This is a genomic window from Serratia sp. CY83965, assembly GCF_052166375.1.
GTDB lineage: Bacteria > Pseudomonadota > Gammaproteobacteria > Enterobacterales > Enterobacteriaceae > Serratia > Serratia marcescens.
Genome location: NZ_JBJNOV010000020.1, coordinates 1 through 55877 on the forward strand (window position 1 = coordinate 1; position 55877 = coordinate 55877).

Genomic DNA, 55877 nt, shown 5'->3' on the forward strand with positions numbered 1-55877 from the left:
TCAAGCGTTTATTTCGCTTTCTTCTCGCTGACCCGGCGGCTTGTCAGTCGTTGTTCCCGGTCAGTGGAGGCGCATTATAGGGAGTTCTCGGCAGGCCGCAACCCCTATTTTCAATATTTTTTCCAACCGTTGAATGTTTGACCAAAACACCGTTAAAGCGGCAGTTTTTTCAACGATTTAAAGCCATAGCCCTGCAAAACGGGCAATAAAGCGTCAGTATCTTCATTTAACGCCATGCAATACGCCAGATTCTCTTCCTGGCTCGAGACCAGGTTTTCCTGCGTAGAGATGAGCCAGGCGGTGCGACGGGCAATCGCCGCGCCGGAATCCACCAATCGGGTGCCTTCCGGCAACACCTGCATCAGCTCTTCAGCTAAAAGAGGGAAATGGGTGCAGCCCAGAACGACCGTATCCGGCGGCTCGCGCATGCTCAGCCACGGATGCAGGATCTTCTTCAGCACCGGCAGCGGCACGGCTTCGCCATGCAGCTTGGCTTCCGCCAGCTCCACCAGCTCTGAAGAGCCCAGCAGTTCAATCTTGCAGTCGGTGGCGAAACGGGAAATCAGTTCGTGGGTGTAGCTGCGCTGTACGGTGCCGCGGGTCGCCAACAGGCCGACAATGCCGTTGACGGTAAGACGGGCCGCCGGTTTGATGGCGGGCACCACGCCCACGACAGGGAAACTGAAACGCTCGCGCAAGGCCGGCAAGGAAACGGTGCTGGCGGTGTTGCAGGCAATGACGACAATCGCCAGAGGATGACGCTGCTGCACCGCGCCGACAATCTCCAGCACGCGCTCAACGATAAACTCTTCGGACTTCTCGCCGTAGGGGAACGCCACGTTGTCGAACGCATATATATAGTGGAGATCCGGCAGCAACTGCCGAATCTCCTGATACACCGACAGCCCGCCGACGCCGGAATCGAAAACCAGCACCGTCGGGCGAGGTGTGGCGGTGCTGTTAGAAGGTATAGCTTCCAGTGAGGTAGTATTCTCTTCCTGGAGTAGCGTAGCCATAGGCCGTCTCATAATCTTTATCAAACAGGTTGGCAATTCTACCACGAACTGTCAGATGAGATGTGACCGGATACGAAACTGCGAGATCCCACAGGCTCACGCCGCCAAGTTTAACGCTTTGTTCCGGATAGGTACTGTAATCCTTGTCATAACGTTGACCCAGATATTGATAAGTCACCGCCCAGTCAAAGTCATACAGCTGCCAGTCCAGCTCATATTTCACCTGCTGCTTGGCGCGCCGCAGCAGCACTTCATTGGTCTTGGCGTTGCGAGGATCGACATAGTCATAACCAATCTGATGCGTCAACGGGCCGGTATCAAACGAGGCCGTAGCTTCAATCCCTTTGATGGTCGCCTTACCCACGTTGTAATAGACATAGTTGGTTTCCCCCGTGGAATCGATCAAATTGTCGATGTCGTTGCGATAACCGGAGATGCGCCAGGTCACCGGGCCGGTCAGCCCTTCAAAGCCACCTTCCCACTGCTTGCTTTCTTCCGGTTTCAGATCGGTGTTGTTACCGAAGTTGCCGTATAGCTGGCTCATATTCGGTGCTTTGAACGCCGTGCCATACGACGCGATAAAACGGTATCCCTCGACGAATTCCCAGGCCGCGCTGGTTTGCCAGGTGCCATGCCAGCCAAACTCGGAATGATCGTCACCTCGAACCGCGCCTTCCAGCGTTACCGGGCCAACCAGTTGCTGCGCGGTCAGATAGATGCCTGCATCACGTTGGCTTTTTTCACCCTTCACGGTGGTGGAATCCGGTTTGATTTTCTGTTGCTGCCAGTCGACGCCAGCGCTTACGGTACCCTGTCCAACCTGCAGCGTATTGCCCCACTGCAGGTTGTACTGTTCGGAATCCACCAGGCTGGCCGAGCTGTCATGCATGCCGAGGCGAGGATCGTAATCGTAATCCTTGCTATGGCTGTAGCTGCCAATCACTTGTGTTGCGTAAATGCCTTCTTTATAGCGCAATCCGGTATCCCAGGTTTGGCTATACAGTTTGCGCGTATCCAGCAGAGGGCTGGTCGGTGAGGAATAATAACTATCATACGCCGTGCGGTTGTCGTAACCATACCCGCGCACAAAACCGCTGACCGATTCGCTGAACTGGTGCTCAAGCGCACCATACAGCGACTTACTCATAAAGCCATCGCGATCCTGCTGGCTTTGCATGCCGGTGCTGCCGTAGGCCACCACGTCATACCCTTTGGTGTAGGTGTAGTCACCCGCCACCGTCGCCACGGTGCTGTCGCCCAACGGCTGTTGAGTCGACGCGTCATAGGATTGATAGCCGTTGGAGCCGACGCCGGCTGAGAGCGTAGTACCGTTCTTTTCACGCGTGGTAATGATGTTGACTACGCCGCCGATGGCGTCGGAACCGTATACCGCCGAACGCGGGCCGCGAATGTATTCGACTTTCTGCACCAGAGAAATCGGGATTTGGCTGAGATCGGAAGAGCCGCTGACGCCCGCCTGATTAAGGCGAATGCCGTCAATTAGCACCAGCACGTGGCTGGAGTTGGTGCCGCGAATAAACAGCGAGCTCTTTTGCCCCAACCCGCCGTTTTGGCCAACGTCCACGCCCGGCAAACGGCGCATCACGTCGGTCAGGCTCTTGGCCTGCCAGCGATCGATATCGTTACGGGTGACGACGGAGGTCGGCGCCAATACGGAAGAAACCGGCTGCGGGAAGCGGTTGGCGGTCACCACCAGGTTATCGCCATTCGTGGCTGTGGTGTTGTCTTGCGCCCATCCAGAAAAAGCCGTGACGGAGGAGACCACCGCCAGCAGCGTATTTTTTGTAATTGTCATGAGAAAAGCATCCAAACTTAATTGGCGGATGCCGCAGGATCATGGCCGGTAGTTCGCGACGGCCACGGACATTGCGACGTAACACCGGCAGGTCTTCGGGCTTGGGATTTGCGGGCCGCGGGGCGCGACCGGCAACGGGCGATGACTTCCCATCCTGCAATGGACAGTGTCTGCGTCGAAACGCTATCGCCGTGACTTCCCCTTACCGCTGCGCGTCAGCTCCGGATTCACACCGGATTCCCTTTTCACTCGCTGCTTGAGGCCGGACGGCAATGCTACGATCAATGCAAATAGATGTCTAGACTGCTATTAATGTTACAAATAATAAACGCGACAAAACTGGACTTCACGGGCTGATTCCCTACAATCCCCGCTGATCAAATTTGCCTGACGAGAAGACACACATGACGCCCGAGAATTTGCCTATTGAACGTTACGATGACCAACTGGCGGAGAAAGTCGCCCGCCTGAAGACGTTGATGTCACCGTTCGCGGCGCCCGAGCCGGAAGTGTTCCGCTCGCCAGTCGACCACTACCGCATGCGCGCCGAGTTCCGCATCTGGCACGACGCGGACGACATGTATCACATCATGTTCGATCAGCAGACCAAGCAGCGTATTCGCGTCGATCAATTCCCGGCCGCCAGCGAACTGATCAACCGCCTGATGAGCGCCCTGATCGCCGCGCTGAAACCGGAGCCGATCCTGCGCCACAAGCTGTTTCAGATCGATTATCTGTCGACGCAAAGCGGCAAAATCATCGCCTCGCTGCTGTACCACCGCAAGCTGGATGACGTTTGGCAGCAGCGCGCCGAGCAGCTGCGCGACGAGCTGCGCGCGCAGGGTTTTGACCTGCAGTTGATCGGCCGGGCGTCGAAGACCAAAATCATGCTCGACCAGGATTATGTTGACGAAGTGCTGACGGTCGCCGGCCGCGATATGATCTATCGCCAGGTGGAAAACAGCTTCACTCAACCCAACGCGGCCATGAACGTGCAGATGCTGGAATGGGCGCTGGCGGTCACCGCCGGTTCCAAAGGCGATTTGCTGGAACTGTATTGCGGCAACGGCAACTTCTCGCTGGCGTTGGCGCGCAATTTCGAGCGCGTGCTGGCGACCGAGATCGCCAAGCCGTCGGTGGCGGCGGCGCAGTACAACATCGCCGCCAACCATATCGACAACGTGCAGATCATCCGCATGGCGGCGGAAGACTTCACCCAGGCGATGAACGGAGTACGCGAATTCAACCGGTTGAAAGGCATCGATCTGAGCGGCTACAACTGCGAGACGATTTTCGTTGATCCGCCGCGCAGCGGGCTGGACGCGGAAACGGTGAAGATGGTGCAGGCTTACCCGCGCATTCTGTATATTTCATGCAATCCGGAAACGCTGTGCGCCAACCTGGAAACGCTGCAGGCCACGCACCGGGTCAGCCGTCTGGCGCTGTTCGACCAGTTCCCGTATACCCATCACATGGAATGCGGCGTGTTGCTGGAAAAACACCGCTGATACGACAGGGGCGCCATATGGCGCCCCGTTTCATTACGGCTCTTGAGTCGGCGCATCCAGCGTCTTGCGCGCCTTCAGCTTGACCCCAATCCACAGCACCAGCGCCACACACACTACCGACGGCAGGAAGTTGGAACCGATCTGCGGGTATTCGGCGCGCACGATGGCGCTGTACATCAGCAGCCCCAGCAGGAAGCAGGCCGCCGCCAGCTTCGGCATGCCGTCGGGCATGGCGCGGTTCAGGTAACGCTGATGCAGGCAGTACACCGCCAGCACCAACGCAATCAGCGGGAAGATCGAAAACGGCACCACCGAGCTGAACAGCGCGGCAAAGGAACCGTTGATCGAAAGGCCGGCAATCAACGCCAGCAGTAAGGTGCCATTTTCACGGCCTGGTTTTTCCATCATTGTTTACCTTTTTTATACGTGGGACACAGAAGCTTTTTCTTGTTCGCGACGATACCAGTAATACGCCCCTTTGGAGATCATACGCAATTGCAGCACCAGCCGCTCTTCCAGCTGCTGCCGCTGCTCGACGTCGATATCCAGCGCTTCCGCGCCGGCGCTGAACACGATGGTGACCATCGCCTCCGCCTGCGCTTCGGTAAAGCTGCGCGGCATATGGTTTTCCAACTCGAGGTAGTCCGCCAGTTCGGCGATGAAATGCTGGATCTCGCGCGCCACCGCCGCACGAAATGCCGCCGACGTGCCGGAGCGCTCGCGCAGCAGCAGGCGGAAGGCGTTCGGGTTGTTGCCGATAAATTCCATAAAGGTGGACACCGAGGTGCGGATCACGCTGCCGCCCTTGGCGATGCGTTGGCGCGCCTGGCGCATCAACTGACGCAGCATCAGGCCGCTTTCGTCCACCATGGTCAGCCCCAGCTCATCCACGTCGCGGAAATGGCGGTAAAACGACGTGGGCGCGATGCCCGCCTCGCGTGAAACTTCCCGCAGGCTCAGGCTGGCGAAACTGCGTTCGGCGCTCAGCTGGCTGAATGCGGCTTCGATCAGGGAACGACGAGTCCGTTCTTTTTGTTGTGCTCTGACGCCCATATGCATATCCGGATAGGTTCCATTCTCTCAGTCTAACGCCCTAGACTCGGCAATATAGCAAATTTTATTGCAACAGCATTTATACTAACGCGCTCTATCACACTTCCGCCCTGAGCCGATTGTGCTTTGACTCAAAAAGCCTAATGGTGATTGGGTGAGCAGCGCTATGATGTTAAGATACCGTTGTAATCTTGTATAAAAAAACAGGTCTCTCCTACATGCAACAGCACTATCAATTTGATGCCATTGTGATTGGCTCGGGCCCTGGTGGTGAAGGTGCCGCCATGGGGCTGGTGAAACAGGGCGCCCGCGTGGCCGTTATCGAACGGTACAACAACGTAGGCGGCGGATGTACCCACTGGGGCACCATCCCTTCCAAAGCCCTCCGCCACGCCGTCAGCCGCATTATCGAATTCAACCAGAACCCGCTTTACAACAACTCGCGCACGCTCAGCGCGACCTTCCCTGACATTTTACGCCACGCCGATAACGTCATCAGCCAGCAGACCCGCATGCGCCAAGGGTTTTATGAGCGGAACCAGTGCAAACTGTTCGCCGGCGACGCACGCTTCATCGACGCCAACACCGTCAGCGTCAGCTACATGGACGGCACCCAGGACACCATCCGCGCCGACCACATCGTGATCGCCTGCGGCTCGCGCCCTTACCATCCGGCCAGCGTCGATTTCAATCACCCGCGCATCTACGACAGCGACTCCATTCTCGAGCTGAGCCATGAACCGCGCCACGTGATCATTTACGGCGCCGGGGTGATCGGCTGTGAATATGCGTCTATCTTCCGCGGTCTGAACGTCAAGGTGGATCTGATCAACACCCGCGATCGCCTGCTGGCGTTCCTCGATCAAGAGATGTCGGATTCGCTCTCTTATCACTTCTGGAACAACGGCGTGGTGATCCGCCACAACGAAGAATTCGAGAAGATCGAAGGCACCGAAGACGGCGTGATCGTGCACCTGAAGTCCGGCAAGAAGGTGAAAGCGGACTGCCTGCTGTACGCCAACGGCCGTACCGGCAACACCGATTCGCTGGGGTTGGAGAACGTCGGCCTGGAGTCGGACAGCCGCGGGCTGCTGAAAGTGAACAGCATGTATCAAACCGCGCTGTCGCACATTTATGCGGTCGGTGACGTGATCGGCTATCCGAGCCTGGCTTCCGCCGCCTACGATCAGGGCCGCATCGCCGCGCAAGCGATCGCCTCCGGCGAAGCCAGCGGTCACTTAATCGAAGATATCCCGACCGGCATCTACACCATTCCGGAAATCAGCTCCGTCGGCAAAACCGAGCAGGAACTGACGGCGATGAAAGTGCCGTATGAAGTGGGCCGCGCCCAGTTCAAGCATCTGGCGCGCGCGCAGATCGCCGGGATGAACGTCGGCAGTCTGAAGATCCTGTTCCATCGCGACACCCTGCAGATCCTCGGGATCCACTGCTTCGGCGAGCGTGCGGCGGAGATCATCCACATCGGTCAGGCGATCATGGAACAGAAAGGTGAAGGCAATACTATCGAGTATTTCGTTAATACGACCTTCAACTATCCGACCATGGCCGAAGCCTACCGGGTGGCGGCGCTTAACGGCTTAAACCGCCTGTTTTAACGCGCTGTCGATGTAGCCCTGCATGTGTTCGCGGATCGCCTCGGCCAACTGCTCATAACGGCTGCGCAGTGGGGAACCGGGGCGATATACCAACGCGATGGTGCGCTTCGGTTCCGGCTTGTAGCAATCCAGATAGCACACGCCGTCGCGTTCGCGCTGCGGCGGCACCGCCAGTGACGGCAGCAGGGTAATGCCGCTGCCGGCAGCGACCATATTGCGCAACGTTTCCAGACTGGTGGCGCGGAAGTGAGTATCTTCGTCCGCGCCCGCCTGGAAGCAGAAGCCCATCGCCTGATCGCGCAGGCAGTGGCCATCTTCCAGCATCAGCAGCTTCTCTCCCGCCAAATCCGGCATCGCCACGCGCTCGCGCTGCGCCCACGGGTGATCGGAATACACCGCCAGCTTCATCGGTTCATCGAACAGAGGCACTTCGATAAACGCCTCGGTTTCCTTCACCAACGCCAGAATGGCGCAGTCCAGTTTGCCGCTGTCGAGTTGCGCCAGCAGTTGGTGGGTTTGCGCTTCGTGCAGGTACATTTCCAGTTTCGGGAAGGTTTTGTGCAGTGTCGGTATGATCTGCGGCAGCAGATAAGGCCCCACGGTCGGGATCAGGCCGATGTGCAGCGGCCCGGACATGGCTTCGCCCTGCTGGCTGGCCATCTCCTTCAACACTTTCACTTCGCGCAGCACGGTACGCGCCTGCTCCACCAGCAACAGACCCGCCTGGGTGAACAGCACCTTGCGGCTGGTGCGCTCGAGCAGCATGACGCCCAACTCGTCTTCCAGCTTGCGGATCTGCCCGCTCAGCGTGGGTTGGCTTACATGGCATGAATCGGCCGCGCGGCGGAAGTGCCGGTGCTCGGCCAAGGCGACCAGATACTCTAAATCACGAATATTCATTGTTTCCCTCCATTCCATGATAGCTCATGGCGATAGATAAGATAGCAATGAGCGATTAGATCTATCAAGCCCCAGCGACAATAATGTGTTCCAACGAAGCGATATCGCGCTAAATGCTAAAAATTACTTTTCCTAATTAAGGGGTTAATCAATGTTTACCAGTCAAGAAGGCAAGAAAGTTCCTCAGGTTACTTTCCACACCCGTCAGGGCGACCAATGGATTGATGTGACCACTGATGACCTGTTCAAAAACAAAACCGTCATTGTTTTCTCGCTGCCGGGCGCGTTCACGCCGACCTGTTCTTCGAGCCACCTGCCGCGCTACAACGAACTGTCCAGCGTATTCAAGCAGCACGGCGTCGACAGCATTCTTTGCGTCTCCGTGAACGACACCTTCGTCATGAACGCCTGGAAAGCTGACCAACATGCGGAAAACATCACCTTCGTACCGGACGGCAACGGTGAATTCACCAAAGGCATGAACATGCTGGTCGAGAAAGCGGATCTGGGCTTTGGCCCTCGCTCATGGCGCTACTCGATGCTGGTACGCAACGGCGTGGTCGAGAAAATGTTTGTCGAGCCGAACAAGCCGGGCGACCCGTTTGAAGTGTCCGACGCCGACACTATGCTGAAATACCTGGCGCCGGAATTCAAAGTGCAGGAATCGGTCTCTCTGTTCACCAAACCGGGCTGCCCATTCTGCGCCAAAGCCAAGCAGATGCTGCAAGAGCGTGGCATTCAGTATGAAGAGATCGTGCTGGGCAAAGACGCCACCACCGTCAGCCTGCGCGCCGTCAGCGGCCGCGCCACGGTGCCGCAGGTCTTCATCGGCGGTCGTCACATCGGCGGCAGCGACGATCTGGAAACCTTCCTGTCAGCTTAATAAGTAATAACAAAGCCAACGTGAACTTTGGCGGGCTACGGCCCGCCCTTTTTTTACCTTTCAGGAGCGGATATGAAACTGTTGAACGTTGATGTCGCGGTCATTGGCGGCGGCACCGCAGGGCTCGGCGCCTACCGCGCGGCTAAACTGTCTACCCCCAGCGTGGTGATGATTGAAGGCGGGCCTTACGGCACCACCTGTGCGCGCGTCGGCTGCATGCCATCCAAATTATTGATCGCCGCCGCCGAAGCGGTGCATCAAATCGAACGTGCACCGGGCTTTGGCGTGCACCCAACCGGCAAAACGCGTATCGACGGACGCGAGGTGATGGCGCGCGTCAAACGCGAACGCGACCGTTTCGTCGGCTTCGTGCTGGAAGGCGTGGACGAGATCCCGGCCGCCGACAAAATTCAGGGCTATGCCCGCTTTATCGACGACAACACGCTGCAGGTCGATGACCATACGCGCATCGTGGCGCAGCGTATCGTGATCGCCACTGGTTCCCACCCCAGCTGGCCGGCGCCGTGGAACGAACTGGGCGATCGTCTGATCGTCAACGACGACGTGTTCAACTGGGATGACTTGCCGCAATCCGTAGCGGTATTCGGCCCCGGCGTGATCGGGCTGGAGCTGGGGCAAGCGCTGCACCGCCTCGGCGTCGATACCAAGGTATTCGGCATCGGCGGCGCCGTCGGGCCGCTGACCGACAGCGCCGTGCGCGATTACGCCGCCAAAGCGCTGGGGGAAGAGTTCTACCTCGACGCCGACGTGAAGGTAGAGATGATGCAGCGCGAAGGCAACCGCGTATTTATCCGCTATCAGGATCTGCAGGGCCAACCGCAGGAGATCCTGGTGGACTACGTGCTGGCCGCCACCGGCCGCCGCCCCAACGTCGATCGGTTAGGCCTCGAAAATACCGGCTTGCAGCTCGACGCCCGAGGCGTGCCGCTGGCCGACCGCCTGACGATGCAAACCAGCGTGCCGCATATCTTCATTGCCGGCGACGCCAGCAACCAGCTGCCGCTGCTGCACGAGGCCAGCGATCAGGCGCGCATCGCCGGCGCCAACGCCGGCAGCTTCCCGGAGATCAATCCGGGTCTGCGCCGCAGCGCGATTTCGGTGGTGTTCTCCGATCCGCAGATCGCCATGGTCGGCTCAACCTTCCGCGAGCTGAGCGAGAAGTTCAGCGCCTGCGGCTGCTTTGAAGTGGGCAACGTCTCGTTTGAGAATCAGGGCCGCTCGCGGGTGATGCTGCGCAACAAAGGCATTCTGCACGTCTACGGCGAGCAAGGCACCGGCCGTTTCCTCGGCGCGGAAATGATCGGCCCGGACGCCGAACACATCGCGCACCTGCTGGCCTGGGCGCACCAGCAGCAGATGACCGTCGACCAGATGCTGGACATGCCGTTCTATCATCCGGTGATCGAAGAAGGCTTGCGCACTGCGCTGCGCGACCTGCAGGCGAAGCTCAAACTCGGCACGGCCGAAATCGAGCGCTGTCAGCGCTGTCCGGGCGAATAACGCCCCTTATCCGTTCACACCTACCGGGCCTTCAGGCCCGGTTTTTTTTTTTGCGCAGCACTTTCCACAATTTCCTCCCTCCTCTTGCCTCGCGGCCCTCCTGCGCTCATTTTTTATGCGTCGACATTGAAATGATACCAATAGTGACACTAAAATGAAGAAAGGAGCCAAAATGGAGGAAGAACATGGAAAAGCATGAACACTATACCTATCGCATCACCTGGTCAGCGCAAGACCGTGAATATGTCGGGCTGTGCGCCGAATTCCCCTCGTTGTCCTGGCTGGCCGCCACGCGTACCGGCGCATTGGAGGGTATCGAGAAAGTGGTGAGCGAAACGATCGCCGACATACTGGCGCAAGGCGAAACGCCGCCGCAGGCGTTGGCGGAGAAAAATTTCAGCGGCAAACTGGTGCTGCGCATGACGCCGGAACAGCATCGCCGGCTGGCGATCGGCGCGATGGAGGAAGGCGTGAGCCTGAACCGTTATCTGTGCGCACGCCTGGCGGGGTAAAGGTTCAAGGGCGGCGCAGGGCCGCCCTTGTCGTCGTCAAGCCAAACGCTGTTTCGCTGCGGCGATTGCCGCCGCGACCTGCTGCGGCGCGACGCCGCCTTTGGCCGCACGCTTGTCCAGGCAGGATTGCAACGCCAGGATCGGATAGACGTCGTCGCCGATCGTCGCGCTGAACTGCTGCAAATCCGCCAGCGGCAGCGCTTCCAGCGGTTTGCCTTGGCGAATCGCTTCTACCACCGCCTCACCGACGATATGGTGCGCTTCGCGGAACGGCACGCCTTTGGCGACCAGGTAGTCCGCCAGCTCGGTGGCATTCGCATAACCCTGCTCCGCCGCTTCCCGGCAGCGCGGGCGCTTCACCTGAATGCCGTCCAGCACCAGCGCCGCCATCTGCAGGCAGTCCATCCAGGTGTCGAGCGCGTCGAACAGCCCTTCTTTGTCTTCCTGCATGTCTTTGTTGTACGCCAGCGGCAGGCCTTTCAGCGTCATCATCATGCCGGTCAGCGCGCCCTGTACGCGGCCGCACTTGCCGCGGATCAGCTCCAGCGCGTCCGGGTTTTTCTTCTGCGGCATCAGCGAAGAGCCGGAGGTCACGCGGTCAGACAGCTCGACAAACGCCGCCTCGCCGCTGTTGAAGAAGATCAGATCTTCGGCGAAGCGCGACAGGTGAACCATGCTGATGGCGGCGTTGGACAGCAGCTCCAGCACGTGATCGCGATCGGAGACGCTGTCCAGGCTGTTGCGGGTCGCCGAGGCGAAGCCCAGCCAGCCGGCCAGCTGCTCGCGATCGATAGGATACGCGGTGCCGGCCAGCGCGCCGCTGCCCAGCGGGCTGACGTCCAGCCGTTTCAGGGTATCCTGCAGGCGGCTTTCATCGCGCGCCAGCATCTCGACATAGGCCAGGCACCAGTGCGCGAAAGTCACCGGCTGCGCGCGTTGCAGGTGCGTATACCCCGGCATCACCGCATCCTGGTTGGCTTCGGCGGTCTCCACCAGCGCCTGCTGCAGTTGGACGATCGCCTGATGCAGATCGCCGATCTGCTGTTTGCACCACAGCTTCAGATCGGTCGCGACCTGATCGTTGCGGCTGCGGCCGGTGTGCAGCTTCTTGCCCAAGTCGCCGACCTTCTCGATCAGCTTCTGCTCTACCCAGCTGTGGATGTCTTCCGCATCGCTTTGGACGATCGCCAAAGGATCGGCCTGGACTTCCTTCAGTAGCGCATTCAGCGCCTGCTCCAGCTGCTGTTGCTCCGCTGCGGTCAACACGTTAACGGTCACCAGCGCCTTCGACCAGGCCACCGAGCCCACGATATCCTGCTCCGCCAGGCGATAATCGAACCGCAGCGAATCATTGAGTTGTTTGAACCGCTGATCCGCCGCCTGAGTGAACCGTCCGCCCCAAAGTGCCATATCTTACTCCTGAATTTTTATGCGAAAGGGCGCAGCATGCTGCGCCCTTGCAGAGTCACGCCAATCGATTATTTATTCTTTTTCTCGTTCAACGCGCGAATGCGTGAAGACAAAGAGAACAGACGGATAAAGCCGCCCGCGTGGCTGTGATCGTAAACTTCGTCTTCGCCGAAGGTGGCGAACTCTTCGGAGTACAGGCTGTTGGCGGATTTTTTCTGGGTCGCCGTCACCTGGCCTTTGTACAGCTGCAGCACCACTTCACCGTTCACCTCTTCAGCCAATGCTTCGGCAGAGGCCTGCAGCGAACGGCGCAGCGGCGCGAACCAACGGCCGTCGTACACCACATAGGACATCTCCAGGCCCAGCTGCTCGCGCCATTTGAAGCTGTCGCGATCCAGCACCAGCTGCTCGATGGCGCGCAGCGCCGCCACCATGATGGTGCCCCCCGGGGTCTCATAGCAGCCGCGGGATTTGATGCCCACCAGACGGTTTTCCACGATGTCGATCCGGCCGACGCCGTGCTTGGCGCCCAGCGCGTTCAGGGTTTCCAGGCACTGGTACGGCGACAGCGCTTTACCGTTAACCGCCACGACGCGGCCTTTCTCGACGGTAACGGTCACCTGCTCAGGCTGGTCCGGCGCTTCCTGCGGATCGACGGTCCATACCCAGCAATCCTTATTTGGCGCGTTCCACGGGCTTTCCAGCACGCCGCCTTCGGTGGAGATGTGCCAGGCGTTCTCATCGCGGCTGTAGATTTTCTCCAGCGATGCGGTGGTCGGGATATTGCGCTCTTTCAGGTAATCCAGCAGCGCTTCACGGGAACGCAGGTTCCACTCACGCCACGGCGCCACCACTTTCAACTGCGGCGCCAGCGCGGTGTAGGTGGTTTCGAAACGCACCTGATCGTTGCCTTTACCGGTTGCGCCGTGGCACAGCGCGTCGGCGCCCACTTTCAACGCCAGCTCGACCTGCGCCTTGGCGATGATCGGCCGCGCCATCGAGGTGCCCAGCAGGTAGCTGCCCTCGTACAGGGCGCCGGTCTGCAGCACCGGATAAACGTAATCGCGGATAAATTCTTCACGCAGATCGACCACGTGGCATTCAGAGGCACCGGACTGCAGGGCTTTTTGCTCCACGCCTTCCAGATCGCTGCGCTCCTGGCCGATGTCCGCCACGAACGCCACCACTTCACAGCCGCCGTAGTTCTCTTTCAGCCATGGAATGATGGCCGAGGTATCCAGGCCGCCGGAGTACGCCAGAACGATTTTTTTGATGCCTTGGTTTTGCATGATCTATTCCTTTCTAATTCTAAAATTAAGCGAGGATCCGGGTGCCAATCGACACGCCGTTAAACAAAGCAGGAAGCTGATCGGCATGGCGCCAGCTGGCGATATCCACCGGGCGGCCGAGGGTGCGGGCGGCGTCGAGCGCCGCATTCACCTTCACCACCATACCATCGGTGATGATGCCTTGCGCGATCAGTTGTTCCGCTTTTTGTGCCGTCATTTCCGCAATGCGTTGCCCCTTGCCGTCGAGGATGCCGCTGACGTCCGACAGCAGGATCAGATCCGCCCCCAGCGTCGCCGCCAGCGCCGTCGCCGCCTGATCGGCGTTCACGTTCATTAACTGCCCTTCGGCGGTGATGCCGATGGAGCTGATAACCGGCAGGTAGCCGGCGCCCAGCAGGGTATTGAGCAGCGCGGGCGAGCCGGGCTGCGCGTTGCCGACGTGGCCCAATGCCGGATCGAGCGGGGTCACGACCGCGCTGCCGCCGTCCGCCAGGCTCAGGCCGACGGCGTTGATTTGGTGTTTAATCGCCCACGCCAGCAGCGTTTTGTTGGCGGTGCCGGCCAGCGCGCCGGTGATGATGTCGATCTGATCGGCCGGCGTGACCCGCAGGCCGTTCTTTTTCACCACCGGCAAAGCGAGCTGCTTCATCAGTTCGTCCACCACGCAGCCGCCGCCGTGGACGATCACCAACGGGCGCTGGTGCTGCTGCCGATAGCTGTCCAATGCGGTAAACAGACGCTCCAGCGCTTCTTCACTGTCTAATAACACGCCACCTAACTTGATAATTAACGGGTTCATTGCTGTTTACTCACGCTGGTTTAAAGGAGTGATTGGGTTTCCGGGAAGCCGAAACGGATATTCAGGCATTGCACCGCCTGCGCCGCCGCGCCTTTCAGCAGGTTGTCTTCCGCCGCCACGGCGATCAGATGCTCGCCCTGCACCGCAAAGCCGATGTCGCAGAACGGCAGCCCCACCACCGCTTTCAGCGCCGGCACGCCCTGGTCGTACAACCGCACCAGCGGCTTGTCGTCATACGCGGCGTGATAGGCGGCGGCCACGTCCTGCGCGGTCACGCCGGCTTTCAGGCGGCAGGTGATGGTTTCAAGGATGCCGCGTGGGAAGTTGCCCAGATGCGGGGTAAAGATAACCGGCACGCCCAGGTGCGCGGCGATCTCCGGCTGGTGCCGGTGAGTGAAAATGCCGTACGGCTGCAGGCTCACTTCGCAGAAACTGGTGGTCATGCTGGCCTTGCGCCCGGCGCCGCTGACGCCGCTGGTGGCGTTGATCACCGGCCACTGATCCAGATTCAGCAACTGTTTTTCGATTAACGGTTTCAGCGCCAGCTGCGCCGCCGTCGGGTAACAGCCCGGCACGGCGATCAGCTGCGCCTGTTTGATCTTGTCGCTCTGCCACTCCGCCAGGCCGTACACCGCCTGCTCCAGCAGGGCGCCATGCTGATGTTCGAAACCGTAATACTGGCTATAGAAACCGGCATCCTGCACGCGGAAGGCGCCGGACAGATCGAACACCACGCAGCCTGCCGCCAGGAAGGCCGGGGCGATATCGTGGCTGACTTCATGAGCGGTGGCGAGGAACACCACGTCGATGCCCTGCGCCGCCTTGGCGACGTCGGTCAACGGCTGCAGCGGCAGATCGACGATGCCTTTCAACTGGGGATGGAGATCGGAAAGCAACTTTCCTGCATCTGCACTTTGCGCTGAAACCGCTAAAGCGGTTATGTTCATGTGTGGGTGGCGATTCAGGTAAGCCGTGAGCTCCGCTCCGGCGTAACCGCTGGCACCAACGATCAGCGTATTCAACATGTGGCCTTTCACCTTCTAAACTGACGTGCGGTCGCTTGCGACCCAGGTAACAGGGCTAGCCAGCGTTGTTGCGCCGTTCACCCACGGAGCCAGGCGTTGATGCTTTTATAAACATCCGGGTATCGGGTTCCCTTACGCTTCGGCTTACTGTATTTTTATTCAAAATAAATGCATGAATATTGATACTATCCTAACCAAAGGCTGTCAACAGTGAAGATGAAATTACCTCCATTTATTGAGCTGTACCGGGCGTTGATCGCCACTCCGTCGATCAGCGCCACCGATGCCGGCCTCGATCAGAGCAATGAGGCGTTAATCAACTTGCTGGCCGGATGGTTTGCCGACCTGGGCTTTCGCGTCGACGTACAGCCGGTGCCGGAATCGCGCCACAAATTCAACCTGCTGGCCAGCATCGGCGAAGGCAGCGGCGGCCTGCTGCTGGCCGGCCACACCGATACGGTGCCTTACGACGAAGGCCGCTGGACGCGCGATCCCTTCACCCTGACCGAGCACGACAACAAGCTCTACGGGCTGGGCACCGCCGACATGAAAGGCTTCTTCGCCTTTATTCTGGACGCGGTGCGCGACATCGACGCGAGCAAACTGACCAAGCCGCTGTACATTCTGGCGACCGCAGATGAAGAAACGACGATGGCCGGCGCACGTTATTTCGCCGCCTCCACCGCCATTCGGCCGGATTTCGCCATCATCGGCGAACCGACCTCGCTGCAGCCGGTGCGCGCGCACAAGGGCCACATGGCCAACGCCATTCGCATCGTCGGCCAGTCCGGCCACTCCAGCGATCCGGCGCGCGGCGTCAACGCCATCGATCTGATGCACGAATCCATCGGCCGCCTGATGGAGCTGCGCAAAACCCTGCAGGAGCGCTACAACAACCCGGCGTTCGCCGTGCCTTATCCCACCATGAACTTCGGCCATATCAGCGGCGGCGACGCGGCCAACCGCATCTGCGCCTGCTGCGAGCTGCACCTGGACATCCGCCCGCTGCCCGGCATGACGCTCGACAACATTAACGAACTGATGCATCAGGCGCTGGAGCCGGTGAGCCAACGCTGGCCGGGCCGCCTGACCATCGAAGAGCTGCATGCGTCGGTGCCGGGCTACGAGTGCCCGACCGACCACCGCATGGTGGCGGTGATCGAGGAGCTGCTGGGCACCCGCACGCAGGTGGTCAACTACTGCACCGAAGCGCCGTTCGTGCAGCAGGTCTGCCCGACCCTGGTGCTCGGCCCCGGTTCCATCGATCAGGCCCACCAGCCGGACGAGTACATCGACACCGCGTTTATCGAACCGACGCGCAAACTGCTGGGCCAACTGGTCAATCACTTTTGCCGGCAATAAACCCGACATTTAGCAGGGGAAATGCTTTATGCTTTCCCCTAACTCAAAATAAGTAGAAAACGGCGAAATAAGCCGTGCTGATAACCGACGCGCCGTAATTAAATTTCAGAAAATGCGCCGATTTTGATGTTTTTTTGCTAAAAATAGTGTCAATTGACGATTGGACAGGAACGCGATGTGATCAGGCAGGCGGTCTGCGCCTGACGCGTGAAATTTATTTACAAGATAAAAATCATACAGAACTGGGTCAGGGGTTATATGAACGAACAATATTCGGCAATGCGCAGTAATGTCAGTATGCTCGGCAAATTGCTCGGCGATACCATCAAAGAAGCGCTGGGTGAGCATATTCTCGATCGCGTTGAGACCATCCGTAAGCTTTCCAAATCCTCACGCGCCGGCAACGAAGCGCATCGCCAGGAGCTGCTCTCCACCCTGCAGAACTTGTCCAACGACGAGCTGCTGCCGGTGGCGCGCGCCTTCAGCCAGTTCCTCAACCTGACCAACGTCGCCGAGCAGTACCACAGCATTTCGCCCAACGGCGAGGCCGCCAGCAACCCGGAAGCGCTGGCTCAACTGTTCAGCCGTCTCAAAGACAAAAAGCTCAGCGACAAAGAGCTGCAGCACGCGGTATCGCAACTCTCCATCGAGCTGGTGCTGACGGCGCACCCGACGGAGATCACCCGCCGCACCCTGATCCACAAGCTGGTGGAGGTCAACACCTGCCTCAGCCAGCTCGATCACAACGATCTGGCCGACTACGAGCGCAACAAGATCATGCGCCGCCTGCGTCAGCTGGTGGCCCAGTCGTGGCACACCGATGAAATTCGCAAACACCGCCCTTCCCCGATCGACGAAGCCAAATGGGGCTTTGCGGTGGTGGAAAACAGCCTGTGGGAAGGCGTGCCGGCGTTCCTGCGCGAATTCAACGAACAGCTGGAAAACTCCATCGATTACAGCCTGCCGGTGGAAGCGGTGCCGGTGCGCTTTACCTCCTGGATGGGCGGCGATCGTGACGGCAACCCGAACGTGACCGCCGAAATTACCCGCCATGTGCTGCTGCTCAGCCGCTGGAAAGCCTGCGACCTGTTCACCCGCGATATCCAGGTGCTGGTCTCTGAGCTGTCGATGACCGAATGCACCCCGGAGCTGCGCGCCCGCGCCGGCGGCGATGAGGTGCAGGAACCGTACCGCGAAATCATGAAGCAGCTGCGCAGCCAGCTAATGAGTTCCCAGGCTTATCTTGAAGGCCGCCTGAAGGGCGAGCGCGTGCTGAAACCGCACGACCTGCTGGTGAACAACGAGCAGCTGTGGGAGCCGCTGTATGCCTGCTACCAGTCGCTGCAGGCCTGCGGCATGGGCATCATCGCCAACGGTCAACTGCTGGATACCCTGCGCCGCGTGCGCTGCTTCGGCGTGCCGCTGGTGCGCATCGACGTGCGTCAGGAGAGCACCCGCCATACCGAAGCCATCGCCGAGCTGACCCGCTATCTGGGGCTGGGCGACTATGAAAGCTGGTCGGAAGCCGATAAACAGGCGTTCCTGATCCGCGAGCTGAACTCCAAACGCCCGCTGGTGCCGCTGAAATGGCAACCGAGCGCCGACACGCAGGAAGTGCTGGAAACCTGCCGGGTGATCGCCGAAGCGCCGCAGGGCTCGATCGCCGCCTATGTGATTTCGATGGCGCGCACGCCTTCCGACGTGCTGGCGGTGCACCTGCTGCTGAAAGAGGCCGGCTGCCCGTTCGCGCTGCCGGTCGCCCCGCTGTTCGAAACCCTCGACGACCTGAACAACGCCGACGACGTGATGACCCAGTTGCTGAACATCGACTGGTATCGCGGCTTCATCCAGGGCAAACAGATGGTGATGATCGGCTATTCCGACTCGGCGAAAGACGCCGGCGTGATGGCCGCTTCCTGGGCGCAGTACCGCGCGCAGGACGCGCTGATCAAAACCTGTGAAAAGGCCGGCGTGGCGCTGACGCTGTTCCACGGCCGCGGCGGTTCCATCGGCCGCGGCGGCGCTCCGGCGCATGCGGCGCTGCTGTCGCAGCCGCCGGGCAGCCTGAAGGGCGGCCTGCGCGTCACCGAACAGGGCGAGATGATCCGCTTCAAGTTCGGCCTGCCGGAAGTCACCATCAGCAGCCTGGCGCTGTATGCCGGCGCGATCCTCGAGGCCAACCTGCTGCCGCCGCCGGAACCGAAGAAAGAATGGCGGGCGCTGATGGACGACCTGTCCGAGACCTCCTGCCGGATGTATCGCGGCTACGTGCGTGAAAACCCGGACTTCGTGCCTTACTTCCGCGCGGCCACGCCGGAGCTGGAGCTGGGCAAACTGCCGCTGGGCTCACGCCCGGCCAAGCGCAAGCCGAACGGCGGCGTGGAGAGCCTGCGCGCCATTCCGTGGATTTTCGCCTGGACGCAGAACCGCCTGATGCTGCCGGCCTGGCTCGGCGCCGGCGCCGGATTGCAGGAAGCGGTGAAAGCCGGCAAACAGGCGGAGCTGGAGGCGATGTGCCGCGACTGGCCATTCTTCTCCACCCGTATCGCCATGCTGGAAATGGTGTTCGCCAAGGCCGACCTGTGGCTGGCGGAATACTACGATCAGCGCCTGGTGGATAAATCGCTGTGGCCGCTGGGCCAACAGCTGCGCGATCAGCTGGAAAGCGACATCAAGGTGGTGCTGACCATCGCCAACGATGCGCACCTGATGGAAGACCTGCCGTGGATCGCCGAATCCATCGCGCTGCGCAACGTTTATACCGACCCGTTGAACGTCTTGCAGGCCGAATTGCTGCACCGTTCGCGCCAGCAGGAGCAGCCGGACGCCCGCGTCGAGCAGGCGTTGATGGTCACCATCGCCGGCGTCGCCGCCGGGATGCGCAACACTGGCTAGTGAGCCTCATCGCGGCCCCGTTTATCGGGGCCGTTTTTTTATGCCTTTCCCCCACAAAAAAAGGGCGCCGCGGTAAAGCGGCGCCCTTTTCAATGGAGCAAGCCTGTCAGGCGGCGGCCACCGGGCGCACGCCCAGCGTGTGGCAGATCGCGTAGCTCATCTCTGCACGGTTCAGCGTATAGAAGTGGAAATCTTTCACCCCTTCGCGGCTGAGGATCTTCACCATGTCCATGGCGATATTGGCGCCGACCATTTTGCGGGTCTCCGCATCGTCGTCCAGCCCTTCAAACATGCTGGTCATCCAGCTTGGCACCCGCACGTTGGTCATGGTGGCGAAGCGCTGCAGCTGCTTGAAGTTGGACACCGGCAGAATGCCCGGCACGATTTCCACGTCGATGCCGGCGGCAACGCAGCGGTCGCGGAAGCGCAGGTAGCTCTCAACGTCGAAGAAGAACTGGGTGATGGCGCGACTGGCCCCGGCGTCGATCTTGCGTTTCAGGTTAATCAAATCGGCCTGGGCGCTCTTCGCCTCCGGGTGCACTTCCGGATAGGCGGCGACGGAAATGTCGAAGTCGCCCACGTCTTTCAACAGCGCCACCAGATCGGTCGCGTACATGTCCGGCTTGCCGCCGCCCGGCGGCAGATCGCCGCGCAGCGCCACGATATGGCGGATGCCGCTGTTCCAGTAGTCGGTCGCGATGTCGCGCAACTGCGCCGGGCTGGCGTCGATGCAGGTCAGGTGCGGCGCCGCCTCCAGGCCGGTGCGCTCCTTGATCCCCTTGATGATGCTGTGGGTGCGATCGCGCTCGCCGGAGTTGGCGCCGTAGGTGACGGAAACGAATTTAGGTTTGAGGATGCTCAGACGATCGATCGACTGCCACAGGGTCTCTTCCATCTCGCTGGTGCGTGGCGGGAAGAACTCGAATGATACGTTAATCTGGCCGTTCAACTCCGCCAGACTCTGATTCAGCGCTTCCCGCTGGTTTGCGTGGAAAAAACTCATACCCTGCTCACCTCTTCTCGATCACTGTTTTTATTTCATCTTGATGAGCGTCTATACGTTTAGACGTCTAGATAGAAAATGCCGCATGTTGGCTAAAGAGTCAACAGGAAAATGAGGGGAATAAGATGATTAATCCTCACCCGCTCAAAGAGGAAACTTCATGACAGCGGCAGGGATAAGTATGGCAGGAAAAGCAAAGGGGCGCGGTGAACCCGCGCCCGCAGAGGATTAAAGCAGCTGCGCCAATCGGTTAAGGTCTGACTGGATCGCGCCGGCGGTCACATCGCGGCCGGCGCCCGGCCCGCGGATCACCAGCGGATTATCGCGATACCAGCGGCTCTCGATGGCGAACACGTTGTCGCACGGCAGCAGCGAGGCCAGAGGATGCTCAGGGCGCACTGCCTCCACGCCGACCCGCGCCTTGCCGTTGGCGTCGAAACGCGCCACGTGACGCAGCACCAGGCCCATTTCGCTGGCGGCCTCAAAGCGCTGTTGCATCTGCTGATTCAGCGCCTCGCCGTTCTCGAAGAACTGATCGACGGAGCCCAGTTCGCAGCCCGCCGGCACCAGTGACTCGACCCGCACCTGGTTCGGTTCGATGTCGTAGCCCGCCTCACGCGCCAGGATCACCAGCTTGCGCATCACGTCCTGGCCGGAGAGATCGACCCGCGGATCCGGTTCGGTGAGCCCCTGCTGCCAGGCCTGATCCACCAGCTCGGTAAACGGCACCGTGCCGTCATACTGCAAGAACAGCCAGGAGAGCGTGCCGGAGAAGATGCCGCTGATCGCCAGAATGCTGTCGCCGCTGTCGCGCAGATCGCGCACCGTGTGGTTGACCGGCAGGCCGGCGCCGACGGTGGCGTTGTACAGCCAGTGGCGGCCGGTTTTGGCGAAGGCGTCGCGAATTTGGCGATAGCTGTCGCTGCACGAGGCCCCCGCCAACTTGTTGGCGCTGATCACGTGGAAACCGTGGCTGGCGAAATCCAGATACTGCCCGGCCAGCTCTTCGCTGGCGGTCACGTCAAGCACCACCAGATCGTCGAACGGGTGCGCGCGCATCCACAGGAACAGCGATTCTTCGTCCAGCGCCTGCGCCTCATCCTCAAAGAACGCCAGCGCGCGGCTGGCATCCAGCCCGTCGTAGTTCAGCAGGCTGCGGCGGCTGTCCACCACCCCCGCCAGGATGAATTCGAAGCCGCTGCGCGCGGAAATATGGGTCTGCTCGCGGGCGAACAGCTCCAGCCAGCGGGAGCCGATGTTACCCTTGCCGAACAACACCAGGCCGATGCGCTTCTCGGCACGGAACAGGCTTTGGTGCAGCCCCTGGATCAGCAGCGCGGTCGGCCCCTGGCGCAATACCGCCACCAGGCTGATGCCATCTTCCGCCTGCCAGATAAACTCGACCGGCTGATCTTTCAACTGCTGATAGAAACGGTGGCTGTGCAGCGGATTCTTGCATACCCCGGCGCCGACCATCGCCACCAGCGCCAACCCTTCGCGCAGGCGCAGCTCGCCTGGCAGCGCCGCGGCCTGCAGCGTCACCAGCGCGCTGTTGACCACCTCGGAGGTGTAGCACAGCTGCACCCGATTGCGGTCAGGGTGGATGCCCACCGCCAGCGGTTTGATCTGCGCACGCTTGAGCACCAGATCCAACTCTTTCTGCGCCAGTTTGAAGTCATGCTGAGCGGCGACGTGCAGTTCAATCAGGCACACATCATCGTGGCTGGTGACAATCTTGGCGCCGGTGCCGGACGCCAATACGCGCTCGATGCGCGTCGAGCCCTGCTCCGGCTGATAGCTGCAGCGCAGCTGAAGATCGATATCGCTGCCGGAGACCGGCTGCAGAGTACGGGTGTGCAACACCGGCGCCGCCAGACGCGCCAGCTCGCTGGCTTCGTCCAGACGCAGCAGCGGCAGCAGGCAGGCGTCTTTCACCTTGCGCGGATCGGCGCTGTATACCCCGGCCACGTCGCTCCAGATGGTGACGCGAGCAGCGCCGGCCAACGCGCCGACCTGAGTGGCGGAGTAGTCGCTGCCGTTACGCCCCAACAGCACGGTTTCCCCGGCGTCATTGCGCGAAATGAACCCGGTCACCACCAGGCGTTTGCCCGGGTGTTGGGCCATCAATTGCTGTAGCAATGGGTAAGAACGGCCTTCATCCACCTGCGGCTGCGCGGCGCGCTCGGCGCGCAGGAAATCACGCGCGTCCAGCCAGGCCGCCTGCATATCCAGGTGGTTGAGCACCGCCGCCATCAGGCGCGCCGACCAGATCTCGCCGTGCCCGACCACTTCGGCATAGCACACGTCGTCGACGTTGCCGTCCAGCAGCGCCGCCAGACGTTCCAGATCCTGAATGAACTCGGCGATCAGCGGCTCGGCGCTTTCCGGCGGCAACAGGCCGCTGATAAGATCGCTGTGATAGCGACGCAACGTCTGCTGCACCTGGTGCGCAGACAGACGATCGCTCTGGCTGAGCTTCAGCCAGTTGATCAACTGGTTGGTGGTACTGCCGGCGGCCGATACCACCATCATGTCGCCCGGCTGGCTGTATTCCGCCATAATCCCGGCCACACGCAGATAACACTTCACATCCGCCAGACTGCTGCCGCCAAACTTGTGCAGTTGACGCCCGCTCACCGGCCCTGCTACAGCAATTGCATTCATGCTTACCTCGTTGCCGCCGCCTGGAAAGCGCGTTCCAGATCGGCAATCAAATCTTCACTGTCTTCAATACCCACGGAAATGCGCAGCAGGCTCTCGGAGATGCCGGCCGCTGCCCGCGCCTCCGCCGCCATGCCGGCGTGAGTCATGGTCGCTGCATGCGAGATCAGGCTTTCTACGCCGCCCAACGATTCTGCCAGAGTAAACAGCTCAAGGGCAGAGAGAAAACGGCGCAGCACCGCTTCATCGCCGTCCAGTTCAAAACTCAGCATCGCGCCGAAACCGCGCTGCTGACGGCGGGCGATCTCATGCCCCGGATTCTCCGGCAGGGAGGGATGATACAGCTTTTTCACCAGCGGTTGCTGCTGTAAATAGTCAACAATCGCTTCAGCATTTTGTTGCGCCGCCTTGATGCGCGGCGACAGCGTGCGCATGCCGCGCAGCAACAGATAACTGTCGAACGCGCCGCCGGTCACGCCAATGTTGTTCGCCCACCAGGCCAGCTCGACCGCCAGCTCGGGATCTTTGGCAATCACCGCCCCGGCCACCACGTCCGAATGCCCGTTCAGGTATTTGGTGCAAGAATGGACCACCATATCGGCACCGAGTTCGATCGGCTGTTGCAGGGCCGGGCTGAGGAAGGTGTTGTCCACCACCGTCAACGCGCCCGCCGCATGCGCGGCAGCGCAGATCGCCGCGATGTCCACCACCCGCAGCAGCGGATTGCTGGGGCTTTCTATCAGCACCAGCTTCGGCTTTTGCGCCAGCGCCTGCTGCAGGGCTTCTTCATTACCCTGATCGACGAACAGCACGCGATAGGCGCCGCGCTTGCTCAGGCTGTCGAACAGCCGATAGCTGCCGCCGTAGCAGTCGTGCGGCGCCACCAGCAGATCGCCGGGCTTCAACAACACGGTGGTCACCAGATGGATCGCCGACATCCCGCTGCCGGTCATCACCGCGCCGGCGCCGCCTTCCAGCTCAGCCAACGCGCGCTGCACCACGTCGCGCGTCGGGTTGCCGCGTCGCGAGTAGTCATGGGCTCGGGGTTGGTTGAAGTCGGTAAAGTTATAGGTGCTGGAAAGATGAATCGGCGGGACAACGCAGCCGTACTGTTCGTCGTCGTTCAGGCCGCTGCGTACGGCAATCGTGGCTGGTTTACGCGTCATGGGCTCGCTCGGCTCTCGGTTCGGTGGATGAGGCCTAAAGAGTAATCGCAGGATTGATAGACGTCAATACATCTGGACATCTAAACTTCTTTGCGTATAGATTGAGCAATGACACAATACCCGCTAAAATTATGCCGATATGACATGACGATAAGATGTTAAGCGGCAATGCCTGGCCGAAGCGGGGCATTCAGTGACCCTGGTCGCGTAAAATTGACATTTATTTAGTGAGAACAGTGAAGATCGGGCATAATTGGCCGGTTTTTAGAATTTTGTAATTTTTCTGACAAAGTTAAGGTGTCCCATGGCTGAGTGGAACGGCGAGTATGTCAGCCCTTACGCTGAACACGGTAAAAAAAGCGAGCAAGTCAAAAAGATCACGGTATCCATTCCGCTGAAGGTCCTGAAAATCCTCACCGACGAACGGACCCGTCGCCAGGTGAACAACCTGCGCCACGCCACCAACAGCGAACTTCTGTGCGAAGCGTTTCTGCATGCCTTTACCGGCCAGCCGCTGCCGAACGATGAAGACCTGCGCAAAGAGCGCAGCGATGAAATCCCGGAAGCCGCAAAAGCGTTGATGCGCGAACTGGGTGTCGATCCCGATACCTGGGAATATTGAGAACCGCCCGGCGAACGCCGGCGGCAGAAAAGAAAAAAGGCGCCCAGGGCGCCTTTTTCATCGGTCGATAAGAAATCTTATTTCTTAGCGCCTGGTACGCTGAAACGCTTGTTGAAGCGGTCAACGCGGCCACCGGTAGCAACGTCACGCTGCTTGCCAGTGTAGAACGGGTGGCATGCGCCACAAACGTCCAGGTTCAGATCGTGGCCCACGGTGGAGCGGATCTTCATCACGTTACCGCAAGAGCAGTTAGCAGTAACTTCTTCGTATTTTGGGTGGATACCTTGTTTCATGGGAAACCTCAGTTAAGGCCGTGTCGCTATCCAGCCCTGTTTCGCCAGACACCACACGTGGTTGATAATAGAATTTTGGTATCGAATTATACCAAAGGCGGCAAATTATACAGCATTAGTCGGGGCGCGCAATCGGAACCGTACATTTGCCGATGCGCCGTGTAAACTGATGCCCACTTTTTTTCAATTTGGATGAGATCATGCCCGTCGTACACGTTGCTTTGCCGGTCCCCCTCGCCCGCACCTTCGACTATCTGCTGCCGCCCGGCATGCAGCCGGTGGCCGGCGCGCGCGTGGGCGTGCCCTGGGGCAGGCAGCATGCAATCGGCATCGTCACCGGCTGCAGCGACACCAGCGAACTGCCGCTGGACAAGCTCAAGCCGATCGACAGCGTGATCGACACCGAGTCGCTGTTCTCTCCCAGCCTGTGGCGCATCCTGCGCTGGGCCAGCGATTACTATCACTATCCCATCGGTGAAGTGCTGTTCCATGCGCTGCCGATCCTGCTGCGCCAAGGCAAACCGGCCGAGGCCGCGCCGCTGTGGCAGTGGTTCGCCACCGAAGAGGGGCGCGCCACCCCGCCCGAAAGCCTGAAACGCGCGCCGAAACAGCAGCAGGCGCTGGCGGCGCTGCTGCAACGCCCGGTCTATCGCCATCAGGTCAGCCAGCTTGAGCTGACGGAAAGCGCTCTGCAGGCGCTGCGCGCCAAAGGGCTGATCGACCTGCGCGCTCAGGTCGCGGCCACGCAGGACTGGCGCCCCAACTTCGCGGTGCTGGGCGAGCGGCTGCGACTGAATACCGAACAGGCCACCGCCGTCGGGGCGATCAGAAGCGAGGATGAGCAGTTTGCCGCCTGGCTGCTGGCCGGGGTCACCGGCTCCGGCAAGACCGAGGTGTATCTCAGCGTGCTGGAGAACGTGTTGGCCAAAGGCCGGCAGGCGCTGGTGCTGGTGCCGGAAATCGGCCTGACGCCGCAAACCATCGCCCGCTTTCGCGAGCGCTTCAACGCGCCGGTGGACGTGCTGCACTCCGGGCTGAACGACAGCGAACGGCTGGCGGTTTGGCTGCGCGCGCGCAGCGGCGAAGCCGCCATCGTCATCGGCACCCGCTCGGCGCTGTTCACGCCGTTCCGGCAGTTGGGCGTAATCATCATCGACGAAGAGCACGACAGCTCTTATAAACAGCAGGAAGGCTGGCGCTACCATGCCCGCGATCTGGCGGTGTTCCGCGCCCGGGAAGAAGACATCCCGATGGTGATGGGCTCCGCCACGCCGGCACTGGAAACGCTGCACAACGTGCAACTGGGCAAATATCGCCAGTTGAAGCTCACCCAGCGCGCGGGCAACGCCAAACCGGCGGCGCAGCATCTGATCGATCTGAAAGGGCTGCCGCTGAAGGTCGGCCTGTCGCAACCGCTTTTGAAAAGCATGCAGCACCATTTAAAAGCCGGCAACCAGGTGATGCTGTTCCTCAACCGCCGCGGTTACGCTCCGGCGCTGCTGTGCCACGAGTGCGGTTGGATCGCCGAGTGCCAGCGCTGCGATCACTACTACACCTTCCACCAGCATCAGCGCCAGCTGCGCTGCCACCACTGCGACAGCCAGCGACCGGTGCCGCACCAGTGTCCGCAGTGCGGCTCCACCCACCTGGTATCGGTCGGCGTCGGCACCGAACAGCTGGAACAGGAGCTGGCGCCGCTGTTCCCCGACACGCCGATCACCCGCATCGATCGCGACACCACCAGCCGCAAAGGGGCGCTGGAGCAACACCTGGCGGATATTCATCGCGGCGAAGCGCGCATTCTGATCGGCACGCAGATGCTCGCCAAAGGCCACCATTTTCCCGACGTCACGCTGGTGGCGTTGCTGGACGTGGACGGCGCGTTGTTCTCCGCCGACTTCCGCTCCGCCGAGCGTTTCGCTCAGCTGTATACCCAGGTCTCCGGCCGGGCGGGCCGCGCGGGCAAACAGGGTGAAGTGCTGCTGCAAACCCACCATCCGGAGCACCCGCTGCTGCAGGTGCTGCTGCAACAGGGTTACGACGCCTTCGCCAAACAAACGCTGGCGGAGCGCAACAGCGTGTTTCTGCCGCCCTACACCAGCCACATCATCGTGCGCGCCGAAGATCACGACAACCAGCAGGCCCCGTTGTTCTTGCAGCAGCTGCGCAATCTGTTGGAAGCCAGCCCGCTGAAGGACGACTCGCTGTGGGTGATGGGCCCGGTGCCGGCGCTGCAATCAAAACGCGGCGGCCGTTTCCGCTGGCAGCTGCTGCTGCAGCACCCGACGCGGCGCGTCCTGCAACAGCTGATGAAAAGCTCGCTGCCGCTGATCGGCACCCTGCCGCAAACGCGCAAGGTGAAATGGACGCTGGATGTCGATCCGATCGACAGCTGATCCCGGAAAAGTCCGATTTAGCTGCCGCAGTGCAAACGTTTACCCTTGAAATTGCGAGCGAACGCTAAAAAACCTTCTCAGGTCACATTTTTTATGCAAATTAGGTAACAAAGGCGGGGCGTATTCTGTTTAGAATGTCTGCGAGGGCAAATTTTGTCGCCACATCGCAGCGCGACGGAGTGCCCGAACGCGAGTGGCGCTCAATGACAACAATCCCGCCACCGCATGCCGGACATTGTGAGCAAACAGCAGTAGTGGCGTCGGCATGGGGCTGACGCAAGGAGAAAGGCGTTGGAACACAAGAAAGAGTTATCCATGGCGACCATGAAAGACGTCGCCGAAATGGCGGGCGTTTCAACGGCTACCGTATCGCGTGCGCTGATGAACCCGGAAAAGGTGTCAACGCCAACGCGCCAGAAAGTGGAACAGGCCGTGCTGGCCGTGGGTTATTCTCCTCATGCTCTGTCACGCAATATCAAACGCAACGAATCCCGCACCATCCTGGTGATCGTGCCCGACATCTGCGATCCGTTTTTCGCCGATGTGATCCAGGGGATCGAACAGACCGCGGCCCAACAAGGTTATCTGGTGCTGATCGGCGACTGCGCGCAGCAAAATCAGCAAGAGCGCACCTTCGTCAATCTGATCATCACCAAACAGATCGACGGCATGCTGCTGCTGGGCTCCAACCTGCCGTTTGACGCCAGCAAGGAAGAGCAGCGCAACCTGCCGCCGATGGTGATGGCCAACGAGTTTGCCCCCGAGCTGGAACTGCCGACGGTGCACATCGATAACCTGACCGCCGCCTTTGAAGCCGTGCATTATTTGCATCAATTGGGCCACCGGCAGATCGCCTGCGTCGCCGGGCCGGAACAGATGCCGCTGAGCCATTATCGGCTGCAGGGTTACGTTCAAGCGCTACGTCGTAATGGCATTACCGTCGAAAGCAGCTATATTACCCGGGGTGATTTTACCTACGAAGCCGGCGCGCAAGCGCTGACGGCGCTGATGGCTCAGCCGAAACCGCCGACGGCGGTGTTCTGCCACAGCGACGTCATGGCGATCGGCGTGCTGTCCCAGGCGAAGAAAATGGGGCTGCGGGTACCGCAGGATCTGTCGATCGTCGGCTTTGACGACCTCAAGCTGGCGCAGTATTGCGATCCGCCGCTGACCACGGTGGCGCAGCCGCGTTTCCAGATAGGCCAACAGGCGATGTTATTGCTGTTGGAGCAGTTGAACGGCCAGACGGTGGCCAGCGGCTCCCGGCTATTGGACAGTGAATTGATTATCAGAGGCAGCACCGCTGCCCCGAAACGCTAGTCAAATATTTTAGGGTTCAGTAACATGACGGACTTATCCTCTCATCAGGACACAGCGGAATAATAGTGGCACAAAAAGACTATGTAAGCCGTGGGCGCGCAGCAGGAGCTAAGCGTAAAACCCCCAGCCGTAAAAAACGCAGTTCTCCGAAGGTTTCCAAAACCGTGCTGGCGTTAGCCGCCGCGTTGCTGGTTGTCTTTGTCGGTGGCCTCTATTTCATTACGCACAACAAGCCGGAAGACGCGCCGTTGTTGCCTGCGCACACCACGCGCCCAGGCAACGGCCTGCCGCCGAAGCCGGAAGAGCGTTGGCGCTACATCAAAGAGCTGGAAAACCGGCAGATCGGCGTGCAAACCCCGACCGAACCGACGGCCGGCGGCGAGCTCAATTCCAAAACTCAGTTGACCGCCGAACAGCGGCAGTTGCTGGAACAAATGCAGGCCGACATGCAGCAGCGCCCGACGCAGTTGAACGAAGTGCCGTATAACGATCCGGGCCAGGCCAACGCGCGCAGCAACCGCCAGCAGCAACAGATGCAACAACAGCAAATGCAGCAGCAGCCGGTACAGCAACAGCAGCAGGTTACCCAGGCGCCGCGCAACCCATTCAACAACGGGGCCGCCACCGCGCCGGTGCAGCAGCACCAGCAGCCGAAGCCGGTCACCCCACCGCCGGTGCAGGTGAAACAGCCTGAGCCGAAGCCGCAACCGAAGCCGGAGCCGAAACCGGAAGTGAAACAGGACACGGCCAAGCAGGACACCAAGCCGGAATCGAAACAGAAGTGGATGGTGCAATGCGGTTCGTTCCGCGCCACCGATCAGGCTGAATCCGTGCGCGCGCGCCTGGCGTTCGAAGGCATCGAGAGCCGCATCACCGCCGGCGGCGGCTGGAATCGCGTGGTGCTCGGCCCCTACAGCAGCCGCGCCGCAGCGGATAAAACCCTTTCACGCCTGAAGGGCGTCGGCATGTCGAGTTGCATTCCCCTCTCCGTTGGGGGTTGAAAAGCGTCAATCCCCCCCCATCTATACTCTCAATATGCCTCGTAGCGTCTGCGAAAGCAGGCGCTGCGGGGACTTCTTTCCGTCTTTAACGAGGGTCTGCTCGTGACAACAATTGTAAGCGTACGCCGCAACGGCCAGGTCGTCATCGGTGGTGATGGCCAGGCAACCCTGGGTAATACGGTGATGAAGGGTAACGTCAAGAAAGTGCGTCGCCTGTATAACGACAAAGTGATCGCCGGTTTCGCCGGTGGCACCGCTGACGCCTTCACGCTGTTTGAACTGTTTGAACGCAAACTGGAAATGCATCAGGGCCACCTGGTGAAAGCCGCCGTCGAACTGGCGAAAGACTGGCGCACCGACCGCATGCTGCGCAAGCTCGAAGCGCTGCTGGCGGTCGCCGATGAAACCGCCTCGCTGATCATCACCGGCAACGGCGATGTGGTGCAGCCGGAAAACGATCTGATCGCCATCGGCTCCGGCGGCCCGTACGCCCAGGCCGCCGCCCGCGCCATGTTGGAAAATACCGAGCTGAGCGCCCGCGACATCGTTGAGAAATCCCTCAACATCGCCGGCGACATCTGTATTTACACCAACCATTTCCACACCATTGAAGAATTGCCTTCCAAAGCGTAAGGATCGAATACCATGTCTGAAATGACCCCGCGCGAGATCGTCAGCGAACTGGACAGCTATATCATTGGCCAAAACAAGGCCAAACGCGCTGTCGCCATTGCCCTGCGCAACCGCTGGCGCCGGATGCAGCTCAACGAGATGCTGCGTCACGAAGTGACCCCGAAAAACATTCTGATGATCGGCCCGACCGGCGTCGGTAAAACCGAAATCGCCCGTCGTCTGGCGAAGCTGGCCAACGCGCCGTTCATCAAGGTTGAAGCCACCAAGTTCACCGAAGTGGGCTATGTGGGCAAAGAAGTGGACTCCATCATCCGCGATCTGACCGATGCCGCCATCAAAATGGTGCGCATGCAGTCGATCGAGAAAAACCGCACCCGCGCCGAAGAGTTGGCCGAAGAGCGCATTCTCGACGTGCTGATCCCGCCGGCCAAGAACAACTGGGGCCAGCCGGAAGAAAATCAGGAACCGTCCGCCGCCCGCCAGGCATTCCGCAAGAAACTGCGCGAAGGCCAACTGGATGACAAAGAGATCGAAATCGATCTGGCCGCCGCGCCGATGGGCGTGGAAATCATGGCACCTCCGGGCATGGAAGAGATGACCAACCAGCTGCAGTCGATGTTCCAGAACCTCGGCGGCCAAAAGCAAAAACCACGCAAGCTGAAGATCAAAGAAGCCTTCAAGCTGCTGGTGGAAGAAGAAGCCGCCAAGCTGGTAAACCCGGAAGAACTGAAAGAGCAGGCGATCGAAGCGGTTGAGCAGCACGGCATCGTGTTTATCGATGAGATCGACAAAATCTGTAAGCGCGGCGGCCAAAGCTCCGGCCCGGACGTTTCCCGCGAAGGCGTACAGCGCGATCTGCTGCCGCTGGTGGAAGGCTGCACCGTGTCCACCAAGCACGGTATGGTGAAGACCGACCACATCCTGTTCATCGCCTCCGGCGCGTTCCAGACCGCCAATCCGTCGGATCTGATCCCGGAACTGCAGGGCCGTCTGCCGATCCGCGTTGAGCTGCAGGCGCTGACCACCGAAGATTTCGAGCGCATCCTGACCGAGCCGAGCGCGTCGCTGACCGAACAGTACAAAGCGCTGATGGGCACCGAAGGCGTCAATATCGAGTTCACCGCCGACGGCATCCGCCGCATCGCCGAAGCCGCGTGGCAGGTCAACGAAAGCACCGAGAACATCGGCGCGCGTCGTCTGCACACCGTGCTGGAGCGTCTGATGGAAGATATTTCCTACGATGCGAGTGAAATTAATGGCCAATCCATTACAATTGATGCGGATTACGTGCGCAGTCATCTGGATGAACTGGTGGCGGATGAAGATTTGAGTCGTTTTATCCTATAATCGCTCAATCATTGTCTTGTCAGTCATCTGTGTGGGAGGCATTGCCTCCCACTATTATTTCTAACGGACACAGAAGCGAAACATGAGCTCATCAACCCCCACCACCCCGATCTCCGCCTGGCTGGAAAGTCTACGTCCCCGCACCCTGCCGCTGGCCTTTGCCTCCATTGTGGTCGGCTCGGCAATCGCCGCCTGGCACGGCAGCCTGAAACCTGAAGTGGCGCTGCTGGCGCTGTTGACCGCCGGCCTGCTGCAGATCCTCTCCAACCTGGCGAACGACTACGGCGATGCGGTCAAAGGCAGCGACAAAGAAGATCGCATCGGGCCATTGCGCGGCATGCAGAAAGGCATGATCACCCAGGCGCAGATGAAACGGGCACTGGTGGTGACGGTAGTGCTGATCGCCCTCGCCGGCTGTTCGCTGATCGCCGTCGCCTGCGAGCAACCCAGCGACGTGGTGGGCTTTCTGGTGCTGGGCGGGCTGTCTATCGTGGCGGCCATCACCTACACCGTCGGCAACAAGCCCTACGGATATTTGGGGTTGGGCGACATCTCGGTACTGGTGTTCTTCGGCTGGCTGAGCGTGGCCGGCACCTACTATCTGCAAACGCACACCTTCGACAGCGTGGTGATGCTGCCTGCCACCGCCTGCGGCCTGCTGGCGACGGCGGTGCTCAACATCAACAATCTGCGCGATATCGAGAGCGATCGCGAAAACGGCAAGAACACGCTGGCGGTGCGTCTCGGCCCGCACAAGGCGCGCATTTACCATGCCCTGCTGCTCGGCGGCGCAGTGCTGTGTTTCGCGCTGTTTACGCTGTTCAACCTGCACAGCCCGTGGGGTTGGCTGTTCGTGTTGGCGATCCCGCTGCTGACGCGCCACGGCCTGCGCGTGCTGCGCGATCCGACGCCGGTCGGCATGCGGCCGATGCTGGAACACATGGTCAAAGCGGCGTTGCTGGCCAACCTGCTGTTCGCCATCGGCGTGGCGCTCAGTTAAAAACTGATGATTTTGCCAACAGGGCGAATAAAGGGATATACTGAACATTCCAGCGGCAAACAGACGTAAAATCCTATGAAATACGATACTTCCGAACTTTGCGACATCTATCATGAAGAGGTGAACGTTGTTGAACCTCTGTTCTCCAATTTTGGCGGGCGTACTTCATTTGGCGGGCAGATCACCACGGTGAAATGCTTCGAGGATAACGGCCTGTTGTTCGATCTGCTTGAAGAAAACGGCCGCGGCCGCGTGCTGTTGGTCGACGGCGGCGGTTCGGTACGCCGGGCGCTGATCAACGCCGAACTGGCGCGCTTGGCCGCCCAGAACGAATGGGAAGGCATCGTGGTGTACGGCGCGGTGCGCCAGGTGGACGATCTGGAAGAACTCGACATCGGCATTCAGGCGATGGCGGCGATCCCGGCGGGTGCCGTGAGCGAAGGCGTGGGCGAAAGCGATATCCGCGTCAACTTCGGTGGCGTCACCTTCTTCTCCGGCGACCACCTGTATGCCGACAACACCGGTATCATCCTCTCCGAGGACCCGCTCGACATCGAGTGATTTCCGGTCATGAAAAAGGGCGCCTGAGGCGCCCTTTTCGTTGCTGCATGGCGTGAGGATCAGACCTCTTCCATTTTGCCCAGCAGCGCGCGCAGGCGATCTTGCCATACGTGCTGTTCTTCTTTCAGCTGTTGGTTTTCGCGCACCAACGCTTCGTGGTTGCCGGAGGCAGCCTGAACTTCCTGCGACAGAGAGTTGTTTTTGTCTTTCAGCTCTTCAATTTCCATCTGCAACAAGGTGATGGTATCAATCGCCTGCTGTACTTTTGCTTCCAGTTTCTCAAATACTTCAAATGACATGCTTCAGTCCCCTCATGATAGCAAGGCGTACATCTATAAGTAGCGGCCGCAACATCGGCTGCAGCTACTGCGAATATTGCATCGCGCTCAGTGACGCGCGCCGTTACGAAAGGCGCGCCGGTCTCGATTCGTTAAAAACGATTGTAAGTAGCCAGTCTCCGCCTGTCTAGCAACATACCGGATCATCGCGCAGTCTGTTGCAATTTTCCTGCTCCCGCCATCAGCAAAAACTGAAAATCCCCATCGCCGCCGCCGCGAGTTGTTAACAACCCTCAGCAAACCACTGGTCAGATCACACTTTTATGGCTCAGAAAGAACACTAAACGACGCGAAATCGCTCAATTTTATGACGCGCCACACACATTTTGATTTCGCTATTTCTCGTTTATGTTCGTTAACGATAAATTTACATCACGTCCTTATTCAATAATTGGACGAGATGAAAAAAACTGTGCCCATAGGCCAGATCTCTACCCAACTGAGCCTATAAACCAACAACCGCCGTTTTGCAGGACAACAACATTATGAGCCAAACCACCAGTCCGACATTAAAAGGCCAGTGCATCGCCGAGTTCCTCGGCACGGCGCTGCTGATCTTCTTTGGCGTAGGCTGCGTTGCCGCGCTGAAACTGGCGGGCGCCAGCTTCGGCCAGTGGGAAATCAGCATCATTTGGGGCCTGGGCGTCGCCATGGCCATCTATCTGACCGCCGCCATTTCCGGTGCGCATCTCAACCCGGCGGTCACCCTCGCACTGTGGCTGTTCGCCTGCTTCGACGGGCGCAAAGTGGTGCCTTACATCATTGCGCAGGTCGCCGGCGCCTTCTGCGCAGCGGCCCTGGTCTATGGGCTGTACTACAACCTGTTCTTCGACTTCGAAGCGGCCCACCACATGGTGCGCGGCAGCAACGAAAGCCTCGAACTGGCCGGCATCTTCTCGACTTACCCTAACGCACACATCTCCGTCGGTCAGGCCTTCCTGGTAGAAATGGTGATCGCTGCAATCCTGATGTGCCTGATCCTGGCGCTGACCGACGACGGCAACGGCATTCCGCGCGGCCCGCTGGCGCCGCTGCTGATCGGTATTCTGATTGCCGTGATCGGCGCCTCCATGGGACCATTGACCGGCTTTGCGTTGAACCCGGCGCGTGACTTCGGGCCGAAACTGTTCGCCTACCTGGCCGGCTGGGGCAAAGTCGCCTTCACCGGCGCACGTGATATCCCGTACTTCCTGGTGCCGATCTTCGCCCCTATCGTCGGCTGTGGCCTGGGCGCTTTCGGTTACCGCGCGCTGATTGGCCGCCACCTGCCGTGCGACGTTTGCGTGACGGAGGAAGAGCCCGACGCCAAGACCCAGCAGCGTAAAGCATGATGGGTGCAGTTTTAAACGGTTAACAACAGCAGGATAATTACCATGACTGTAGAAAAAAAATACATTGTCGCACTCGACCAAGGGACCACCAGCTCACGCGCCGTCGTGCTCGATCACGACGCCAACATCGTTGCGGTATCGCAGCGCGAATTCCCGCAGATCTATCCAAAGGCCGGCTGGGTTGAGCACGACCCGATGGAGATCTGGGCGTCGCAAAGTTCGACGCTGGTAGAAGTGCTGGCGAAAGCCGACATCAATTCCGATCAGATCGCCGGCATCGGCATCACCAACCAGCGCGAAACCACCATCGTCTGGGAAAAAGAGACCGGCAAGCCGATTTACAACGCCATCGTTTGGCAGTGCCGCCGCACCGCCGACATCTGCGAGAAGCTCAAGCGCGACGGCCTGGAAGAGTACATCCGTCACAACACCGGCCTGGTGGTTGACCCGTACTTCTCCGGCACCAAGGTGAAATGGATCCTGGACAACGTCGAAGGCGCCCGCGAGCGCGCCAAACGCGGCGAACTGCTGTTCGGCACCGTCGACACCTGGCTGGTGTGGAAGATGACCCAGGGCCGCGTACACGTCACCGATTACACTAACGCCTCACGCACCATGATGTTCAACATCCACGAGCTGGACTGGGACGAACGCATGCTGGAAGTGCTGGACATTCCGCGCGCCATGCTGCCGAAAGTCCGTCCTTCCTCCGAGGTATACGGCCAGACCAACATCGGCGGCAAGGGCGGCACGCGTATTCCTATCGCCGGTATCGCCGGTGACCAGCAGGCGGCGCTGTACGGCCAGCTGTGCGTTCAACCGGGCATGGCGAAGAACACCTACGGCACCGGCTGCTTCCTGCTGATGAACACCGGCAAAGAAGCGGTACGGTCGAAAAACGGTCTGCTGACCACCATCGCCTGCGGCCCGCGCGGTGAAGTGAACTATGCGCTGGAAGGCGCGGTGTTCATCGGCGGCGCGTCTATCCAGTGGCTGCGCGACGAGCTGAAACTGATCAGCGACGCCGCCGACTCCGAATACTTCGCCACCAAGGTGAAAGACAGCAACGGCGTCTATGTGGTGCCGGCCTTCACCGGCCTGGGTGCGCCTTACTGGGATCCGTATGCTCGCGGCGCCATTTTCGGCCTGACCCGCGGCGCCAACAGCAACCACATCATCCGCGCCACACTGGAATCCATCGCCTTCCAGACCCGTGACGTGCTGGACGCCATGCAGGCCGACGCCAACACCCGCCTGCAATCGCTGCGCGTGGACGGCGGCGCGGTCGCCAACAACTTCCTGATGCAGTTCCAATCCGATATTCTCGGCACCCGCGTAGAACGCCCTGAAGTGCGTGAATCGACGGCGCTGGGCGCGGCGTTCCTGGCGGGCCTGGCCATCGGCTACTGGAACGATCTGGATGAAGTGAAGAGCAAAGCGGTGGTTGAGCGTGAATTCCGCCCAAGCATCGAAACCACCGAACGCAACTACCGCTACAGCGGCTGGAAAAAAGCGGTGGCTCGCGCTCAGGCATGGGAAGATCACGAGTAATCCCGAAGTTGCCGTTTCGCCAACAAGCGCTGCCTGCGGGCGGCGCTTTTTTTTTGCCCCGCCCTGCCGCCACCGCGCTGTGATAGACTTTGTCGATATTTTCTTCCCTTTCTCACAGACAGGTTTGCCATGAAACGTGAATTAGCCATCGAATTCTCCCGCGTTACCGAAGCCGCCGCGCTGGCGGGCTACAAATGGCTGGGGCGCGGCGACAAGAACGCCGCCGACGGCGCGGCGGTCCACGCCATGCGCATCATGCTCAACAAAGTGGATATCGATGGGCGCATTGTGATCGGCGAAGGCGAGATCGACGAAGCGCCGATGTTATATATCGGCGAGCAGGTCGGTACTGGCCAAGGCGACGCGGTCGACATCGCGGTCGATCCGATCGAAGGCACCCGCATGACCGCCATGGGCCAGTCCAACGCGCTGGCGGTATTGGCGGTGGGCGATCGCGGCACCTTCCTGCACGCGCCGGACATGTACATGGAGAAGCTGGTAGTCGGCCCGGCGGCGCGCGGCGCCATCGATCTCAACCGGCCGCTGGCGGAGAACCTGCAGAACGTCGCCGAACGACTGGGCAAACCGCTGTCGCAGCTGACGGTGATCGTATTGGCCAAACCGCGCCACGACGGCGTCATCGCGCAGATGCAACAGTTGGGCGTGCGAGTATTCGCCATTCCTGACGGCGACGTGGCGGCCTCCATTCTCACCTGCATGCCCGAAAGCGAGGTCGATGTGATGTACGGCATCGGCGGCGCGCCAGAAGGGGTGATCTCAGCCGCGGTGATCCGCGCGTTGGACGGCGACATGCAGGCGCGTTTGCTGCCGCGTCATGAGGTGAAAGGCGACAGCGCCGAAAACCGCCGCATCGGCGAACAAGAGTTGGCCCGCTGCCGGGAGATGGGTATCGAAGCCGGCCAGGCGCTGCGTCTGGATCAGATGGCGCGCAACGACAACGTGATCTTCTCCGCCACCGGCATCACCAAGGGCGATTTGCTGGAAGGCATCAGCCGCCAGGGCAACATGGCCACCACCGAAACGTTGCTGATCCGCGGCAAGTCGCGCACCATCCGCCGTATCCGTTCGACCCACTATCTGGATCGCAAAGACCCGGCGCTGCACGAGTTTCTGCTGTAACGAAACAGGGCGCCGAATGGCGCCCTGTCGTTATGCGGTATGTCCTTGATGCTGCATACGATTGGACAGCGGCCACCAGCACAGCAGGATCAGCAGCGCCATCGCGAACATCAGCAAGCCGAGGCTGAACTGCCCGGTTTGCGGCAGCATGGCGGAAAGCCAGGTCGCCAGACCGGACCCCATGTTCTGCATGCCGCCTACCAATGCGCCCGCCGCGCCGGCCAGGTAAGGGAACGGCTCCATCGCCCCGGTGGTCGCCAGCGGGAACAGCATGCCGGCGCCGAAGAAGAACAATGCGGCCGGCACGATCAGCGTCCAGATGTTCATCACGCCGAACCAGCCCGGGATCCACATCATCGCCCCCGCCAGCAGGCAGCTAATCACCGAATGCCACATCAGCGTGTGGAAGGTCTTGCCGTCGCGCCCGGCGTACCAGGCGCCGAAAAACGCCGCCGGGATCGGCAGAATGAACAGGATGCTGACGGTCAGCCCACTCAGTCCCAACACGCCGCCCATCAACACGCCGCAGCTGGCCTCGAATACCGCAATCCCCGCCAGCGCGCCGATCAGCATCACCAGATAGCAGCTGAAGGTGCTGTCACCCAGCAGCTGGCGGAAACTGGCCAGCATGCGACGTTTTTCCGTTTGCACCGGACGGGTTTCCGGTAGCCAGCGGAACATGGCGAAGGCGACGCAGGCGCACAGCCCCAGCAGGAAGGCGTAGCAGGCGCGCCAGCCGAACACCATCGCCAATGCGCCGCCGATCACCGGCGCCAGCAGCGGGCTGACCAAAATCCCCATGTTCAACAGGCTGTTGGCGTAGCGCAGTGCGGTGCCGGCATACAGATCGCGCGGCATGGTGCGCGCCATCACGCCCGCCACGCCGGTGCCCATGCCCTGAATCGCGCTGGCGGCAACCAGCATCGTCAGGTTGGTGGACAGCAGTGCGCCCAGCGCACCGACCAGGAAGATCATCATGCCGGTCAGGATCACCGGGCGACGCCCGATACGATCCGATATCGGCCCGTAAATCAGCTGGGAGAAACCGTAGGTCAGCAGATACGCCGCCATCACCCGTTGCACAGCGCCGGTGCGAACCGACAGATCGTGGGCGATATCAGCAATCACGGGAACATAAATGGTTTGCGCCATCTGGCCGACGGCGACCAACAGGATAAGCATCACCAGCAGGTGAAAATTCTCTAGTTTTCTCATTATCTTCGTTAACGTTTCAACTCGTCACAGCGTCCCGGTATGGCCGTTGCAGCAGCCAGAACGGCGAGCAGCCCTCTATGGCGGCATAAGCTAATCAAATCTGATTTTTTTAGCGAGTTTCAGACAAATATTGATCCAGGTCACACTGGCAGCAAACCCAACCAGGCTCGTAAATTAAACTGTACGTCTAACGCTTTGGGGGTAAAAATTAGCGCGTTTGCAGTAGCTGCGCTTTAGCATTTAATCGATAATTATTTTCATCAACTTGAAATAAAATAACACCATAGGGATTTGGTTCATGAAAACACCTGAGCTGATTTTATTGCAGTTAAAGGCTCTCGGCCCGCACTCGGCCAAAATGCTGGCGGAGCGTCTGGACATCACGCCGATGGGCATCCGACAACATCTGCAATCCCTGGAAAAACGTGAGTTGGTTTGTTACGAAGAAGCGCGCAGCAAGGTCGGCCGCCCGACGCGCTACTGGTCGCTGACAGCGCGAGGGCACGCTTTTGCGGCCGCCGATCAGGAACGGCTGCGGGCATCCGCGCTGCGGCTGTTTGGCGGCGCCGGCGTGGAACCATTGCTGAGCGCGCGCGAAGAGCAGCTTTATCTGCGTTATGCCGAAGAGCTGTCCGCCGAGCGCAGCCACCAAGAGCGGTTAGCCCGATTGGTGCGTCTGCGACAACATGACGGTTACATGGCCGAATTGCTCGATCATCCGCACGGTGCGCTGTTGGTGGAAAACCACTGTCCGATCGGCGTGGCCGGTTCCAACTGCAGCAGCCTGTGCAATTCCGAGCTGCAGCTGTTTCACCGCCTGTTCGGCAACGACTACCGGATAGAGCGCACCACGCACGCCATTTCCGGCTCACGACATTGTGCTTATTTGATTCGACCACGGGAGCTTTAGAGTATGGCTGAATGGGTAAACGGCAAGGTTACGCAGGTAAAACAATGGACCGACGGGCTGTTCAGCCTGGTGGTCAATGCCCCCATCGATCCTTTCACCGCCGGGCAATTCGCCAAACTGGCGCTGGAGATCGACGGCGAACGAGTGCAACGCGCTTACTCCTACGTCAATGCCCCCGATGACGCCAACCTGGAGTTCTATCTGGTGACGGTGCCGGAAGGCAAACTGAGCCCGCGCCTCAATCAGCTGCGGCCAGGGTCGGATGTCATGGTGACCAAAGAAGCGGCCGGCTTCTTCGTGCTGGATGAGGTGCCCGACTGCGACACGCTGTGGATGCTGGCGACCGGCACCGCCATCGGCCCCTATTTATCGATTCTGCAGCAAGGCGTCGGCCTGGAACGCTTTAACAACCTGGTGCTGGTGCACGCCGCGCGTTTTGCGCGCGATCTGAGCTACCTGCCGCTGATGCAGCAATTGCAGCAACGCTACAACGGCAAGCTGCGCATCCAGACCGTCGTCAGCCGCGAAGAAACGCCCGGTTCACTGACCGGCCGCGTGCCGGCGCTGATCGAGGACGGCCGGCTGGAAGCGGCGATCGGCTTGACCATCGACGCCGAAACCAGCCACGTGATGCTGTGCGGCAACCCGCAGATGGTGCGGGACACCCAGCAAACGCTGAAAGACCATCGCCAGATGCGCAAACACCTGCGCCGCAAACCGGGCCACATCACCAGCGAACACTACTGGTAACCCAAAGGGGATCAGCGGAACTTCACCGGTTCGGCTTCCGGGCCGAACCGATTGTCTCCCGGCGTGCCGACGAAGGCGCCCAGATCGATCATCATCATCACGATAATCAGCGTCGGGATGAAACGCCCGACGCCCCATTGCCAGATCGGCGCCAGCATTTGCCAGTTGCCCGCCGCCAGCATCCACGCCAGGATCAGCAGCAGCGCCCACCAGCCAGCCTTGTTGCGATCGTGCAGACGTTTGACCAGCACCGCCGCCGTCGGCCACAGCAGCGTCACGATAAAGAAGGCGATGGATTGGATGGCGATCAATTGATAATTGGCCAGCGTAAACGCCGCCGCCATCAGCACCAGCCACAGCCCCATCCAGATCCAGAAGTCGCGCCGCCCGATGCGGCCCTTAAAAGAAAAACACCACTGTTGTAACGTCATCGATTCCTGCGCTCTAAGCCTGCCCATATTCTGCGCCGCAGTGTAACATAGGCGCTGCCGGGCCGAGTTTTCCGCCTTGCATAACGCGGTGCGCCGCACAGCTTTCTCGTCAGCGAACCGATAATGGCGCGGGATCTTTGACAAGGCCCGCGAGTTATCGCTTTAATCGGAGCCATCTTTGTCCTTGATGCCATACGCCATGCTGAGAAAAACCCTCGTCATTGCCTGTCTGTTGCAGGCCGCCGCCAGCGCCTGGGCCAATCCGCCGCCCGCCGATGCAACGCCCGCCGCACCTTACCTGCTGGCCGGCGCGCCGACGTTCGATCTGACGGTGGTCAAATTCCGCGAAAAATACAATCGCGACAACCCGAAGTTGCCGATTGGCGAATTCCGCGCCATTCCGGCCACCGAAGACGATTCGCCGCTGCTGACGCGCGCCGCCAGCAAACTCAACGAAAACCTGTATGCCTCCACCGCGCTGGAGAAAGGCACCGGCAAAATCAAAACGCTGCAGATCACTCACCTGCCGCTGCAACAGGCCAATGAAGAAAAAGCCGCGCGCGCCATCGCCATCAACTACATGGCGGCGCTGATGCGCCAGTTCGAACCGGCGTTGACGGTGGAGCAGAGCCAGAACAAGGTGAACAGCCTGCTGGAAAAAGGCAAAGGATCGCGCTTTTACCAACAGCAGGTCGGCGCCATTCGCTATGTCGTCTCGGACAACGGTGATAAAGGCGTAACCTTCGCGGTTGAACCGATTAAGCTGGCGCTTTCCGAGCCGTAACGGCGCGGCATTTAATGACGAAAAGCAAAGCCTTCGCGCTTAATGATCTCTATACTGTTGGGCAGGTAAACTGCCGGTCCGGCAGTTGTCATTTCGACTCTCGCGTTCCCTAGTTGGAGGAAAAAACATGCGTCATCCATTAGTTATGGGTAACTGGAAGCTTAACGGCAGCACTCACATGGTCAACGAACTGATCGCCGGTCTGCGCAATGAGCTGAGCAGCGTTGACGGCTGTGGCGTCGCCATCGCCCCGCCGGTGATGTATCTGGATCAGGCCAAGCACGCGCTGGCCGGCAGCCGCATCGCGCTGGGCGCGCAGAACGTGGACGTTAACCTGTCCGGCGCCTTCACCGGTGAAGTTTCCGCCAACATGCTGAAAGACGTCGGCGCCCAGTACATCATCATCGGCCACTCCGAGCGTCGCACCTACCACAAGGAAAGCGACGAAGTCATCGCCGAGAAATTCGCCGTGCTGAAAGAAGCCGGCCTGATCCCGGTGCTGTGCATCGGTGAAACCGAAGCGGAAAACGCCGCGGGCAAAACTGAAGAAGTGTGCGCGCGCCAGATCGACGCCGTGCTGAAAACGCTGGGCGCACCGGCGATGAAAGGCACCGTGATCGCCTATGAGCCGGTCTGGGCCATCGGGACCGGCAAATCCGCCACCCCTGCGCAGGCGCAGGCCGTGCACAAATTTATCCGCGATCACATCGCCAAGCACGATGCCGCGGTTGCCGCTGAAATCATCATCCAGTACGGCGGTTCGGTGAACGACAAGAACGCCGCAGAGCTGTTCTCCCAGCCGGACATCGATGGCGCGCTGGTTGGCGGCGCCTCGCTGAAAGCCGACGCTTTCGCCGTGATCGTCAAAGCCGCCGCAGCAGCGAAAAAAGCCTGATTGCCCTAGGCTTGCCATAAAAAAACCCCGGCTTGCCGGGGTTTTTTATTGCCACTTAAACGGCATCAACGTTTGCTGATTTCGTCGAATACGCCGCCGGTGGCGAAGTGCACCTTCTGCGCTTCGGTCCAGCCGCCGAAAGTGTCATCCACGGTGAACAACTTCAGCTGCGGGAACTGCCCGGCGAACTTGGCCGCCACCGCCGCATCGCGCGGGCGATAATAGTTCTGCGCCGCAATAGTCTGCCCTTCCGGTGAATACAGATACTTCAGGTAGGCGGTCGCCACCTCGCGGGTACCGCGTTTATCGACCACCTTATCCACCACCGACACCGTCGGTTCGGCCAGGATTGATTCGCTCGGCGTAATAATCTCGAACTTGTCTTTGCCCAGCTCTTTCTCCGCCAGCAGCGCTTCGTTTTCCCAGGCGATCAACACGTCGCCGATGCCGCGCTCAACGAAGGTGTTGGTCGAGCCGCGCGCGCCGGAATCCAGCACCTCAACGTTCTTGTACAGGTTTTTGACGAAGTCCTGCGCCTTGGCCTTATCGTTGTTATTGTGATGCAACGCGTAGCCCCAGGCGGCCAGGTAGTTCCAGCGGGCGCCGCCGGAAGTTTTCGGATTCGGAGTGATCACCGACACGCCCGGCTTGATTAAATCAGGCCAGTCATGAATCTGTTTCGGGTTGCCTTTGCGCACCAAGAAGACGATGGTCGAGGTGTAAGGCGCCGAGTTGTCCGGCAGGCGTTTGATCCAGTCTTTCTCGATGCGCCCGCGTTCGGCGATGGCGTCGACGTCATAGGCCAGCGCCAGCGTCACCACGTCAGCCTCGATGCCGTTGATCACCGAGGTCGCCTGTTTGCCGGAACCGCCGTGCGACTGGCGCACCGTCACCTTGTCGCCGGTTTCCGCCTGGTAGTGCTTGCTGAACGCCGTGTTGTAAGCCTGATAGAACTCACGCGTCGGATCGTATGACACGTTCAGCAACTGAATATCCTTCGCCATGGCGCCGGACGCCAACAGCACCAATGTCAGACCTACACCCCATTTACGCATCGACAGGCTCTCCCAGAAAATTAAGCGCAACCTCAATCGGTTGATTTAGCATCAGAGCCTGCCAGAAACTTTCCCGGCAACTAAAGAATAAAAAATTTTGGGATAGATGATTCTGGAATATGTCACCGGCGAGCATAAAAAAGCCCCCGGGAGCGGAGGCTTTTTTGTCGTGCGGTGAGCGGCGTATCAGTACAGCTTTTTCGCCGTTTCCAGCCAGTCGCCCTTGAACGGACGCTTCATGTTTTCGATCGCGTCGATGATGTCGTGGTGCACCATTTTTTCGTTCTGGATACCGACGCAGCGGCCGCCGTACCCCTGCAGCAACAGTTCGATGGCGTAGGCGCCCATGCGCGAGGCCAGGATGCGGTCATAGGCGACCGGCGAACCGCCGCGCTGAATGTGGCCCAGCACGGTGGCGCGGGTTTCACGCTTGGTTTCCTGCTCAATGTGGCGCGCCAGCTCATCGATGTCGCAGATGTGCTCGGTGATCGCCACGATGGCGTGTTTTTTGCCTTTGGCGATACCGGCCTTGATTTCGCACACCAGATCTTCGCGGTTGAATTCGATTTCAGGCAGTACGATGAACTCGCAGCCGCCGGCAATCGCCGCCGCCAGCGTCAGATCGCCGCAGTAACGGCCCATCACTTCCACGATAGAGATACGCTGGTGCGACGAGGAGGTATCGCGCAGGCGGTCGATCGCTTCCACCACGGTTTCCAGCGCGGTGAAGTAACCGATGGTGTAGTCGGTACCGGCGACATCGTTATCGATGGTGCCCGGCAGACCGATGCACGGGAAGCCTTCTTCCGTCAGGCGTTTGGCGCCCATGTAGGAACCGTCGCCACCGATCACCACCAGCGCGTCGATGCCGCGATTCTTCAGGTTTTCAATCGCCTTGGCGCGCACGTTTTCATCCCTGAATTCCGGGAAGCGGGCCGAGCCGAGGAAGGTGCCGCCGCGGTTGATCATGTCGGACACGCTATAACGGTCCAGCTGCTCCATGCGATCTTCGTACAAGCCAAGGTAGCCATCGTAAATACCAAAAACTTCCAGACCTTCTGAAAGCGCAGAACGCACAACGCCGCGGATTGCAGCGTTCATACCCGGCGAATCACCGCCGCTCGTCAGTACACCGATTTTCTTGATCATGACTACCTCTGAACTGTGTAGATGCAATTTCTTAAGAATTCTGTCTCCGCCGATCGTCTTGAAACCTCTCCGGCTGCAGAAAACCAGCTTTATGGCTTATTGCTGGATATTATATCAAAAACACCCAGCTGAATTGATTCAAGTCACGCAATATAACGGTTAAAACACCGCATGGCACGCTAGCTAACTCAGATATTCATGATAATACTTCGATCTGTGCCTCTATCTGATTATAGCTCCCAATGCCCCTGCCTACCCGGCGGCACCACGGAGCATGGATCCAGGTGAATGATGACGTCCGCCCCCGCAAAACGGTGCCGCAACGCCTGTTCCACCTGATCGGCCAACCGATGCGCCTCGCGCAGCGGCAGCGTGTCGTCCATCTCAAGATGCAGTTGGATAAAACGCGTCGGCCCTGACTGCCGCGTGCGCAGATCGTGCGCGCCTTTCACCCCGGGCCAGGAGGAAACCACGGCGATAATCGCCTGGCGCTCGTCATCCGGCAACGCCCGATCCAACAGCGACTGCACCGCTTCGTAGCCCATGCGCAGCGCGCTATACAGGATGTAAACGCCGATGCCCAGCGCAAACAGCGCATCCGCCCGCTGGAAGCCGTACCAGCTTAGCCCAAGAGCGATAAGAATAGCACCATTCATCATGACATCTGACTGATAATGCAGCATATCTGCGCGCACGGCCTGGCTGCGCGTTTTTCTGACCACCCAGCGTTGATAGGTGACCAGCATCAGGGTGCTGACTAACGCGATCACCGTCACGACGACCCCAACGCCGGGATCGCGCAGCGTTTGCGGCGCATACAGATGCTGGAAGCCGGTGAGAAACAGAAACAGGGCGGAACCGGAAATAAACATGCTTTGCGCCAGCGCCGCCAGCGACTCCGCTTTGCCGTGGCCGAAGGTGTGCTCGGCATCGGCCGGCTGCAGCGAATAGCGCACCACCAGAAGGTTGGTCAGCGATGCCGCGATATCGACCAGCGAATCCACCAGCGCCGCCAGCAGACTGACAGAACCGGTGTGGTACCAGGCGACGATTTTGATCAACAACAGCGACGACGCCAGCGCGGTAGCGGCCAACGCAGCGGACTTTACCAGGCGTGCATAGCGCTGTTCCATTGAGGGATCCCGGTCAAAAGGTATGGCGCTCAATATAGCGAAATGTCGGATAAAAAAAACCCCGCCATCATGGCGGGGAAGACAGGGATGGTGTCTATGGCAAGGAAAAACAGGGGACTACTCAGTCGTACTTCACTTCTGGGCAGAAGCTTGCTGCAAACCAGAAATTTGCTGCTCCATCTGCTGCATGCGCTGCTGATGTTTCTGGTCTAAAACACTTTTTTGCTCTGGCGTCAGCAGGTTATACATTTGGTTGCGCACCCGGGCCATTTCGACCTGGCGCTTGACCTGCTGTTGGGCCATCTTTTCCGCCTGGGCATACACGGCGGCTTCGTCAAATTTCTCTGCGGTCACCAGTTTATGCATGGCTTCCATTTCAGCTACATTGACACCAGGCAGATCGTGCCGGGCCTGGCGCATCAAATCGCGCATTTGCTGGCGCTGCTGTTCGCTGAGGCTGACACCGTCGAACATATGGTGCTGGCCGGGTACTCGGGTCATCGCGTCGTTGCCGGGAGGTTGAGCTGTGTCCGGTATAGTGTCGGCAGCGAAGGCAGCGGTCGAACCAATTGCCAGCAGTGATGCCATAACTAATGCGGTCACCTTACGCATTTCAACTCCTCAAGCTTTCTCACTTTGCGAATCAACGAGGAGCAGTGTACCGCCACACCTGAAAACCTGCGTCAGTGCATGTAAAACTACGTAAAGTCATGGAATGGCAACAGTTGATGACGTATTTTGCGTCTGGAGGTAAATCATAATGAACAAGATTCTGTTAGTTGACGACGACCGCGAGTTGACCTCGCTGTTAAAAGAACTGCTTGAAATGGAAGGTTTTAATATCGTCGTCGCGCACGATGGCGAGCAGGCGTTGTCGCTGCTGGACAGCTCCGTCGATCTGCTGCTGCTCGACATCATGATGCCGAAGAAAAACGGCATCGATACGTTGAAAGAACTGCGCCAACATCACCAAACGCCGGTCATCATGCTGACCGCGCGCGGCAGCGAACTGGACCGCGTGTTGGGCCTGGAGCTGGGCGCCGATGATTACCTGCCGAAACCCTTCAACGATCGCGAACTGGTCGCGCGCATTCGCGCCATTCTGCGCCGTTCCAACTGGAGCGAACAGCAGCAGCAGGTCGACAGCGGCGCCCCGACGCTGGATGTCGATGGCCTGCAGCTGAACCCCGGCCGCCAGGAGGCCAGCTTCGACGGCCAGGTGCTGGATCTGACCGGCACCGAGTTCACCCTCCTTTACCTGCTGGCGCAGCACCTCGGCCAGGTGGTGTCACGCGAACTGCTGAGCCAGGAAGTGCTGGGCAAACGCCTGACCCCGTTCGATCGCGCCATCGACATGCATATCTCCAACCTGCGGCGTAAGCTGCCGGATCGCAAAGACGGGCATCCGTGGTTCAAAACCCTGCGCGGGCGTGGTTATTTGATGGTATCTGCAACATGATCAACAGTTTGACGGCACGCATCTTCGCCATTTTCTGGTTCACGTTAGCCTTGGTGCTAATGCTGGTGCTGATGGTGCCCAAGCTCGACTCCCGCCAGATGACCTCATTGCTCGACAGCGAGCAGCGGCAGGGGTTGATGCTGGAACAGCACGTCGAGGCCGAGTTGCAAAACGATCCGGCCAACGATCTGATGTGGTGGCGCCGCCTGTTCCGCGCCATCGACAAATGGGCGCCGCCGGGCCAGCGCCTGCTGCTGGTCACCAGCGAAGGCCGGGTGATCGGCGCGCAGCGCAACGAAATGCAGATCGTCCGCAACTTCATCGGCCAATCCGACAACTCGGATCATCCCAAGAAGAAAAAGTATGGCCGCGTCGAGCTGGTCGGGCCGTTCGCGGTGCGCGACGGCGAAGACAACTACCAGCTGTACCTGATCCGTCCCGCCAACAGCCCGCAATCCGATTTCATCAACCTGATGTTCGACCGGCCGCTGCTGCTGCTGATCGTCACCATGCTGATCAGCGCCCCGCTGCTGCTGTGGCTGGCCTGGAGTCTGGCGAAACCGGCTCGCAAGCTGAAGAACGCCGCCGATGACGTGGCGCGCGGCAACCTGAAGCAGCATCCGGAACTGGAGGCCGGCCCGCAGGAGTTTCTGGCCACCGGCGCCAGCTTCAACCAGATGGTCAGCGCGCTGGAACGCATGATGAACGCCCAGCAACGGTTGATCTCGGACATCTCGCACGAGCTGCGCACGCCGCTGACTCGCCTGCAGCTGGCCACCGCGCTGATGCGCCGCCGCCACGGCGAAGGCCACGAGCTGGCGCGCATCGAAACCGAAGCGCAACGGCTGGATTCGATGATCAACGATCTGCTGGCGCTGTCGCGCGGGCAGCAGAAGGGCGAGCTGGCGCGCGAGCAGTTGAAGGCCAACGAACTGTGGGCCGACGTGCTGGATAACGCCCGTTTCGAAGCCGAACAGATGGGCAAGCAGTTGGAGATCGCTGCGCCGCCCGGCCCGTGGACGCTGTTCGGCAACGCGAGCGCGCTGGACAGCGCGTTGGAAAACATCGTGCGCAACGCCCTGCGGTATTCACACACCCGCATTGCCGTGGCGTTCAGCGCCGACAATCAGGGCGTGACCATCCAGGTTGACGACGACGGCCCCGGCGTCAGCGCCGAAGATCGCGAGCAGATCTTCCGTCCGTTCTACCGCACCGATGAGGCGCGCGACCGTGAGTCCGGCGGCACCGGCCTTGGCCTGGCTATCGTCGAGGCGGCGGTCAATCAGCATCGCGGCTGGGTGAAGGCCGAAGACAGCCCGCTTGGCGGTCTGCGGCTGGTGCTGTGGCTGCCGCTGCATCATCAACGCCTATCGTCTAAGACAGAACAGTAAGAGTTTGCTATCCTGCGCCCCTCGTTCACGAGGGGCCTGCAACATGCTGAACATCGTTTTATTTGAACCCGAAATTCCACCCAATACCGGCAATATCATCCGCCTGTGCGCCAATACCGGCTTTAATCTGCACCTGATCGAACCGCTGGGTTTCCCGTGGGACGACAAGCGCCTGCGCCGCGCCGGGCTGGACTATCATGAGTTCACCCGCGTTAGCCGTCATGCCGATTACGCCGCCTTTCTCGCCGCCGAAAACCCGCAGCGGCTGTTTGCCCTCACCACCAAGGGCACGCCGGCGCACAGCGCCGTCAGCTACCAGGCCGGCGACTACCTGCTGTTCGGCCCGGAAACGCGCGGGTTGCCTGCCGACATCCTCGATGCGCTGCCTGCGCAGCAAAAAATCCGCATCCCGATGCAGGCGCAAAGCCGCAGCATGAACCTGTCGAATGCCGTATCGGTAGTGGTGTATGAAGCCTGGCGGCAGCTGGACTATGCCGGTGCGCTGATCAAGGCGTAATTCGCGACGTCGCGCCATACTGGAAAGGTTAACCCCTTCCAGGCACGGCACATGGCTTTCGTCGCAGAGATTGTCACCCAGTTTCGCCGGCTCGAACCGGCGCTGAACGAGGCGCTGTTGCGGCTGCAACAGGCGCAAGACAGCGAAGCGCTGCACGACTTGCGCGTCTGCCTGCGCCGCATTCGCAGCCTGCTGCGTCCGTTGCGCGGCTGCCCCGGCGCAACCCGGCTCGATCGGGACGCCGCCGAATTAGGCAAGCTCACGACGCCGCTGCGCGATCTCGAGGTGCTGATCGCCGAGCTGGCGCGTCATCGCCTCGACTGGCAGGCCAACGCGCGCCAGAGCGAACTTCGGGCCCGCTGCCGTCAACTGCTCGCTCATCCGCAGCTCATTGGCTTTCCCTCGCTTTTGCACGCCTGGCCGCGCCGCTTTCGCCGCACCGCGCGGCGCGGCGCCAAACACCGCCTGAATAGACGCCTGCAGCGCCAGCAGCGGCAATTGCGCCGGGCATTGGCCGATACCGGCTACGATCGCCATCGCCTGCGGCTGCTGATAAAACGCCTGCGTTACGCGGCTGAAGCCTATCCGCAGCGCCTTCCCCTCTCTCCCGCCGCGATGGCGAGCCTGAAAGCGGCACAAAACGCCCTCGGTGACTGGCACGATCGGGAGATCTGGTGCCTGCAGGCAGAACATCAGGCGGATCTCTGGCCCTTGTTGCCCCGGTGGCAAGCTGAGCAACGCCAGGCGCTGGTCAGAGCGGACGCCTTGCTCGCCGCCTTATCACCGGCACTGGCGGCGAAAACCGGCGGCGCATCACGATCCTGAAAAAAGGCCGCAGCAGGGCACGCCCGGCCCCGAAAATGCCCGATGAGGCGCAGATAATGCGCTATGTTTTGTAAGGGTAATCACCACTCATCATAGGAAACCACATGAAAAAACAACGCTTGAGCGTTGCCATGGCCGTTCTGGCAGCGGGCCTGTTGCTGGCGGGCTGTTCGTCCAAAGTCACCCAAACGTCGCAATATTCGGGCTTCTTGTCCGATTACAGCAAACTGCAGGAAACCACCTCACCAAGCGGTCATAAAACGCTGCGCTGGGTAGATCCAAGCTACAAGGAATCCAACTATCGCGGCATCTATTTCCAACCGGTAGTCTATTTCCCGGCGGAGAAACCCACGGCGCGCGTCAGCCAGGACACGCTGAACAAGATTAAGGCCTACGCGACCCAGCGAATCAAAACCGCGCTGCAGAACCGCTTTACCATTCTGCCAAGCCCTACGGGCTCGCGCGTTCTGGTGGCCAAACTCGCCATCACCGCCGTTTCGGCCGAAAACGAAGACATGAAGTTCTATGAGGTGGTGCCGGTCGCGGCGGTGGTTGCCAGCACTATGGCGGCTACCGGGCACCGGACGCAAAATACCGCGCTGTATATCGAAGGCGAGTTGATCGACCAGGATACCGGTAAAACGGTGCTGGAAGTGGTACGCAAGGCCTACGGTAAAACCGTCAACAACGACAGCACGCCGGTCACGGCGGATGACGTCAAGGCGGCGATCGACGACATCGTTACCGATATCACCAACTTCCCTAAGCAGGGCTGACCGCCGCCTGAAAAACACAGGGGGAGCCGAAGCTCCCCCTGAATGGATACGCAAACGGCGTTCAAATGCCGTCGCCGTACTCGAAGCCGTGATTGGTGCCGTTGAAGTATTGGTCCATATCCATCGACGGCGTATCGCTCTCCGGCCGCCCGACGATGCGCGCCGGCACGCCGGCGGCGGTGGTGTGCGGCGGTATCGCCTGCAAGACCACCGAGCCCGCGCCGATCTTCGCGCCCTTGCCCACTTCGATATTGCCGAGAATTTTGGCGCCTGCGCCAATCATCACCCCTTCACGGATTTTCGGATGACGGTCGCCGCTGGTTTTACCGGTACCGCCCAGGGTGACCGACTGCAGGATAGAGACGTTGTTCTCCACCACCGCCGTTTCACCGATCACGATGCCGGTGGCGTGGTCGAGCATGATGCCGCAACCGATGGTCGCCGCCGGGTGGATGTCCACGCCGAAGGCGACGGAAATTTGATTTTGCAGGTAGATCGCCAGCGCCTGCCGCCCTTGCTGCCACAGCCAGTGACCGATGCGGTAAGCCTGCAGCGCATGGAACCCCTTCAGGTAAAGCAGCGGCGTGGAGTATTTATCGACCGCCGGGTCGCGCAGGCGCACCGCGAGGATATCGCGCGCCGCCGAAACGATCATCTGGTTGTCAGACTTGTAGGCCTCTTCCACCACCTCGCGCACCGCGATGGCGGGCATGATCGGCGTGGCCAGCTTGTTGGCCAGCATATAGCTGAGCGCGCTGCCCAGATTCTCGTGCTTGAGCAACGTCGCATGGAAAAAGCTGGCCAGCATCGGTTCACAATCAGCCAGTGCTCGCGCTTCTGATTTAATGCTGTTCCAGACCTGTTCCAACTCTTCTGACGACATCACATACCCCTTTACCTTGCCAAACGGGCCGCTTCACACGGTAGCGCGAAGCGGCCCAGGTCATTTGCGGGGTCAGCATTCAGCTGCCCCGACATATCGTTTTATGTCACGCGCTGGGTTTTTCGTCCTTTCGGGCTCGCCCCAGCAGGCTCAGCGCCGCTTCGCGGGCGTCCTTGTGGCAGTAAAGCACCTGATAAATCTGTTCGGTGATCGGCATTTCCACACCGTGCCGCTGCGCCAACGCCAACACCTCTTTGGTATTGCGATAGCCCTCGACCACCTGACCGATACTGTCCTGCGCTTCCTGCACGCCTTTACCCTGCCCCAGCATAATGCCGAAGCGACGGTTGCGCGACTGGTTGTCCGTGCAGGTTAGCACCAGATCCCCCAGCCCCGCCATGCCCATGAACGTCGAGGGATCGGCGCCCAGCGCAGAACCCAGACGGCTCATTTCCGCCAGCCCGCGTGTAATCAACGCGGTACGGGCGTTGGCGCCGAAACCGATGCCGTCGGACATGCCGGCGCCGATGGCGATCACGTTCTTCACCGCGCCGCCAAGCTGCACGCCGATGAAGTCGGGATTGCTGTAGACGCGGAAGCTCTTGCCGCAGTGCAGCAGCTGTTGCAGATCGTCGGCGAACTGCGCATCGGTCGCCGCCAGCGCGATCGCCGTCGGCAGGCCGGCGGCCAGCTCTTTGGCGAACGTCGGCCCGGAGAGCACCGCCAGCGGGATCGTCTCGCCCAACGCCTCACGCGCCACGTCCTGCAGCAACCGACCGGTTTCCGCTTCCAATCCCTTGGTGGCCCACACGATGCGGGCGTCCGGGCGCAGATGCGGCTTCAGCTGGCGCAGCACGTCGCCGAACACGTGGCTCGGCACCACCACCAGCACGTCGCGGCTGGCGGCCAGCGCACGTGCCAAATCGGCTTCAAGCAGCAGGGTATCGGGGAAGGGAACGTCGGGCAGAAACGCCTGATTGCAGCGATCGTGCTGCAACGTTTGAATTTGCGCGGGGTTGTGCCCCCACAGCACCACGGAATGGCCGTTACGCGCCAGCGTAATGGCCAATGCGGTGCCGTACGAGCCGGCACCGATAACAGTCATTGAAGCATTGACGGTGTTCATCAGGCATCCTGATGTGGTGCGGCACCTTCGCCTTCCGCCTGCTGCTGCAGATAGTTCATGAACAGCGCGTCAAAGTTGACCGGTGCCAGGTTCAGCTGCGGGAAGGTGCCGCGGGAAACCAGGCTGGTGATGCACTCGCGCGCATACGGGAACAGGATGTTCGGGCAGTATGCACCCAGGCAATGCGCCAGCTGCGTGCCTTCGATGCCTGCTACCGAGAAGATGCCCGCCTGTTGCACTTCGCACAGGAACGCCGTCTCTTCGCCCAGGGTCGCCGTCACGGTTACGCGCAGTACCACTTCATACACTTCGTCAGCCAGCTGGCTGGACGCGGTATCCAGATCAAGTTTAACTTCCGGCTGCCATTCCTGCTGGAAAACCTGCGGCGCGTTCGGCGCTTCGAAGGAGATATCCTTGGTATAGATACGTTGGATCTGGAAAGCCATTTCGGTGCTGTTTTGTTCTGACATGTGAGTAATACCCTTGGTTAAACGTCCTTATTGACACTCGGTGAACCGGCAAGCTGCTTAAAGCAGCGGATCCAGGCCGCCGCGAGCATCGAGTTCATATAAATCATCACAGCCGCCGATATGCCGGCCGTCGATGAAAATCTGCGGCACGGTGGTGCGCCCGCTGCGCTCGATCATCACTTCGCGCTTGGCGTTATCGCCGTCGATGGCGATCTCGTTAAACGCCGCGCCCTTGCTGTTCAACAGCGCCTTGGCGCGATGGCAGAACGGACAGGTCGCTTTGGTGTAGATATCAATGTTAGCCATGGATTGCCACCTCAAATAGGTTAAACGGTTATTTACCGCGCACCAGCGGCAGGTTTTCTCCGCTCCAGCCGGCGATGCCGTCTTTCAGCATCGTCACCTTTTCAAAACCGGCCTTGCTCAGGTTCTCCGCCGGCTCGCGGGAGGCGGTGCCGTTGGCGCATACGACGATGATCGGCTGCGCTTTGTGTTTTTCCAGCTCGCCCAGGCTGCCGCTTTTGATTTCGCTGGCGGTCAGGTTAATGGCGCTGGCCAGGTGACCACGGCGGAAATCGTCGCGGCTGCGGGTGTCGACCACCACGGCTTCTTCTTTGTTGATCAGGCGGATAGCTTCACCGCGGGCGATCTCTTTGACCTTGGAGAAACGGCTTTTGAAAGTCATGACGATCACGGCGACCAGCAGAGCGATCCAAGCCAGGCTCAGAATCGGGTGTCTGCTTACGAATGGCATAATTTCTTGCAGCATGGGGTGTAACAACTCCCGTCAGTTAAGGGATAAATAAGTCAAGGTTCCAGAGTATACCTGCCGAGTGCGGCAAATACAGCCAATAAGCAAGCGCGATTGTAGAAACTGCGGGCTGCGCTGAGAAATTCCCGAGGTCAGAGCATAAAAGCCCGCGCGATTCGCCGCAACCTTGATCTCTTTGGGCTATTTCTCGCCGGCGGCGATGTAAAATCAGCCGGTTTTTCGAGGGCGAACAGCCATGCTTGCGGCGGGCGCATGGCTATTCGCAGCTTAAAAAGTTCATAAGAGGTCAATGCAATGTCGAACAACAAAAAACCGATGGTCCTGGTGATCCTGGACGGTTACGGCCACCGTGAAGAGCGGCAGGACAACGCGATCCTGAACGCCGGCACCCCGGTGATGGATCGTCTGTGGCGGGAGCAGCCGCATACGCTGATCGCCGCCTCCGGGCTGGATGTCGGCCTGCCCGATGGGCAAATGGGCAACTCCGAAGTCGGCCACGTCAATCTGGGCGCCGGGCGCATCGTGTACCAGGATCTGACCCGGTTGGACAAAGCGATCGCCGACGGCGACTTCTTCGCCAACCCGGTGCTGACCGCCGCCGTGGATAAGGCCGTGGCGGCCGGCAAGGCGGTGCATATCATGGGCCTGCTGTCGCCGGGCGGCGTGCACAGCCATGACGAGCACATCCTGGCCATGATTAAACTGGCCGCTCAGCGCGGCGCCAAAGCCATTTATCTGCATGCCTTCCTCGACGGACGCGACACGCCGCCGCGCAGCGCCGAAGCCCCGCTGCAACGCTGCCGCGACGCCTTCGCCGCGTTGGGCGTCGGGCGCATCGCCTCGCTGATCGGCCGCTACTACGCGATGGACCGCGACAACCGCTGGGATCGCGTGCAGCTGGCCTATGACCTGCTGACCGCGGCCAAAGGCGACTCCGTGGCCGACGATGCGGTCGCCGGCCTGCAGGCCGCTTATCAGCGCGGTGAAAACGACGAGTTCGTCAGACCGACCGTGATCCGCGCCGCCGGTGAGACCGATGCCGCAATGCAGGACGGCGACGCGTTGATCTTCATGAACTTCCGCGCCGATCGCGCGCGCCAGATCACCCGCGCTTTCGTGAACGCGGATTTCGACGGTTTCCCGCGCGCCAAGCAGGTGCAGTTCGGCGATTTCGTGATGCTGACCGAATACGCCGCCGACATCGCGACCGCCTGCGCCTATCCGCCGGCGCCGCTGGCCAACACCTTCGGCGAATGGCTGATGAAGCACGACAAAACCCAGCTGCGCATCTCGGAAACCGAAAAATACGCCCACGTCACCTTCTTCTATAACGGCGGCGTGGAAGCGCCGTTCAAGGGCGAAGACCGC

53 protein-coding genes and 1 riboswitch (1 of these 54 running past the window's edge) are annotated in these 55877 nt (G+C 60.1%); of the genes, 28 read left to right on the forward strand and 25 right to left on the reverse strand.

Going from position 1 to position 55877, the window contains the following annotated elements; all coding sequences use genetic code 11:
* Positions 1-152 precede the first annotated feature (152 nt).
* Entirely contained in the window at positions 153-1016 is an 864-nt protein-coding gene (gene murI / locus ACJ8PL_RS24465) for a glutamate racemase (RefSeq protein WP_025921004.1), read from the reverse strand.
* Positions 961-2832: a TonB-dependent vitamin B12 receptor BtuB gene (btuB, locus tag ACJ8PL_RS24470; RefSeq protein WP_016929730.1), complete on the reverse strand. Its 1872-nt coding sequence runs from the start codon at positions 2830-2832 to the stop codon at positions 961-963. Before btuB ends, murI begins: the two co-directional genes overlap by 56 nt.
* A gap of 69 nt (positions 2833-2901) precedes the next feature.
* Positions 2902-3114: riboswitch (cobalamin riboswitch) on the reverse strand.
* Positions 3115-3236: 122 nt separating this feature from the next.
* Between btuB and trmA the strand changes: the two genes are divergently transcribed.
* Positions 3237-4340: a tRNA (uridine(54)-C5)-methyltransferase TrmA gene (gene trmA / locus ACJ8PL_RS24475; protein ID WP_079450591.1), complete on the forward strand. Its 1104-nt coding sequence runs from the start codon at positions 3237-3239 to the stop codon at positions 4338-4340.
* Between the two features lie 33 nt (positions 4341-4373).
* Here the strand turns inward: trmA and ACJ8PL_RS24480 are convergent, their stop codons facing one another.
* Together ACJ8PL_RS24480 and fabR are read right to left on the reverse strand one after the other, a co-directional pair.
* Entirely contained in the window at positions 4374-4745 is a 372-nt protein-coding gene (locus ACJ8PL_RS24480; protein ID WP_016929728.1) for a YijD family membrane protein, read from the reverse strand.
* 15 nt (positions 4746-4760) lie between these two features.
* Complete coding sequence (fabR, locus tag ACJ8PL_RS24485) at positions 4761-5393, reverse strand: HTH-type transcriptional repressor FabR (protein ID WP_004931044.1); 633 nt, start codon at positions 5391-5393, stop codon at positions 4761-4763.
* Positions 5394-5611: 218 nt separating this feature from the next.
* Here fabR and sthA point away from each other — a divergent pair, with 218 nt between their 5' ends.
* A complete protein-coding gene (gene sthA, locus ACJ8PL_RS24490; RefSeq protein ID WP_004931047.1) occupies positions 5612-7009 on the forward strand; it encodes a Si-specific NAD(P)(+) transhydrogenase in 1398 nt (465 codons plus the stop codon).
* Here the strand turns inward: sthA and oxyR are convergent.
* Positions 6992-7909, reverse strand: a complete 918-nt coding sequence (gene oxyR / locus ACJ8PL_RS24495; protein ID WP_015379402.1) for a DNA-binding transcriptional regulator OxyR — start codon at positions 7907-7909, stop codon at positions 6992-6994. The two genes, sthA and oxyR, sit on opposite strands and share 18 nt — an antisense overlap.
* 151 nt (positions 7910-8060) lie before the next feature.
* On the opposite strand from oxyR, the gene ACJ8PL_RS24500 reads away from it, so the two are divergent.
* The 3 genes from ACJ8PL_RS24500 to ACJ8PL_RS24510 all read left to right on the forward strand — a co-directional run bounded on the left by ACJ8PL_RS24500 (position 8061) and on the right by ACJ8PL_RS24510 (position 10825).
* Entirely contained in the window at positions 8061-8792 is a 732-nt protein-coding gene (locus ACJ8PL_RS24500; protein ID WP_015379403.1) for a glutathione peroxidase, read from the forward strand.
* 72 nt (positions 8793-8864) lie between these two features.
* Positions 8865-10313, forward strand: a complete 1449-nt coding sequence (locus ACJ8PL_RS24505) for a dihydrolipoyl dehydrogenase (protein WP_442531443.1) — start codon at positions 8865-8867, stop codon at positions 10311-10313.
* A gap of 185 nt (positions 10314-10498) precedes the next feature.
* Positions 10499-10825, forward strand: coding sequence for a type II toxin-antitoxin system HicB family antitoxin (locus tag ACJ8PL_RS24510; RefSeq protein WP_079450589.1), 327 nt, complete (start codon positions 10499-10501; stop codon positions 10823-10825).
* A gap of 36 nt (positions 10826-10861) precedes the next feature.
* On the opposite strand, the gene argH is transcribed toward ACJ8PL_RS24510, so the two are convergent.
* From argH to argC, 4 genes are all read right to left on the reverse strand, one after another.
* Entirely contained in the window at positions 10862-12235 is a 1374-nt protein-coding gene (gene argH / locus ACJ8PL_RS24515; RefSeq protein ID WP_016929724.1) for an argininosuccinate lyase, read from the reverse strand.
* A gap of 68 nt (positions 12236-12303) precedes the next feature.
* A complete protein-coding gene (locus ACJ8PL_RS24520) occupies positions 12304-13524 on the reverse strand; it encodes an argininosuccinate synthase (RefSeq protein ID WP_004931061.1) in 1221 nt (406 codons plus the stop codon).
* Between the two features lie 25 nt (positions 13525-13549).
* A complete protein-coding gene (argB, locus tag ACJ8PL_RS24525) occupies positions 13550-14323 on the reverse strand; it encodes an acetylglutamate kinase (protein WP_016929723.1) in 774 nt (257 codons plus the stop codon).
* Positions 14324-14343: 20 nt separating this feature from the next.
* Positions 14344-15348 (reverse strand): N-acetyl-gamma-glutamyl-phosphate reductase, encoded by a 1005-nt coding sequence (argC, locus tag ACJ8PL_RS24530; protein WP_015379409.1) that lies wholly within the window; start codon positions 15346-15348, stop codon positions 14344-14346.
* A gap of 216 nt (positions 15349-15564) precedes the next feature.
* Between argC and argE the strand changes: the two genes are divergently transcribed.
* Together argE and ppc are read left to right on the forward strand one after the other, a co-directional pair.
* A complete protein-coding gene (gene argE, locus ACJ8PL_RS24535) occupies positions 15565-16710 on the forward strand; it encodes an acetylornithine deacetylase (protein WP_015379410.1) in 1146 nt (381 codons plus the stop codon).
* A gap of 258 nt (positions 16711-16968) precedes the next feature.
* Positions 16969-19605 (forward strand): phosphoenolpyruvate carboxylase, encoded by a 2637-nt coding sequence (ppc, locus tag ACJ8PL_RS24540; protein WP_004931070.1) that lies wholly within the window; start codon positions 16969-16971, stop codon positions 19603-19605.
* Positions 19606-19711: 106 nt separating this feature from the next.
* On the opposite strand, the gene metF is transcribed toward ppc, so the two are convergent.
* From metF to metB, 3 genes are all read right to left on the reverse strand, one after another.
* Positions 19712-20608, reverse strand: coding sequence for a methylenetetrahydrofolate reductase (gene metF / locus ACJ8PL_RS24545; protein WP_004931071.1), 897 nt, complete (start codon positions 20606-20608; stop codon positions 19712-19714).
* A gap of 228 nt (positions 20609-20836) precedes the next feature.
* On the reverse strand, positions 20837-23272 hold the full coding sequence (locus ACJ8PL_RS24550; protein ID WP_097101200.1) for a bifunctional aspartate kinase/homoserine dehydrogenase II: 2436 nt from the start codon (positions 23270-23272) through the stop codon (positions 20837-20839).
* A 2-nt stretch (positions 23273-23274) separates the two neighbouring features.
* On the reverse strand, positions 23275-24435 hold the full coding sequence (gene metB, locus ACJ8PL_RS24555) for a cystathionine gamma-synthase (protein ID WP_116404155.1): 1161 nt from the start codon (positions 24433-24435) through the stop codon (positions 23275-23277).
* A gap of 304 nt (positions 24436-24739) precedes the next feature.
* Here metB and metJ point away from each other — a divergent pair, with 304 nt between their 5' ends.
* Positions 24740-25057: a met regulon transcriptional regulator MetJ gene (gene metJ / locus ACJ8PL_RS24560; RefSeq protein WP_004931076.1), complete on the forward strand. Its 318-nt coding sequence runs from the start codon at positions 24740-24742 to the stop codon at positions 25055-25057.
* 77 nt (positions 25058-25134) lie between these two features.
* On the opposite strand, the gene rpmE is transcribed toward metJ, so the two are convergent.
* Complete coding sequence (gene rpmE / locus ACJ8PL_RS24565; protein ID WP_004931078.1) at positions 25135-25350, reverse strand: 50S ribosomal protein L31; 216 nt, start codon at positions 25348-25350, stop codon at positions 25135-25137.
* Positions 25351-25550: 200 nt separating this feature from the next.
* Between rpmE and priA the strand changes: the two genes are divergently transcribed.
* From priA to rraA, 7 genes are all read left to right on the forward strand, one after another.
* Positions 25551-27746 (forward strand): primosomal protein N', encoded by a 2196-nt coding sequence (priA, locus tag ACJ8PL_RS24570; protein ID WP_004931080.1) that lies wholly within the window; start codon positions 25551-25553, stop codon positions 27744-27746.
* A 291-nt stretch (positions 27747-28037) separates the two neighbouring features.
* A complete protein-coding gene (gene cytR, locus ACJ8PL_RS24575) occupies positions 28038-29066 on the forward strand; it encodes a DNA-binding transcriptional regulator CytR (RefSeq protein ID WP_004931082.1) in 1029 nt (342 codons plus the stop codon).
* A gap of 65 nt (positions 29067-29131) precedes the next feature.
* A complete protein-coding gene (ftsN, locus tag ACJ8PL_RS24580) occupies positions 29132-30067 on the forward strand; it encodes a cell division protein FtsN (protein WP_028128088.1) in 936 nt (311 codons plus the stop codon).
* 102 nt (positions 30068-30169) lie between these two features.
* Positions 30170-30700, forward strand: coding sequence for an ATP-dependent protease subunit HslV (hslV, locus tag ACJ8PL_RS24585; protein ID WP_004931085.1), 531 nt, complete (start codon positions 30170-30172; stop codon positions 30698-30700).
* A gap of 12 nt (positions 30701-30712) precedes the next feature.
* Positions 30713-32047, forward strand: a complete 1335-nt coding sequence (gene hslU, locus ACJ8PL_RS24590) for an HslU--HslV peptidase ATPase subunit (RefSeq protein ID WP_004931086.1) — start codon at positions 30713-30715, stop codon at positions 32045-32047.
* A gap of 82 nt (positions 32048-32129) precedes the next feature.
* The gene (locus ACJ8PL_RS24595; RefSeq protein WP_016929715.1) at positions 32130-33047 is read left to right on the forward strand and encodes a 1,4-dihydroxy-2-naphthoate polyprenyltransferase; all 918 of its coding nucleotides are present in this window, start codon (positions 32130-32132) and stop codon (positions 33045-33047) included.
* Between the two features lie 75 nt (positions 33048-33122).
* Positions 33123-33608, forward strand: a complete 486-nt coding sequence (rraA, locus tag ACJ8PL_RS24600; protein ID WP_004931090.1) for a ribonuclease E activity regulator RraA — start codon at positions 33123-33125, stop codon at positions 33606-33608.
* Between the two features lie 59 nt (positions 33609-33667).
* Here rraA and zapB read toward each other — a convergent pair whose 3' ends face one another.
* Positions 33668-33907: a septal ring assembly protein ZapB gene (gene zapB, locus ACJ8PL_RS24605; RefSeq protein ID WP_004931092.1), complete on the reverse strand. Its 240-nt coding sequence runs from the start codon at positions 33905-33907 to the stop codon at positions 33668-33670.
* 524 nt (positions 33908-34431) lie between these two features.
* Here zapB and ACJ8PL_RS24610 point away from each other — a divergent pair.
* The 3 genes from ACJ8PL_RS24610 (at position 34432) to glpX (ending at position 37968) form a co-directional block, all read left to right on the forward strand.
* Positions 34432-35277 (forward strand): MIP/aquaporin family protein, encoded by an 846-nt coding sequence (locus ACJ8PL_RS24610; protein ID WP_015379417.1) that lies wholly within the window; start codon positions 34432-34434, stop codon positions 35275-35277.
* A gap of 42 nt (positions 35278-35319) precedes the next feature.
* Positions 35320-36828: a glycerol kinase GlpK gene (glpK, locus tag ACJ8PL_RS24615; protein WP_004931097.1), complete on the forward strand. Its 1509-nt coding sequence runs from the start codon at positions 35320-35322 to the stop codon at positions 36826-36828.
* Positions 36829-36957: 129 nt separating this feature from the next.
* The gene (glpX, locus tag ACJ8PL_RS24620) at positions 36958-37968 is read left to right on the forward strand and encodes a class II fructose-bisphosphatase (RefSeq protein WP_016929713.1); all 1011 of its coding nucleotides are present in this window, start codon (positions 36958-36960) and stop codon (positions 37966-37968) included.
* A 30-nt stretch (positions 37969-37998) separates the two neighbouring features.
* Here the strand turns inward: glpX and emrD are convergent, their stop codons facing one another.
* On the reverse strand, positions 37999-39183 hold the full coding sequence (emrD, locus tag ACJ8PL_RS24625) for a multidrug efflux MFS transporter EmrD (RefSeq protein WP_028128087.1): 1185 nt from the start codon (positions 39181-39183) through the stop codon (positions 37999-38001).
* A 298-nt stretch (positions 39184-39481) separates the two neighbouring features.
* On the opposite strand from emrD, the gene ACJ8PL_RS24630 reads away from it, so the two are divergent.
* Together ACJ8PL_RS24630 and fpr are read left to right on the forward strand one after the other, a co-directional pair.
* On the forward strand, positions 39482-40093 hold the full coding sequence (locus ACJ8PL_RS24630; RefSeq protein ID WP_016929711.1) for a helix-turn-helix transcriptional regulator: 612 nt from the start codon (positions 39482-39484) through the stop codon (positions 40091-40093).
* 3 nt (positions 40094-40096) lie between these two features.
* On the forward strand, positions 40097-40843 hold the full coding sequence (fpr, locus tag ACJ8PL_RS24635; protein ID WP_004931107.1) for a ferredoxin--NADP(+) reductase: 747 nt from the start codon (positions 40097-40099) through the stop codon (positions 40841-40843).
* 11 nt (positions 40844-40854) lie between these two features.
* On the opposite strand, the gene ACJ8PL_RS24640 is transcribed toward fpr, so the two are convergent.
* Positions 40855-41274 carry a DUF805 domain-containing protein gene (locus tag ACJ8PL_RS24640; RefSeq protein WP_442531444.1) on the reverse strand — a complete coding sequence of 140 codons (420 nt, stop codon included), beginning with the start codon at positions 41272-41274 and terminating at the stop codon, positions 40855-40857.
* Positions 41275-41473: 199 nt separating this feature from the next.
* Between ACJ8PL_RS24640 and ACJ8PL_RS24645 the strand changes: the two genes are divergently transcribed.
* Both ACJ8PL_RS24645 and tpiA read left to right on the forward strand, forming a co-directional pair.
* On the forward strand, positions 41474-42058 hold the full coding sequence (locus ACJ8PL_RS24645) for a DUF1454 family protein (RefSeq protein ID WP_016929709.1): 585 nt from the start codon (positions 41474-41476) through the stop codon (positions 42056-42058).
* 127 nt (positions 42059-42185) lie between these two features.
* Complete coding sequence (tpiA, locus tag ACJ8PL_RS24650; protein ID WP_004931113.1) at positions 42186-42953, forward strand: triose-phosphate isomerase; 768 nt, start codon at positions 42186-42188, stop codon at positions 42951-42953.
* Between the two features lie 65 nt (positions 42954-43018).
* Here the strand turns inward: tpiA and ACJ8PL_RS24655 are convergent, their stop codons facing one another.
* The 4 genes from ACJ8PL_RS24655 to cpxP all read right to left on the reverse strand — a co-directional run bounded on the left by ACJ8PL_RS24655 (position 43019) and on the right by cpxP (position 46902).
* Complete coding sequence (locus ACJ8PL_RS24655; protein WP_028128085.1) at positions 43019-44008, reverse strand: sulfate ABC transporter substrate-binding protein; 990 nt, start codon at positions 44006-44008, stop codon at positions 43019-43021.
* Positions 44009-44194: 186 nt separating this feature from the next.
* Entirely contained in the window at positions 44195-45157 is a 963-nt protein-coding gene (pfkA, locus tag ACJ8PL_RS24660; RefSeq protein ID WP_004931116.1) for a 6-phosphofructokinase, read from the reverse strand.
* A 230-nt stretch (positions 45158-45387) separates the two neighbouring features.
* Positions 45388-46290, reverse strand: coding sequence for a CDF family cation-efflux transporter FieF (gene fieF / locus ACJ8PL_RS24665; protein WP_033639141.1), 903 nt, complete (start codon positions 46288-46290; stop codon positions 45388-45390).
* 132 nt (positions 46291-46422) lie between these two features.
* On the reverse strand, positions 46423-46902 hold the full coding sequence (gene cpxP, locus ACJ8PL_RS24670) for a cell-envelope stress modulator CpxP (RefSeq protein ID WP_016929705.1): 480 nt from the start codon (positions 46900-46902) through the stop codon (positions 46423-46425).
* Positions 46903-47050: 148 nt separating this feature from the next.
* On the opposite strand from cpxP, the gene cpxR reads away from it, so the two are divergent.
* From cpxR to ACJ8PL_RS24695, 5 genes are all read left to right on the forward strand, one after another.
* Positions 47051-47749: an envelope stress response regulator transcription factor CpxR gene (gene cpxR / locus ACJ8PL_RS24675; RefSeq protein WP_004931124.1), complete on the forward strand. Its 699-nt coding sequence runs from the start codon at positions 47051-47053 to the stop codon at positions 47747-47749.
* Positions 47746-49140, forward strand: coding sequence for an envelope stress sensor histidine kinase CpxA (cpxA, locus tag ACJ8PL_RS24680; RefSeq protein WP_015379421.1), 1395 nt, complete (start codon positions 47746-47748; stop codon positions 49138-49140). Before cpxR ends, cpxA begins: the two co-directional genes overlap by 4 nt.
* Positions 49141-49183: 43 nt before the next feature.
* Complete coding sequence (gene trmL, locus ACJ8PL_RS24685) at positions 49184-49657, forward strand: tRNA (uridine(34)/cytosine(34)/5-carboxymethylaminomethyluridine(34)-2'-O)-methyltransferase TrmL (protein ID WP_004931130.1); 474 nt, start codon at positions 49184-49186, stop codon at positions 49655-49657.
* A gap of 51 nt (positions 49658-49708) precedes the next feature.
* Positions 49709-50482 carry a CHAD domain-containing protein gene (locus ACJ8PL_RS24690; protein ID WP_274872093.1) on the forward strand — a complete coding sequence of 258 codons (774 nt, stop codon included), beginning with the start codon at positions 49709-49711 and terminating at the stop codon, positions 50480-50482.
* Positions 50483-50586: 104 nt separating this feature from the next.
* On the forward strand, positions 50587-51258 hold the full coding sequence (locus tag ACJ8PL_RS24695) for a DUF3313 domain-containing protein (RefSeq protein ID WP_097101192.1): 672 nt from the start codon (positions 50587-50589) through the stop codon (positions 51256-51258).
* A gap of 61 nt (positions 51259-51319) precedes the next feature.
* Here ACJ8PL_RS24695 and cysE read toward each other — a convergent pair whose 3' ends face one another.
* The 5 genes from cysE to ACJ8PL_RS24720 form a co-directional block, all read right to left on the reverse strand.
* Positions 51320-52141, reverse strand: coding sequence for a serine O-acetyltransferase (gene cysE, locus ACJ8PL_RS24700; protein WP_004931135.1), 822 nt, complete (start codon positions 52139-52141; stop codon positions 51320-51322).
* 106 nt (positions 52142-52247) lie between these two features.
* Positions 52248-53267, reverse strand: a complete 1020-nt coding sequence (gpsA, locus tag ACJ8PL_RS24705) for an NAD(P)H-dependent glycerol-3-phosphate dehydrogenase (RefSeq protein WP_016929701.1) — start codon at positions 53265-53267, stop codon at positions 52248-52250.
* A complete protein-coding gene (gene secB / locus ACJ8PL_RS24710; RefSeq protein ID WP_004931139.1) occupies positions 53267-53737 on the reverse strand; it encodes a protein-export chaperone SecB in 471 nt (156 codons plus the stop codon). Before secB ends, gpsA begins: the two co-directional genes overlap by 1 nt.
* 57 nt (positions 53738-53794) lie before the next feature.
* Positions 53795-54043 carry a glutaredoxin 3 gene (grxC, locus tag ACJ8PL_RS24715; RefSeq protein WP_004931142.1) on the reverse strand — a complete coding sequence of 83 codons (249 nt, stop codon included), beginning with the start codon at positions 54041-54043 and terminating at the stop codon, positions 53795-53797.
* Between the two features lie 28 nt (positions 54044-54071).
* On the reverse strand, positions 54072-54506 hold the full coding sequence (locus ACJ8PL_RS24720; protein ID WP_016929700.1) for a rhodanese-like domain-containing protein: 435 nt from the start codon (positions 54504-54506) through the stop codon (positions 54072-54074).
* Between the two features lie 297 nt (positions 54507-54803).
* Here ACJ8PL_RS24720 and gpmM point away from each other — a divergent pair, with 297 nt between their 5' ends.
* A protein-coding gene (gpmM, locus tag ACJ8PL_RS24725; RefSeq protein ID WP_282677339.1) for a 2,3-bisphosphoglycerate-independent phosphoglycerate mutase crosses the window boundary here: on the forward strand, positions 54804-55877 show its 5' portion. Its footprint extends 471 nt past the window's final position; 1074 of the gene's 1545 nt are visible here — the first part of the coding sequence; its start codon is at positions 54804-54806; its stop codon lies beyond the right edge, outside the window.

What these genes read in the sequence shown, in the direction of transcription:
- ACJ8PL_RS24640 (WP_442531444.1), bottom strand. Translation starts at nt 41,274, where the DNA reads ATGACGTTACAACAGTGGTGTTTTTCTTTTAAGGGCCGCATCGGGCGG.
- ACJ8PL_RS24695 (WP_097101192.1), top strand. Translation starts at nt 50,587, where the DNA reads ATGAAAAAACAACGCTTGAGCGTTGCCATGGCCGTTCTGGCAGCGGGC.
- ACJ8PL_RS24690 (WP_274872093.1), top strand. Translation starts at nt 49,709, where the DNA reads ATGGCTTTCGTCGCAGAGATTGTCACCCAGTTTCGCCGGCTCGAACCG.
- metF (WP_004931071.1), bottom strand. Translation starts at nt 20,608, where the DNA reads ATGAGTTTTTTCCACGCAAACCAGCGGGAAGCGCTGAATCAGAGTCTG.
- metB (WP_116404155.1), bottom strand. Translation starts at nt 24,435, where the DNA reads ATGACGCGTAAACCAGCCACGATTGCCGTACGCAGCGGCCTGAACGAC.
- grxC (WP_004931142.1), bottom strand. Translation starts at nt 54,043, where the DNA reads ATGGCTAACATTGATATCTACACCAAAGCGACCTGTCCGTTCTGCCAT.
- fpr (WP_004931107.1), top strand. Translation starts at nt 40,097, where the DNA reads ATGGCTGAATGGGTAAACGGCAAGGTTACGCAGGTAAAACAATGGACC.
- ACJ8PL_RS24500 (WP_015379403.1), top strand. Translation starts at nt 8,061, where the DNA reads ATGTTTACCAGTCAAGAAGGCAAGAAAGTTCCTCAGGTTACTTTCCAC.
- emrD (WP_028128087.1), bottom strand. Translation starts at nt 39,183, where the DNA reads ATGAGAAAACTAGAGAATTTTCACCTGCTGGTGATGCTTATCCTGTTG.
- cpxR (WP_004931124.1), top strand. Translation starts at nt 47,051, where the DNA reads ATGAACAAGATTCTGTTAGTTGACGACGACCGCGAGTTGACCTCGCTG.
- secB (WP_004931139.1), bottom strand. Translation starts at nt 53,737, where the DNA reads ATGTCAGAACAAAACAGCACCGAAATGGCTTTCCAGATCCAACGTATC.
- oxyR (WP_015379402.1), bottom strand. Translation starts at nt 7,909, where the DNA reads ATGAATATTCGTGATTTAGAGTATCTGGTCGCCTTGGCCGAGCACCGG.
- ppc (WP_004931070.1), top strand. Translation starts at nt 16,969, where the DNA reads ATGAACGAACAATATTCGGCAATGCGCAGTAATGTCAGTATGCTCGGC.
- hslU (WP_004931086.1), top strand. Translation starts at nt 30,713, where the DNA reads ATGTCTGAAATGACCCCGCGCGAGATCGTCAGCGAACTGGACAGCTAT.
- ACJ8PL_RS24505 (WP_442531443.1), top strand. Translation starts at nt 8,865, where the DNA reads ATGAAACTGTTGAACGTTGATGTCGCGGTCATTGGCGGCGGCACCGCA.
- trmA (WP_079450591.1), top strand. Translation starts at nt 3,237, where the DNA reads ATGACGCCCGAGAATTTGCCTATTGAACGTTACGATGACCAACTGGCG.
- argH (WP_016929724.1), bottom strand. Translation starts at nt 12,235, where the DNA reads ATGGCACTTTGGGGCGGACGGTTCACTCAGGCGGCGGATCAGCGGTTC.
- trmL (WP_004931130.1), top strand. Translation starts at nt 49,184, where the DNA reads ATGCTGAACATCGTTTTATTTGAACCCGAAATTCCACCCAATACCGGC.
- metJ (WP_004931076.1), top strand. Translation starts at nt 24,740, where the DNA reads ATGGCTGAGTGGAACGGCGAGTATGTCAGCCCTTACGCTGAACACGGT.
- fieF (WP_033639141.1), bottom strand. Translation starts at nt 46,290, where the DNA reads ATGGAACAGCGCTATGCACGCCTGGTAAAGTCCGCTGCGTTGGCCGCT.
- argB (WP_016929723.1), bottom strand. Translation starts at nt 14,323, where the DNA reads ATGAACCCGTTAATTATCAAGTTAGGTGGCGTGTTATTAGACAGTGAA.
- pfkA (WP_004931116.1), bottom strand. Translation starts at nt 45,157, where the DNA reads ATGATCAAGAAAATCGGTGTACTGACGAGCGGCGGTGATTCGCCGGGT.
- priA (WP_004931080.1), top strand. Translation starts at nt 25,551, where the DNA reads ATGCCCGTCGTACACGTTGCTTTGCCGGTCCCCCTCGCCCGCACCTTC.
- ACJ8PL_RS24480 (WP_016929728.1), bottom strand. Translation starts at nt 4,745, where the DNA reads ATGGAAAAACCAGGCCGTGAAAATGGCACCTTACTGCTGGCGTTGATT.
- ACJ8PL_RS24645 (WP_016929709.1), top strand. Translation starts at nt 41,474, where the DNA reads ATGCTGAGAAAAACCCTCGTCATTGCCTGTCTGTTGCAGGCCGCCGCC.
- ACJ8PL_RS24655 (WP_028128085.1), bottom strand. Translation starts at nt 44,008, where the DNA reads ATGCGTAAATGGGGTGTAGGTCTGACATTGGTGCTGTTGGCGTCCGGC.
- rpmE (WP_004931078.1), bottom strand. Translation starts at nt 25,350, where the DNA reads ATGAAACAAGGTATCCACCCAAAATACGAAGAAGTTACTGCTAACTGC.
- cpxA (WP_015379421.1), top strand. Translation starts at nt 47,746, where the DNA reads ATGATCAACAGTTTGACGGCACGCATCTTCGCCATTTTCTGGTTCACG.
- ACJ8PL_RS24550 (WP_097101200.1), bottom strand. Translation starts at nt 23,272, where the DNA reads ATGAATGCAATTGCTGTAGCAGGGCCGGTGAGCGGGCGTCAACTGCAC.
- glpX (WP_016929713.1), top strand. Translation starts at nt 36,958, where the DNA reads ATGAAACGTGAATTAGCCATCGAATTCTCCCGCGTTACCGAAGCCGCC.
- cpxP (WP_016929705.1), bottom strand. Translation starts at nt 46,902, where the DNA reads ATGCGTAAGGTGACCGCATTAGTTATGGCATCACTGCTGGCAATTGGT.
- ACJ8PL_RS24610 (WP_015379417.1), top strand. Translation starts at nt 34,432, where the DNA reads ATGAGCCAAACCACCAGTCCGACATTAAAAGGCCAGTGCATCGCCGAG.
- glpK (WP_004931097.1), top strand. Translation starts at nt 35,320, where the DNA reads ATGACTGTAGAAAAAAAATACATTGTCGCACTCGACCAAGGGACCACC.
- ACJ8PL_RS24520 (WP_004931061.1), bottom strand. Translation starts at nt 13,524, where the DNA reads ATGCAAAACCAAGGCATCAAAAAAATCGTTCTGGCGTACTCCGGCGGC.
- ACJ8PL_RS24595 (WP_016929715.1), top strand. Translation starts at nt 32,130, where the DNA reads ATGAGCTCATCAACCCCCACCACCCCGATCTCCGCCTGGCTGGAAAGT.
- ACJ8PL_RS24720 (WP_016929700.1), bottom strand. Translation starts at nt 54,506, where the DNA reads ATGCTGCAAGAAATTATGCCATTCGTAAGCAGACACCCGATTCTGAGC.
- murI (WP_025921004.1), bottom strand. Translation starts at nt 1,016, where the DNA reads ATGGCTACGCTACTCCAGGAAGAGAATACTACCTCACTGGAAGCTATA.
- btuB (WP_016929730.1), bottom strand. Translation starts at nt 2,832, where the DNA reads ATGACAATTACAAAAAATACGCTGCTGGCGGTGGTCTCCTCCGTCACG.
- tpiA (WP_004931113.1), top strand. Translation starts at nt 42,186, where the DNA reads ATGCGTCATCCATTAGTTATGGGTAACTGGAAGCTTAACGGCAGCACT.
- argE (WP_015379410.1), top strand. Translation starts at nt 15,565, where the DNA reads ATGAAATTACCTCCATTTATTGAGCTGTACCGGGCGTTGATCGCCACT.
- gpsA (WP_016929701.1), bottom strand. Translation starts at nt 53,267, where the DNA reads ATGAACACCGTCAATGCTTCAATGACTGTTATCGGTGCCGGCTCGTAC.
- cysE (WP_004931135.1), bottom strand. Translation starts at nt 52,141, where the DNA reads ATGTCGTCAGAAGAGTTGGAACAGGTCTGGAACAGCATTAAATCAGAA.
- zapB (WP_004931092.1), bottom strand. Translation starts at nt 33,907, where the DNA reads ATGTCATTTGAAGTATTTGAGAAACTGGAAGCAAAAGTACAGCAGGCG.
- argC (WP_015379409.1), bottom strand. Translation starts at nt 15,348, where the DNA reads ATGTTGAATACGCTGATCGTTGGTGCCAGCGGTTACGCCGGAGCGGAG.
- ACJ8PL_RS24630 (WP_016929711.1), top strand. Translation starts at nt 39,482, where the DNA reads ATGAAAACACCTGAGCTGATTTTATTGCAGTTAAAGGCTCTCGGCCCG.
- ACJ8PL_RS24510 (WP_079450589.1), top strand. Translation starts at nt 10,499, where the DNA reads ATGGAAAAGCATGAACACTATACCTATCGCATCACCTGGTCAGCGCAA.
- fabR (WP_004931044.1), bottom strand. Translation starts at nt 5,393, where the DNA reads ATGGGCGTCAGAGCACAACAAAAAGAACGGACTCGTCGTTCCCTGATC.
- rraA (WP_004931090.1), top strand. Translation starts at nt 33,123, where the DNA reads ATGAAATACGATACTTCCGAACTTTGCGACATCTATCATGAAGAGGTG.
- sthA (WP_004931047.1), top strand. Translation starts at nt 5,612, where the DNA reads ATGCAACAGCACTATCAATTTGATGCCATTGTGATTGGCTCGGGCCCT.